Source organism: Nocardia mexicana NBRC 108244 (assembly GCF_001613165.1).
Classification (GTDB): Bacteria; Actinomycetota; Actinomycetes; order Mycobacteriales; family Mycobacteriaceae; genus Nocardia; species Nocardia mexicana.
This window is the reverse complement of the sequence record NZ_BDBV01000031.1, coordinates 1-46,893: the sequence shown is the minus strand read 5'-3', so window position 1 is coordinate 46,893 and position 46,893 is coordinate 1. Positions and strand designations below refer to the sequence as shown.

40 protein-coding genes and 2 pseudogenes are annotated in these 46,893 nt (G+C 70.3%); 25 read left to right on the top strand and 17 right to left on the bottom strand.

Annotated features, from left to right (window positions below; genetic code table 11):
* Positions 1-268 (bottom strand): annotated as a pseudogene (locus NM1_RS12970) (hypothetical protein); the annotation flags it as partial.
* A 3-nt stretch (positions 269-271) separates the two neighbouring features.
* Complete coding sequence (locus NM1_RS12965; RefSeq protein ID WP_068018833.1) at positions 272-598, bottom strand: type VII secretion target; 327 nt, start codon at positions 596-598, stop codon at positions 272-274.
* A 211-nt stretch (positions 599-809) separates the two neighbouring features.
* Here NM1_RS12965 and NM1_RS12960 point away from each other — a divergent pair, with 211 nt between their 5' ends.
* The 4 genes from NM1_RS12960 (at position 810) to NM1_RS12945 (ending at position 6,011) form a co-directional block, all read left to right on the top strand.
* Positions 810-1,802 (top strand): NAD-dependent epimerase/dehydratase family protein, encoded by a 993-nt coding sequence (locus NM1_RS12960; protein WP_068018829.1) that lies wholly within the window; start codon positions 810-812, stop codon positions 1,800-1,802.
* A gap of 31 nt (positions 1,803-1,833) precedes the next feature.
* Complete coding sequence (locus NM1_RS12955; protein ID WP_068018826.1) at positions 1,834-2,859, top strand: Rv2578c family radical SAM protein; 1,026 nt, start codon at positions 1,834-1,836, stop codon at positions 2,857-2,859.
* Between the two features lie 120 nt (positions 2,860-2,979).
* The gene (locus tag NM1_RS12950; protein WP_068018823.1) at positions 2,980-4,932 is read left to right on the top strand and encodes a 2-oxoacid:acceptor oxidoreductase subunit alpha; all 1,953 of its coding nucleotides are present in this window, start codon (positions 2,980-2,982) and stop codon (positions 4,930-4,932) included.
* Positions 4,932-6,011, top strand: a complete 1,080-nt coding sequence (locus NM1_RS12945) for a 2-oxoacid:ferredoxin oxidoreductase subunit beta (RefSeq protein WP_068018820.1) — start codon at positions 4,932-4,934, stop codon at positions 6,009-6,011. The genes NM1_RS12950 and NM1_RS12945 overlap by 1 nt, the downstream gene beginning before the upstream one ends.
* Positions 6,012-6,026: 15 nt before the next feature.
* Here the strand turns inward: NM1_RS12945 and NM1_RS12940 are convergent, their stop codons facing one another.
* Entirely contained in the window at positions 6,027-6,620 is a 594-nt protein-coding gene (locus NM1_RS12940) for a hypothetical protein (RefSeq protein ID WP_147288968.1), read from the bottom strand.
* Between the two features lie 179 nt (positions 6,621-6,799).
* The gene (gene ypfJ, locus NM1_RS12935; protein ID WP_068018817.1) at positions 6,800-7,717 is read right to left on the bottom strand and encodes a KPN_02809 family neutral zinc metallopeptidase; all 918 of its coding nucleotides are present in this window, start codon (positions 7,715-7,717) and stop codon (positions 6,800-6,802) included.
* A 165-nt stretch (positions 7,718-7,882) separates the two neighbouring features.
* Between ypfJ and aspS the strand changes: the two genes are divergently transcribed.
* Both aspS and NM1_RS12925 read left to right on the top strand, forming a co-directional pair.
* Positions 7,883-9,673, top strand: a complete 1,791-nt coding sequence (gene aspS, locus NM1_RS12930; protein ID WP_068018815.1) for an aspartate--tRNA ligase — start codon at positions 7,883-7,885, stop codon at positions 9,671-9,673.
* A 117-nt stretch (positions 9,674-9,790) separates the two neighbouring features.
* Positions 9,791-10,750 (top strand): DUF389 domain-containing protein, encoded by a 960-nt coding sequence (locus NM1_RS12925; RefSeq protein ID WP_068018812.1) that lies wholly within the window; start codon positions 9,791-9,793, stop codon positions 10,748-10,750.
* Between the two features lie 6 nt (positions 10,751-10,756).
* Here NM1_RS12925 and NM1_RS43335 read toward each other — a convergent pair whose 3' ends face one another.
* Positions 10,757-11,989 (bottom strand): hypothetical protein, encoded by a 1,233-nt coding sequence (locus tag NM1_RS43335; protein ID WP_174556868.1) that lies wholly within the window; start codon positions 11,987-11,989, stop codon positions 10,757-10,759.
* Between the two features lie 228 nt (positions 11,990-12,217).
* Between NM1_RS43335 and NM1_RS12915 the strand changes: the two genes are divergently transcribed.
* The 7 genes from NM1_RS12915 to NM1_RS12885 all read left to right on the top strand — a co-directional run bounded on the left by NM1_RS12915 (position 12,218) and on the right by NM1_RS12885 (position 21,376).
* Positions 12,218-13,387, top strand: a complete 1,170-nt coding sequence (locus NM1_RS12915; protein ID WP_068018809.1) for a phosphotransferase family protein — start codon at positions 12,218-12,220, stop codon at positions 13,385-13,387.
* A gap of 444 nt (positions 13,388-13,831) precedes the next feature.
* Positions 13,832-15,178, top strand: a complete 1,347-nt coding sequence (locus NM1_RS12910) for a replication-associated recombination protein A (RefSeq protein ID WP_114699552.1) — start codon at positions 13,832-13,834, stop codon at positions 15,176-15,178.
* Between the two features lie 46 nt (positions 15,179-15,224).
* Positions 15,225-17,891, top strand: coding sequence for an alanine--tRNA ligase (gene alaS / locus NM1_RS12905; RefSeq protein WP_068018806.1), 2,667 nt, complete (start codon positions 15,225-15,227; stop codon positions 17,889-17,891).
* On the top strand, positions 17,891-18,508 hold the full coding sequence (ruvX, locus tag NM1_RS12900) for a Holliday junction resolvase RuvX (RefSeq protein WP_068018803.1): 618 nt from the start codon (positions 17,891-17,893) through the stop codon (positions 18,506-18,508). Before alaS ends, ruvX begins: the two co-directional genes overlap by 1 nt.
* Positions 18,501-20,039 carry an endolytic transglycosylase MltG gene (locus NM1_RS12895; RefSeq protein ID WP_068018800.1) on the top strand — a complete coding sequence of 513 codons (1,539 nt, stop codon included), beginning with the start codon at positions 18,501-18,503 and terminating at the stop codon, positions 20,037-20,039. The genes ruvX and NM1_RS12895 overlap by 8 nt, the downstream gene beginning before the upstream one ends.
* Positions 20,029-20,844: a shikimate dehydrogenase gene (locus NM1_RS12890; protein WP_068018798.1), complete on the top strand. Its 816-nt coding sequence runs from the start codon at positions 20,029-20,031 to the stop codon at positions 20,842-20,844. Before NM1_RS12895 ends, NM1_RS12890 begins: the two co-directional genes overlap by 11 nt.
* Positions 20,845-20,902: 58 nt before the next feature.
* The gene (locus NM1_RS12885; RefSeq protein ID WP_169814254.1) at positions 20,903-21,376 is read left to right on the top strand and encodes a B-4DMT family transporter; all 474 of its coding nucleotides are present in this window, start codon (positions 20,903-20,905) and stop codon (positions 21,374-21,376) included.
* A 13-nt stretch (positions 21,377-21,389) separates the two neighbouring features.
* Here the strand turns inward: NM1_RS12885 and aroB are convergent, their stop codons facing one another.
* The 4 genes and pseudogenes from aroB to NM1_RS12865 all read right to left on the bottom strand — a co-directional run bounded on the left by aroB (position 21,390) and on the right by NM1_RS12865 (position 25,515).
* Positions 21,390-22,526 (bottom strand): 3-dehydroquinate synthase, encoded by a 1,137-nt coding sequence (gene aroB, locus NM1_RS12880; RefSeq protein ID WP_068018792.1) that lies wholly within the window; start codon positions 22,524-22,526, stop codon positions 21,390-21,392.
* A 728-nt stretch (positions 22,527-23,254) separates the two neighbouring features.
* Positions 23,255-23,773: pseudogene (locus tag NM1_RS43935) on the bottom strand (shikimate kinase); the annotation flags it as partial.
* Positions 23,770-24,975, bottom strand: coding sequence for a chorismate synthase (gene aroC, locus NM1_RS12870; RefSeq protein ID WP_084519533.1), 1,206 nt, complete (start codon positions 24,973-24,975; stop codon positions 23,770-23,772). The gene aroC and the pseudogene NM1_RS43935, both read right to left, overlap by 4 nt.
* A 96-nt stretch (positions 24,976-25,071) precedes the next feature.
* Positions 25,072-25,515 (bottom strand): prepilin peptidase, encoded by a 444-nt coding sequence (locus NM1_RS12865; RefSeq protein ID WP_068018788.1) that lies wholly within the window; start codon positions 25,513-25,515, stop codon positions 25,072-25,074.
* Between the two features lie 198 nt (positions 25,516-25,713).
* On the opposite strand from NM1_RS12865, the gene NM1_RS12860 reads away from it, so the two are divergent.
* The 4 genes from NM1_RS12860 to NM1_RS12845 are packed head-to-tail and all read left to right on the top strand — an operon-like array spanning position 25,714 to position 28,225.
* Complete coding sequence (locus NM1_RS12860; protein ID WP_068018785.1) at positions 25,714-26,835, top strand: M24 family metallopeptidase; 1,122 nt, start codon at positions 25,714-25,716, stop codon at positions 26,833-26,835.
* Positions 26,836-26,883: 48 nt separating this feature from the next.
* Complete coding sequence (efp, locus tag NM1_RS12855; RefSeq protein ID WP_068018782.1) at positions 26,884-27,447, top strand: elongation factor P; 564 nt, start codon at positions 26,884-26,886, stop codon at positions 27,445-27,447.
* Positions 27,448-27,457: 10 nt separating this feature from the next.
* On the top strand, positions 27,458-27,967 hold the full coding sequence (nusB, locus tag NM1_RS12850; protein WP_068018779.1) for a transcription antitermination factor NusB: 510 nt from the start codon (positions 27,458-27,460) through the stop codon (positions 27,965-27,967).
* On the top strand, positions 27,968-28,225 hold the full coding sequence (locus NM1_RS12845; protein WP_211339388.1) for a YciI family protein: 258 nt from the start codon (positions 27,968-27,970) through the stop codon (positions 28,223-28,225).
* Positions 28,226-28,241: 16 nt separating this feature from the next.
* On the opposite strand, the gene NM1_RS12840 is transcribed toward NM1_RS12845, so the two are convergent.
* From NM1_RS12840 to NM1_RS12830, 3 genes are all read right to left on the bottom strand, one after another.
* Positions 28,242-28,646, bottom strand: coding sequence for a nuclear transport factor 2 family protein (locus tag NM1_RS12840; protein ID WP_068018777.1), 405 nt, complete (start codon positions 28,644-28,646; stop codon positions 28,242-28,244).
* Positions 28,647-28,695: 49 nt separating this feature from the next.
* Positions 28,696-29,835 (bottom strand): serpin family protein, encoded by a 1,140-nt coding sequence (locus tag NM1_RS12835; protein ID WP_084519531.1) that lies wholly within the window; start codon positions 29,833-29,835, stop codon positions 28,696-28,698.
* Between the two features lie 95 nt (positions 29,836-29,930).
* Positions 29,931-30,380: an SgcJ/EcaC family oxidoreductase gene (locus NM1_RS12830; RefSeq protein WP_068018843.1), complete on the bottom strand. Its 450-nt coding sequence runs from the start codon at positions 30,378-30,380 to the stop codon at positions 29,931-29,933.
* 133 nt (positions 30,381-30,513) lie between these two features.
* Here NM1_RS12830 and NM1_RS12825 point away from each other — a divergent pair, with 133 nt between their 5' ends.
* Both NM1_RS12825 and NM1_RS12820 read left to right on the top strand, forming a co-directional pair.
* Positions 30,514-31,071 (top strand): DUF4334 domain-containing protein, encoded by a 558-nt coding sequence (locus NM1_RS12825; protein WP_068018771.1) that lies wholly within the window; start codon positions 30,514-30,516, stop codon positions 31,069-31,071.
* An 81-nt stretch (positions 31,072-31,152) separates the two neighbouring features.
* A complete protein-coding gene (locus NM1_RS12820; RefSeq protein ID WP_068018768.1) occupies positions 31,153-32,382 on the top strand; it encodes an FAD-dependent oxidoreductase in 1,230 nt (409 codons plus the stop codon).
* A 116-nt stretch (positions 32,383-32,498) separates the two neighbouring features.
* Here the strand turns inward: NM1_RS12820 and NM1_RS12815 are convergent, their stop codons facing one another.
* The 5 genes from NM1_RS12815 to NM1_RS12795 all read right to left on the bottom strand — a co-directional run bounded on the left by NM1_RS12815 (position 32,499) and on the right by NM1_RS12795 (position 38,337).
* Entirely contained in the window at positions 32,499-33,212 is a 714-nt protein-coding gene (locus NM1_RS12815) for an HD domain-containing protein (protein WP_068018766.1), read from the bottom strand.
* 82 nt (positions 33,213-33,294) lie between these two features.
* Positions 33,295-33,921: an alpha-ketoglutarate-dependent dioxygenase AlkB gene (locus NM1_RS12810; protein ID WP_068018763.1), complete on the bottom strand. Its 627-nt coding sequence runs from the start codon at positions 33,919-33,921 to the stop codon at positions 33,295-33,297.
* Positions 33,922-33,966: 45 nt separating this feature from the next.
* Positions 33,967-35,709, bottom strand: coding sequence for an ABC transporter ATP-binding protein (locus NM1_RS12805; RefSeq protein ID WP_068018761.1), 1,743 nt, complete (start codon positions 35,707-35,709; stop codon positions 33,967-33,969).
* The gene (locus tag NM1_RS12800) at positions 35,706-37,421 is read right to left on the bottom strand and encodes an ABC transporter ATP-binding protein (protein ID WP_068018756.1); all 1,716 of its coding nucleotides are present in this window, start codon (positions 37,419-37,421) and stop codon (positions 35,706-35,708) included. Before NM1_RS12800 ends, NM1_RS12805 begins: the two co-directional genes overlap by 4 nt.
* Positions 37,422-37,461: 40 nt before the next feature.
* Positions 37,462-38,337, bottom strand: a complete 876-nt coding sequence (locus NM1_RS12795; protein ID WP_068018753.1) for an alpha/beta fold hydrolase — start codon at positions 38,335-38,337, stop codon at positions 37,462-37,464.
* 243 nt (positions 38,338-38,580) lie between these two features.
* On the opposite strand from NM1_RS12795, the gene pyrR reads away from it, so the two are divergent.
* The 6 genes from pyrR (at position 38,581) to carB (ending at position 46,585) form a co-directional block, all read left to right on the top strand.
* Positions 38,581-39,297 carry a bifunctional pyr operon transcriptional regulator/uracil phosphoribosyltransferase PyrR gene (gene pyrR, locus NM1_RS12790; RefSeq protein WP_246011269.1) on the top strand — a complete coding sequence of 239 codons (717 nt, stop codon included), beginning with the start codon at positions 38,581-38,583 and terminating at the stop codon, positions 39,295-39,297.
* A gap of 76 nt (positions 39,298-39,373) precedes the next feature.
* Positions 39,374-40,339 (top strand): aspartate carbamoyltransferase catalytic subunit, encoded by a 966-nt coding sequence (locus tag NM1_RS12785; protein ID WP_068018750.1) that lies wholly within the window; start codon positions 39,374-39,376, stop codon positions 40,337-40,339.
* Positions 40,336-41,637: a dihydroorotase gene (locus tag NM1_RS12780; protein ID WP_068018747.1), complete on the top strand. Its 1,302-nt coding sequence runs from the start codon at positions 40,336-40,338 to the stop codon at positions 41,635-41,637. The genes NM1_RS12785 and NM1_RS12780 overlap by 4 nt, the downstream gene beginning before the upstream one ends.
* A complete protein-coding gene (locus tag NM1_RS12775; protein WP_068018744.1) occupies positions 41,638-42,147 on the top strand; it encodes a PH-like domain-containing protein in 510 nt (169 codons plus the stop codon).
* A gap of 11 nt (positions 42,148-42,158) precedes the next feature.
* Complete coding sequence (carA, locus tag NM1_RS12770; RefSeq protein WP_068018837.1) at positions 42,159-43,256, top strand: glutamine-hydrolyzing carbamoyl-phosphate synthase small subunit; 1,098 nt, start codon at positions 42,159-42,161, stop codon at positions 43,254-43,256.
* Entirely contained in the window at positions 43,256-46,585 is a 3,330-nt protein-coding gene (gene carB, locus NM1_RS12765; protein WP_068018741.1) for a carbamoyl-phosphate synthase large subunit, read from the top strand. Before carA ends, carB begins: the two co-directional genes overlap by 1 nt.
* Positions 46,586-46,893: the final 308 nt, after the last annotated feature.

Sequence of the window (46,893 nt, the reverse complement as noted above, 5' to 3'; positions counted from 1 at the left end):
CCAGCCCGGGCGCGTGCGGCGCGGCCGTCAGCGGTGCGCCGTCGTCCTCGAACTCCTTGCGGGAGGGCATGAATTCCGGCGGCTCCGGGGGTGGCATATCGGCGGGCAGCTGGCCCACCGGGACATCCTGGATCGGGCCCTGCTGGGCCGCGGAAGCCAGGGTCGGATCGGCGGCCGGAGCGGGCGCCGCCGCCTCCGCGGGGGCGGCGGGGGACGCCGGAGGCGCGCCGATGACGCCGCTGTCGTGTCCGGAATCGAGTGTGCGCACGAGCTATCCCCCGATCTGATTGCCGAGGGACCCGAGGAGGTTCGAGAACGACGAGTCGGAGTCGTCGATCACCGCGGCGGTGCCGAATGCGTGCTTCCCGAGATTGTCGACCTTGCCCGACAGCTCGTTGATGTCCTTGGCGTGCAACACCTGCGCGGCGGCGAACATCGCCAGATAGTCCGCACCGATGACGCCGAACACCGGTGTCATCGCCGCGACGTGCGTGACCGTGTCCATATCCCCCGCCGCGGCGATCTGACCCGCGACACCCTCCTGCGTCGCCGCGAACGTGCGAACCGCATCGCTTTCGATCGAGAGTGGTTCACTCATCGAATCTGCCCCCCAATCATCATGATCATCAGCTTTCGTCGAACGTCGGTGCTCGTGATCTGCTGCGTCGCCGCGTGACTCCCGGCAACGGCTCGGCCTCAATATAGCCGACCTGCGGGACGGGTTTCGAGCGGACGCGACGCCCGGGGGAATAAACGGGAGCAAACTAGAACTTGTTGCAAATTGGAACGGGTTCTATATCCTCGGTGCCATGAAGGTCGCAGTCACCGGCGCAGCCGGCTTCCTTGGCACGAACCTGCTCCACCAGTTGGTGGAGCAAGGTCACGAGGTCACCGCCATCGACCGGGTTCGGCCCACCGGTACCCCCGAGGCGGGTGTCACCTGGGTGACCGGCGACGTGCTGGACCCGGCGTCCATGCGTGCGGCCCTCGAGGGCGCCGAGATGCTCTACCACCTGGTCGCGGTGATCACCCTGGCCCATCGCGACGATCTGGCCTGGCGGGTGAACACCGAGGGCGTGCGGGTGGTGGCCGAGGCCGCGCTCGAGGTGGGTGTCCGCCGCATGGTGCACGCCAGCTCCATCCACGCCTTCAACCAGTACACCTGCGGCGGCCGGATCGATGAGCGGTCGGCGCGCTCGGTCGAGGAGCATCTGCCGGTCTACGACCGCTCCAAGTGGCAGGGAGAGATCGAGCTGCGCAAGGTCATCGACGCGGGCCTGGACGCGGTGATCTGCAATCCGACCGGCGTCTACGGCCCGATCGATCACTCCGACTCCCGGATCAACACCACGCTGTGGGACTGTGCGCGGGGCCGCGTTCCGGTGATGATCGGCGGCGGTTTCGACCTGGTCGACGTGCGCGATGTGGCGGCCGGGCTGATCCTGGCGGGCGAGCACGGGCGCACCGGCGAGAACTACCTGCTGACCGGCGAGATGCTGACCATGCTCGAGGTCAGCCGCATGGCCGCGTCCGCCAACGGCAAGCGCGGCCCGTCGTTCGCGATTCCGCCCAAGGTGATCTCGGCGGTGCTGCCGGTGCTGGAGCCCGCGGCCAAGCTCATGGGCAGCGACCGGGTGTCGAAGGCCGCGATGGGCGCGTTGCTGTCGGCGCCCGTGGTGGACGGGAACAAGGCGAGGGTGGAGCTGGGCTACCGCCCCCGCCCGACGGCCGAGACGCTGCGCGATCTGATCGCCTTCTACAAGGGCGCGTCGCTGCGGCCGGAGGCGCCCAGCGTTGCTTGACAGTCGTTAGAACAAGTGTTCGACTGGAGGAGTGCGGTGGCAGAAGCAGACCCTCGACGTCGATGACGGGGCGTTGCCGGGGCTCGAGCGCGCCGGTTTCGTGCGCAGCGTCCGGACTCCCGATTTCGAGGGCGTCACGTTCCACGAGGTGCTGTGCAAGAGTGCGCTGAACAAGATGCCGCAGGGTTCGGGGTTGCCGTTCAACTGGACGATCAACCCGATGCGCGGCTGCTCGCACGCCTGCCGGTACTGCTTCGCCCGCGGCAGCCACGAATATCTGGAACTGGACGCGGGCCGCGACTTCGACACCCAGATCGTGGTGAAGACGAATGTCGCCGCGGTGCTGCGCCGCGAACTGCACCGCCGCTCGTGGCGGCGCGAGGGCGTGGCGCTGGGCACGAATACCGATCCGTATCAGCGCGCCGAGGGCCGCTATCGGCTGATGCCGGGCATCATCGGCGCGCTGACCGATTCGGGCACCCCGTTCTCCGTTCTCACCAAGGGCACGCTGCTGCGCCGCGATCTGCCGCTGCTGGTCCAGGCCTCGCGGGTGGTGCCCGTCAGCCTCGCGGTCTCGATCGCGATTCTCGACGAGGACCTGCACCGCAGCCTCGAATCGGGGACACCGTCGCCGCGCGCCCGGCTGGATCTGGTGCGCGCGCTGGCCGACGCGGGTTTCGCCGTGCACGTCATGGTGGCCCCGGTGATTCCCTGCCTCACCGACGGAAATGCCCATCTGGACGCGCTGTTCGGCGAGATCGCCGCGGCCGGCGCCGCGAGCGCGGTGGCGTTCCCGATGCATCTGCGCGGCAGCACCCGCGGCTGGTTCCTGGAATGGCTGGCCACGCACCACCCGGCGCTGCTGCGGCGGTACCGGCAACTGTACGGTCGTGGGGCGTACGTCACACCGGAGTATTCTGCGTGGCTACGCGGCCGGGTCGATCCGCTGCTCGCGCGGCACGGACTGTACCGCGAGCGGCCGAGCGACACCGCGCCGCGCCGGGAGCCGGATACCGGCTCGCGGCAGCCCGATCCGCAGCTGGCGCTGTTCGCCTGACGCGGTACGGGCTGAATCTGCTCAATCTTGTTGGACCGCACATAACTCGGGTGTGTCCGAGGTGCGGGGGAGTAACTTGGCCAGTGGTACCTCATACCGACGAGGAAGTGATGCAGGCGCATGGCTGACGAAACGCGTCTAAGCGACACTGCCGCAGCGCAACCGGCAGCGTCGGAGAAGCTCGAAAAGGTCGTCATTCGCTTCGCCGGCGACTCCGGCGACGGAATGCAGCTGACGGGGGACCGCTTCACGCACGAGGCGGCCGCCTTCGGCAACGACCTCGCCACCATGCCGAACTTCCCGGCCGAGATCCGGGCGCCGCAGGGCACGCTGCCCGGGGTGTCCTCGTTTCAGATCCAGATCGCCGACTACGACATCCTCACCGCGGGCGACCAGCCCGACGTGCTGGTGGCCATGAATCCGGCTGCGCTCAAGGCGAATCTGGAGGATCTGGCCCGCGGCGCCACGGTGATCGTCAACACCGACGAGTTCACCAAGCGCACGCTGACCAAGGTGGGGTACTCGACCGATCCGCTCGCCGACGACACGCTGTCGGATTTCGTCGTGCACCGCGTGCCGATGACGTCGCTGACGCTGGCCGCCACCGAACCGACCGGCATCGGCAAGAAGGACGCCCAGCGCGCGAAGAACATGTTCGCCCTCGGGCTGCTGTCGTGGATGTACGGGCGGCCGATCGCCGGGACCGAGCAGTTCGTGCGGGAGAAGTTCGCCGCCAAACCGGATATCGCCGAAGCGAATCTGCTCGCCCTGCGCACCGGCTGGAACTACGGCGAGACCACCGAAACCTTCGCCACCACGTACGAGGTCGCCCCGGCGACGCTGCCGCCGGGCACCTACCGGCAGATCACCGGCAATACGGCGCTGGCCTACGGCATCGTGGCCGCCGGGCAGCTGTCGGGTCTGGAGGTGTTCCTGGGCACCTACCCGATCACCCCGGCGTCGGACATCCTGCACGAGCTGAGCAAGCACAAGAACTTCGGCGTCACCACCTTCCAGGCCGAGGACGAGATCGCGGGAATCGGTGCGGCACTGGGCGCGTCGCTCGGTGGGGCGCTCGGCATCACCAGCACGTCCGGCCCGGGCCTGGCGCTCAAGAGCGAGACCATCGGCCTGGCCGTCATGACCGAGCTGCCGCTGCTGATCGTCGACGTGCAGCGCGGCGGCCCGTCGACCGGTCTGCCGACCAAGACCGAGCAGGCCGATCTGCTGCAGGCGCTCTACGGCCGCAACGGCGAATCGCCGGTCGCGGTCGTCGCGCCGCGCTCGCCGGCGGATTGTTTCGCGGCCGCGGTGGAGGCCGCGCGCATCGCGCTGACCTACCGCACGCCGGTGCTGCTGCTGTCCGACGGCGCGATCGCCAACGGGTCCGAGCCCTGGGCGATTCCGGAGGTCGCCGGGCTGGCGCCGATCGATCCGGGCTTCGAATCCGCAGCGGCGGAGCCGGATTCGTTCCAGCCGTACGCACGCGACCCGGAAACTCTCGCCCGCCCGCTGGCGATACCCGGCACGGCGGGCCTGGCACACCGCATCGGCGGACTCGAGAAGGCCGACGGCAGCGGCAACATCTCCTACGATCCGGCCAACCACGAGCTGATGGTGCGGTTGCGGCAGGCCAAGATCGACGGCATAGCGGTTCCCGACCTGGAGGTCGACGATCCGGACGGCCGCGCCGAACTGCTGCTGATCGGCTGGGGGAGTTCCTTCGGCCCGATCGGCGAGGCCTGTCGGCGGGCGCGGCGGCGCGGGGTTCCGGTGGCCCAGGCGCATCTGCGGAATCTGAACCCGTTGCCCGCCAATACCGAAGAGGTGCTGCGCCGCTACCGCACGGTGGTGTGCCCGGAGATGAACGGCGGTCAGCTGGCCACCCTGCTGCGCGCCCGCTACCTGGTGGATGTGCAGCCCTGGACGAAGATCGCCGGAACCGCCTTCTCGGCACAGGAACTGGTCGGCGTCATCGACGCCGCGCTCGACGGCTCCATCGCGGAAATGGAACACGACAAGGCCTTCGCCGCGCGTGCGCGGGCCACGTATCGCACCCCAGGGGGAAAGTGATGACCATTGTCGAAACCTCGCTCGTGGGAACCGATCTCGGCCTGACCGGCCTGTCCGGGGTGCCCGCCGCGGACGGGCCGCAGAAGGCCAAGGACTTCACCTCCGATCAGGAGGTGCGCTGGTGCCCCGGCTGCGGCGACTACGTCATCCTCGCCACCGTGCGCGGTTTCCTCGCCGATCTCGGATTGCGCCGCGAGAACCTCATGTTCGTGTCCGGTATCGGGTGCTCGAGCCGGTTCCCGTACTACCTGGACGCCTACGGGATCCATTCGATCCACGGCCGCGCGCCCGCCATCGCCACCGGGCTGGCCGTGACCCGGCCCGATCTGTCGGTGTGGGTGGTGACCGGCGACGGCGATGCGCTGTCGATCGGCGGCAACCATCTCATCCACGCGCTGCGCCGCAATGTGAACATGACGATCCTGCTGTTCAACAACCGGATCTACGGACTCACCAAGGGCCAGTACTCGCCGACCTCGGAACCGGGCAAGATCACCAAGTCGACGCCGATGGGTTCGGTGGACCATCCGTTCAACACGCTGTCGGTGGCACTGGGCGCCGAGGCCACGTTCGCGGCGCGGGCGCTGGACTCGGACCGCGCGGGCCTGACCGAGGTGCTGCGCGCCGCCGCCGAGCACCGTGGCACCTCCTTCGTGGAGATCCTGCAGGACTGCCCGATCTTCAACGACGGCTCGTTCGACATGTTGCGCAAGGAGAACGCCGAATCGCACCTGATCCGGCTCCGGCACGGACAACCCGTCCGCTTCGGAACGGACGGCGAATTCGCGGTCGTGCGCAAGGGTTTCGGCCTCACGGTGGCGCGGGCCGAGACGGTCGCCGAATCCGAGATCGTCGTCCATGACGCCTACACCGACGATCCGGAGTACGCCTACGCCCTGTCGCGGTTGTCGGATCAGGACCTGTCGCACGTCCCCGTCGGCATCTTCCGCAGCGTCTCCCGTCCCTCCTACGACGACGGCGTCCGCGCCCAGACGCAGATGGCTCGGGAGCGCAAGCCGGTGGCCGAGGGTTCACTGCAGGAGCTGCTGACCGGCAAGGAGACCTGGACGGTCGGCTGACGCTCTCGGCCGGAATCAGCGGTCTTGGGCGAAAGCGGACAGGAGTTTCTTGCAGAGGTCGTCGAAGCGCTTGCGCTGGGAGAGCTGCTCCTGGGAGAGGCCCTCCTCCTTGCCCTGCGAGTAGACGATGAGGTGGACGTCCTGGTCGGGGGTGGCGCCGAGGAAGTCGAGCATGGTGCTGCTGCCGTCGGCGTCCGACGGCATCCCCATATCGGCGTCGGCCAGCGACTTCGCCTCGGCGAGAGCCGAATTCACCACATCCGGTGCCACGCGTCCGGTCGCCGACTTGGGCGCGGCGCCCACCGGGCGGTCCGGGCTGGCGGCATCGAGACTGGCGACCGCTCGGCCGTCCGGCTGCACCTGCAGCGTGGGCGCCAGATCCGTGCGCACCTGCCACCCCGCCGGAATCGTGGTGAGCGTCAAGGACCCCGCCGTCGATGCCGGTGCCGGTGCGGGGGGAGCCTGGGCGGGAGCCGGAACGCCCGGCCCCGGCGGCGGCTGGTCGGCGACCGCGACGGCGCTCTGGCCGAGGAGCGCGGTGGCCAGGACGGCCGCCGCGGCGGTCGCGCGCAGCATCCCGAATCGTCTTGCCGCACCGAATCTCTGCATGAACCGACGTCCTCCTCATCAGGGTGGGGGTGAAAACCCCGACCGTGATTGTGGCCCGTCGCGGGCGAGAATCATCGGCGACGCGCCCAAGGACGTCGAGTCGGCGCGGTCACAGCCGATGCGCCCCACGGCAATTCGACCACGAACGTCGCGGTGACCGAGCGGCCACCGGCCGACCGTCAGCGCGTCGGGGGATTGTCCAGGTCGGGTGCGGCGAAGGTGTCGCAGGACTTGACCTGGCCGGTGCGGTAGCCGGTGAGGAACCACTTCTGGCGCTGTTCGGAGGAGCCGTGCGTCCACCCCTCGGGGTTGACCCGCCCGGTCGATGCCTTCTGGATGCGGTCGTCGCCGACCGCGGCCGCCGCAGAGAGGGCGTCGCGAATGTCCTTGTCGGTCAGCGGTTTCAGGAACGGCTGATCGCTGCCGGGCGCGGGCTGCTTGTCGGCGAAGTGGGCCCACAGCCCGGCGTAGCAGTCGGCCTGCAGCTCCAGGCGCACCGACCCGGACTCGGGCCCCTTCGGATCCCGCTGCGCGCGACCGGAATCGCCGAGCAGGTTCTGGATGTGATGGCCGACCTCGTGCGCCACCACGTACTCCTGCGCCAGCGGACCACCGCTGGCGCCGAAGCGGTCGGTCAGTTCCTGGAAGAAGCTGGTGTCGAAATAGGCGGTGCGGTCGGCGGGGCAGTAGAACGGCCCGACCGCGCTGGTCGCCCGGCCGCAGCCGGTGTTCACCGCACCGCTGAACAGCGTCACCTTCGGCGGCACGTACCGCCGCCCGGTCTGCTCGGGCAGCTGCGCGCCCCACACGTTGTCCAGGCTCTGCGCGGTCAGCACGACCCGGCAGTCGACGTATCGGTTGGCGTCCGCGCCGGTCCGGCAGTGCTCGGGTGTCTTGGCCGTGCCCTGCTGCGTCGAATCGGCGCCCGCACCGGTGAACTGTCCGAGCAGCGATCCGGGATCCCCGCCGAACAGCAGCGCCAGCACCAGCACGACGATCCCGCCCGCGCCGCCGCCCAGCGCGAGCTTGCCGCCCATGCCGGGACCGCCGGAGGAGACCCGGTCCGGATCGATCTGCATACCTTCGTTGAAGGTCATCCTCGTCGCCCTCTCGCAGGTGTCGGCTGGGGTGTAGGCACGATCCGAAGTAAAGCTTGACACGGCCGCGCGGATATCGGTTTCCGGTCGCTGAACGTGTCTAACTAGTATTGGGTCGCGCCTGGTCACATCGCGCCGGTGCACCGAGTCGTCGAAAGGAATCCCGTGCTGCGCACCCACTTGGCTGGTTCGCTGCGAAGCGAGCACGCCGGTCTGACCGTCACCCTCACCGGCTGGGTGGCCCGGCGGCGCGACCACGGTGGCGTGATCTTCATCGATCTGCGCGATGCGTCGGGTGTGTCGCAGGTGGTGTTCCGCGAGGGCGCGCCCGCCGAACAGTCGCACCGGTTGCGTGCGGAGTACTGCGTCCAGGTCACGGGTGTGGTCGAGCAGCGCCCGGACGGCAGCGAGAACCCGAACCTGCCGACCGGCGCCGTCGAGGTCAACGCGACCGAGCTGGAGGTGCTCAACGAGTCCGCGCCGCTGCCGTTCCAGCTGGACGAGCAGCCCGGCGAGGAGACCCGGCTCAAGTACCGCTATCTGGACCTGCGCCGCGAGGGTCCCGCGCACGCCATCCGGCTGCGCTCCAAGGCCAACGCCGCCGCCCGCGCCGTGCTGGACAGGCATGCCTTCGTCGAGGTCGAGACCCCGACCATGACCCGCTCCACCCCGGAGGGCGCCCGCGACTTCCTGGTCCCGGCCCGCCTGCAGCCCGGCAAGTTCTACGCGCTGCCGCAGAGCCCGCAGCTGTTCAAGCAGCTGCTGATGGTGTCGGGGGTGGAGCGCTACTACCAGATCGCGCGCTGCTACCGCGACGAGGACTTCCGCGCCGACCGTCAGCCCGAATTCACCCAGCTCGACCTCGAGATGAGCTTCGTGACCCAGGAGGACGTGATCCTGCTGGCCGAGGACATCCTGGTCGCGCTGTGGAAGCTCATCGGCCACGACATCACCACGCCGATCCCGCACCTGACCTACGCCGAGGCCATGCGCCGCTACGGCTCGGACAAGCCGGACCTGCGCTTCGGCGTCGAGATCACCGAATGCGCGGAATTCTTCAAGGACACGCCGTTCCGGGTGTTCCAGGCGCCGTACGTGGGCGCGGTCGTGATGCCCGGCGGCGCGAGCCAGCCGCGGCGCCAGCTCGACGCCTGGCAGGAGTGGGCCAAACAGCGCGGCGCCAAGGGCCTGGGCTACATCCTGGTCGGCGAGGACGGCACGCTGGGCGGACCGGTCGCGAAGAACCTGAGCGAGGCCGAGCGCGAGGGGCTGGCCAAGCACGTCGGCGCCGAGCCGGGCGACTGCATCTTCTTCGGTGCGGGCGAGGCCAAGTCGAGCCGGGCGCTGCTGGGCGCCGCGCGGGCCGAGATCGCGCGCAAGTGCGGCCTGATCGACGAGAACGCCTGGGCGTTCGTGTGGATCGTGGACGCCCCGATGTTCGAGCCCGCCGCCGACGCCACCGCGAGCGGCGATGTGGCCCTGGGGCATTCGGCCTGGACCGCGGTGCACCACGCGTTCACCTCGCCGAAGCCGGAGTCGCTGGACACCTTCGACACCGATCCCGGATCGGCGCTGGCCTACGCCTACGACATCGTCTGCAACGGTCACGAGATCGGCGGCGGCAGCATCCGTATCCACCGCCGCGACGTGCAGGAGCGGGTGTTCGAGGTGATGGGCATCGGCCACGACGAGGCGCAGGAGAAGTTCGGCTTCCTGCTCGACGCCTTCGCCTTCGGCGCCCCGCCGCACGGCGGCATCGCCTTCGGCTGGGACCGCATCACCGCGCTGCTGGCGGGTGTGGACTCGATCCGCGACGTCATCGCCTTCCCGAAGTCCGGCGGCGGCGTGGACCCGCTCACCGACGCGCCCGCGCCGATCACCGCGCAGCAGCGCAAGGAGGCGGGCCTGGACGTGGTGCTCGACGAGGACGGTAACCCGATCGCGCCGAAGAAGTAGCACGCCCCCGAGCCGGTTCACGGAACGGCTTGCCGCCGGGGAATCTCGCGGGGAACCGATAGTCTGCACCGGCGGCATCACCGATGCCGGGAATTCGCCGACCGCAAGGGGATACGGGTGCTGCACGTCCGGGTGATCTGCCCTCCCGAAGTCACCGCGGCCGCGCTGGACTCGCTGCGGTCCGAGCCGGGCGCGACGCTGGTCACGGTGCACCGCGGGGCGGCCGTGGAGCCCGCGGGCGATGTGATCGAGGCCGATGTCGCGCGCGAGGTGGCCAACGACGTGCTGGCCGCACTGTCGGCGCTCGGCATCAAGGAGTCCGGCGGCATCATGCTCGACCCGGTGGACACGGCGCTGTCCGATGCCGCCGAGCACGCGATCGAAGCGGCGCCGGGGGATCCGTCGGACGCCGTGGTGTGGGAGGAACTGGTCGCCCAGACCCACGAGGAATCCACCCTCAGCCCGACCTTCCTCGGATTCATCACGATCGCCTGCCTGCTGGCGGTGGTCGGGGTGGCGACCGATTCGCCGGTGACGATCGTCGGCGCGATGGTTGTCGGGCCGGAGTTCGGGCCGCTGGCCGCGGTCGCGGTGGCGTTGGTGCGCAGGAACTTCCGGCTCGCGCGCCGATCGGCGCTGGCGCTGCTGATCGGATTTCCGGTCGCGATGGCCATCGCCGCGCTGGCCTCGCTGGTGTGGGAGCGGCTGGGCTGGATCACATTGCAGCGCCTCGACGACATCCACAACGTCGACTTCATCTACGAGGTGGGGCCGTTCTCCCTGGTGGTGGCGCTGCTGGCGGGCGCGGCCGGGATGCTGTCGCTGGTGACCTCGAAATCGGCGGCGCTGGTCGGTGTCTTCATCTCCGTGACGACGATCCCGGCCGCCGGATTCGCCGCGGTCGCGGCGACGCTCGGCGAGTGGCACAAGGCGCTGCTGTCGATCGGCCAGCTCGGGGTGAACATGGTCGGCATCGTCGCCGCGGGCATCCTCGTGCTCTGGCTGCGGCCGCGCCACGGCCGCGAGGGCGGGCCGATCGACCGGCTGAAGCGCTGGTGGCTCACCGCCGACGCCTGACCGCGGTCAGGCGATCAGGCCGTCGACGAGGATGCGGTAGGAGTAGGTGACCGCGATGGCGGTGAGCGGTCCGGTCACCAGCAGCGGAATACCGCACAGCAGCATCGAGAAGAAGGTCATCACCACGACCGCCAGCGCCAGCAGCAGGACGGGCCCCAGGTTCGCGATCACCAGTTCGGCGCTGGCCTTGATCGCGGAGAACGGATCCAGGTCCCGGTCGATGACGAAGTGCAGCGAGAACATGCACAGAAACCCGACGATGATGCCCGGGATGACGAACAGCGCGATGCCGACGCTGGCGGCCACGAAGACGAGCAGCGCCGTGAGCAATACGTTGCCCGCGTTGACGAATCCGAAGAACGCCTGGAAATCCGGTGGGGTGCCGTCGCATTCGTAGAGCCCGCCGCGAATCATGGCCGCCTGCAACAGCCACACCACCAACGCGACCACCAGGAAGATCAGCAGCAGCGGCAGCAGCGAGTTCACGTCGCCGACGTTGATCACCAGCGTGACCGCGAGATACGCGACGAATCCCACGAGGGTGACGGCGATCCAGGGAATCGGGTTGTCGCGGAACTTGTGCCAGCCGTAGCCGAGGGCGTCGCCCACGTTCAGACCGGCGGGCGGCGGGACGGGGGCGGCGGCACCCTGCTGCTGGCCATATCCGGGTGGCGCCTGGTCGTACTCGGGCGGTGCCTGGCCGTACTCGGATGTCATGGCCCCTGGCGGCGGTGTCCAGCCGGGCGGCGGCTGCCCGGGAGGGCCGTAGGAGGGATCGCCGTAGCCCGGCATCGGTTGCGTGGGTGGCCCGTAGGTGGGGCCGCCCTGGCCGGGCGCGGTGCCCGGCGGCGCCCCGGGCGCGGCGCCCGCGGGGGCACCCGACGCCTGCTCCGCGGATGCGGGCTGATTGCCCGGCGCGGCGGCGTGTCGGCCGGGCGCCGGGGGCGGGATGGGTGCGCCCCCGGAGGCCGACGGCGACGACATCGCGGGCGGCGCCTCCACCGGCTCGCTGCCGTACTGGGCGGCCCCCGGGCCCTCGAACTGGGGATACCCAGCCGCGCCCGGCATCTCGTGGCGGCCGTGTTCGCGAGGTGGTTCGGCACCGGGCGGGGGCGCGGGCTCGGGGTTCTGATGCTGTCCGGAACCTGCCGCGGGCCGCTGGTCACCACCCTCCGCCGGTGTGTCGCCGGACGACGCCGCCTCTCGGCGCGTCGGCCCTGAGTGCGGGGTGTCGGTCATCGTGAGGACCTTTCGAATCACCTGGGTTACGGTGTGGCACACAGCAGTTGACGATGAGACAACCGGACCCGCCAGGATGTGTCAAGCAACCGCGGCCCGGGTGTCCGGTGGTGCCTGACCACAATCCGGCACCGGTAGCAAATGCTTCACAATGACACGCCGAGCGACGCGCGAAAGGTTGTCGAACCGCTCGCTGAAAGTGACCTGGAGCGAGTAACTTGGATCGCGATGACCGCACTATTGGCCGAACGCGCCGCCGAAGTCGTGTCCGCGGCACAACAGTTGCTCACAAAGCGAATGGGTGCTCCGGTAAAGCTGAGCGATCCGATCGAGCTCAGCGGCAGTGGCAGGACGACGGTACTGCGCGTGCGTGTTGCGGAGAACGCCTTTTCACTTCCACGGACCTTGATCGTGAAGCAGGTCCGCGGTGCCGCGCAGGATCGTCGCATCGGCGGCCTCGCGCCGGGTGTGGCCAGCATCGACTCCGCCTTCCTACGCGAGGCGGTGTCCTATCAGTTCACCACCGCCCTGAGCAGCGAGCATCGCCCCGGCGCGTATTTGCTGGCGCACAACCTCGCTGAGCGGGTGCTGATCCTCAGCGATCTCGGCGAGAACGCCTCGATGACGTCGGTCCTGCAGTCCGGCGCCGAACCCGCCACGCGCAATGCGCTGATGGCCTTCGCGCAGGCGCTGGGCCGCATGCACGCCGCGACCGTCGGCCGCGAGCCCGATTTCGTGGCCCTGCTGCGCCGGGTCGACGTGGTGCATCGCGTCGACGGCATCGCCGAACAGGCGGAGGCGGCGATCGGCGAGGTGCCGGGCCTGCTGGCCCGCGAGCTGGGCATCGAGGTGCCGGGCGAGATCGCCGAGCGCATCGTGCGCGGCAACCGGCTGTTCTCGGCCGGGCGGTTCCGCGCCTTCAGCCCGTCCGACCTGTGCCCCGACAACGTGATACTCAACGACGAGGGCGCGCGGTTCCTCGACTACGAGTGGGGCGGTTTCCGCGACGCCACCCTCGACATCGCCTACGCGCTGGTGTCGTTCCCGGGCTGCCTGTGCGATTTCGAGCTGTCGCGGGAGCGCGGGCGCCAGATGGTGGAGGCGTGGCGTTCGGAGGTGGTCGGCGTGTGGCCGGCCCTCGCCGACGACGCCCTGCTGGCCGAGCGGATCCTGGAGGCCCGCCTGATCTGGGTGTGGCTGACCACCTACTGGTTCCTGCCCGCCGACCACACCCGCATCGCCGCCGCTCGCGAACACGGCCTCTCGGTCCCGCGCTCGGCCGCCCTCATCAACCGCTGGGCCGCCCTGGCCGAGGACGCCCGCTGCACCGGCGACGACACCCTGGGCGATTTCGCCGAACACGTCTCGGCCACCCTCGAGGAGTACTGGGAGGAGTAGGGCCGCCGAGCCTGTCGGCCGAAGGGCGAGACGGGAGGGCGTAGGTACCGGAATTTCGTGGTCGGCAACCGGGTTGGAACGGTGCGGCTCGCGGGAGTCACCGCCCCGGAAGGCGACATGGGAGCGCGGTGGCGCGACTGTCGGCGCGGCCTATGGCGCCCGGATCGGAACCCGCCCCGCACCCCTGTCGACCCGGCCGCAGGTCGTGGTGTGTCGGACCCCGGCGGTACCGTCTGCAGATGTGAGTGAGCTTGCGAGCGATCCGAGGGCACGGCGCGTTCCCCGCACGATGGCGCTGCCGCGTCGCGCCGTGAGTGAGCTCGTCGATGTGGCGGAGACACCGGGTGCCTCGCGCGAGGGAGTCCGGAGCCGCCGGGGAGCGGTCGTGAACGAGCTTGCGGGCGGGCGGATCACGCGGCGTCGCTGTGCGGGTGGGGTGCGGCTGTGAGCGACGGATTGTTCGAGGCGCCTGGTGCGGACCAGGCGGCCGGGGGCACCGCGGTCGAGTTCCGCGGCGCGGGCGAGCACGTCCCACTGGCCGTGCGGATGCGTCCGGCGAGCCTGGACGAGGTGGTGGGGCAGCAGCATCTGCTGGGGCCCGGATCGCCGCTGCGCCGGTTGGTCGAGGGGTCGGGGGCGGCGTCGGTGCTGCTGTTCGGACCGCCCGGTACGGGTAAGACGACGCTCGCGTCGCTGATCTCGCACGCCACCGGCCGCCGCTTCGAGGCGCTGTCGGCGCTGTCGGCGGGAGTGAAGGAGGTCCGCGCCGTCATCGACCTCGCCCGGCGGCGCCTGCTGGCGGGGGAGCAGACGGTGCTGTTCATCGACGAGGTGCACCGCTTCTCCAAGACCCAGCAGGACGCGCTGCTCGCGGCCGTGGAGAACCGGGTGGTGCTGCTGGTCGGCGCGACCACGGAGAACCCCTCGTTCTCGGTGGTGTCGCCGCTGCTGTCGCGCTCGCTCGTGCTGCAGCTGCAATCGTTGTCGGAGAACGATATTCGTGCGGTGCTGCAGCGCGCGATCGAGGACCCGCGCGGGCTGGCCGGGCAATACACGGTCACCGAGGCGGCGCTGGACCACATCGTCCGGATCGCGGGCGGTGATGCGCGCCGATCGCTGACGGCCCTGGAGGCATCGGCGGAATCGTCGCTGGACGGCACGGTCGATGTCGACCTCGTGGAGGCGAGCGTCGACAAGGCGGCGGTGCGCTACGACCGCGCCGGCGACCAGCACTACGACGTGATCAGCGCGTTCATCAAATCGCTGCGCGGCTCCGACGTCGATGCCGCCCTGCACTACCTGGCACGGATGATCAGCGCGGGTGAGGATCCGCGATTCATCGCCCGCCGCTTGATGATTCAGGCCAGCGAGGACGTCGGCATGGCCGATCCGACCGCCCTGCAGACCGCGGTCGCCGCCGCCCAGGTGGTGCAGCTGGTCGGCATGCCGGAGGCACAGCTGGCCCTGACCCACGCCACGATCCACATCGCGACGGCCCCGAAATCGGGCGCGGTGGCCGCGGCCATCGGCGCGGCGCTGTCCGATATCGGACAGGGCAGGGCGGGCCTGGTCCCGCCGCATCTGCGCGACGGGCACTACGCGGGCGCCGCGAAGCTCGGCAACGCCCAGGGATACAAATACCCGCACGACCACCCCGACGGCGTCCTCACGCAGCAGTACCCACCCGACGAACTGGTCGGTAAGGACTACTACGACCCGACCGACCACGGCTACGAACGTGAGGTCGGCCCCCGGGTGACCAAGCTGCGCCGGATCGTGCGCGGCAACTGAGCCGCGCCGGAAACCCGCTGGACCGCTCCCGGTAGGCTGGATATCTGTGCAGACCCACGAGATTCGACGGCGCTTCCTGGAGCATTTCGTCCGTGCCGGACATACCGAGGTACCCAGTGCCTCGCTGATCCTGCCGGACCCCAACCTGCTGTTCGTCAACGCGGGCATGGTCCAGTTCAAGCCGTACTTCCTGGGTCAGGAGGCCGCACCGTTCCCGCGCGCGACCAGCGTGCAGAAGTGCGTGCGCACCGGCGATATCGACGAGGTCGGCGTCACCACCCGGCACAACACCTTCTTCCAGATGGCGGGCAACTTCTCCTTCGGCGACTACTTCAAGGAGGGGGCCATCACCCTCGCCTGGGAGCTGATCACCAAGTCGCAGGAGGAGGGCGGCTTCGGATTCGATCCCGAGCGGATCTGGGTGACCGCCTACGAGTCGGATCCGGAGGCCGCCGAGATCTGGCATCGCGTCGCCGGAATCCCCACCGAGCGCATCCAGTACCGCGACGGCAAGGACAACTACTGGGATATGGGCGTGCCCGGTCCCGGCGGCCCGTGCTCGGAGATCTACTTCGACCGCGGCCCGGAGTACGGGAAGGACGGCGGCCCGGTCGTCGACGAGGATCGCTACCTCGAGATCTGGAACCTCGTCTTCATGCAGGACATCCGCGGCGAGCTGAGCCCCAAGGAGGGACATCCGCCGATCGGGTCGCTGCCCAAGAAGAACATCGACACCGGCATGGGCGTCGAACGCGTGGCGATGCTGCTGCAGGGCGTCGAGAACGTGTACGAGACCGATCTGCTGCGCCCGATCATCACCAAGGCCGAGGAGCTGACCGGTAAGAAGTACGCCGTCGAGCACGCCGACGATGTGCGCTTCCGGGTGATCGCGGACCATGCGCGCAGCGCCGCCATGCTGATCTCCGACGGCGTCAACCCCGGCAACGACGGCCGCGGGTACGTGCTGCGCCGCCTGCTGCGCCGCATCGTGCGCTCCGCCCGGCTGCTGGGCGCCGAGCAGCCGGTGATGGGCGAGTTCATGAAGATCGTCAGCGAACTCATGTCGCCGTCGTATCCCGAGCTGGCCAGCGATTTCAAGCGCATCGAGAATGTCGCCGTCGGCGAGGAGACCGCCTTCCTCAAGACGCTGTCCACCGGCTCCCGCCTGTTCGACGAGACCGTCGCCGAGGTGAAGTCGGGCGGCGGCAAGAAGATCGCGGGCTCGGACGCCTTCACGCTGCACGACACCTACGGTTTCCCGATCGACCTGACCCTCGAGATGGCCGCCGAGGCCGGGCTCGAGGTCGACGAGCAGGGCTTCCGCACGCTGATGGCCGAGCAGCGCCAGCGTGCCAAGGAGGACGCGGCCGCCCGCAAGCACGCCCACGCCGACCTGTCCATCTACAAGGAACTGGTCGACCGTGGCGCCACCGAATTCACCGGATTCGACGAACTCGCCACCGAGGCCACGGTCCTCGCGCTGATCGCCGACGGCGTCCGGGTGCCGACGGCGACCGCCGGTCAGGACGTCGAGGTGATCCTGGACCGCAGCCCGCTCTACGCCGAGTCCGGCGGCCAGATCGCCGACCGCGGGTCGATCACGGCCTCCGGGCTGAAGCTGCAGGTCAACGACGTGCAGAAGATCGCCAAGAAGCTGTGGGTGCACAAGTCCACCGTCGAGCAGGGCCAGGTCACCGAGGGCGACGCCGTGCTCGCCCAGGTCGACCCGTCGTGGCGCCGCGGCGCCACCCAGGGCCACTCCGGCACCCATATGGTGCACGCGGCGCTGCGGCAGGTGCTGGGCCCCAACGCGGTGCAGGCGGGCTCCCTCAACAAGCCGGGTTACCTGCGCTTCGACTTCAACTGGCAGGGCCAGCTGTCGGAGCAGCAGAAGGCCGATATCGAGGCCGTGTCCAACGACGCCGTCGGCTCCGACTTCCCGGTCAACACCTTCGTCACCGATCTGCCCAAGGCCAAGGCCATGGGCGCGCTGGCGCTGTTCGGCGAGAACTACGGCAGCGAGGTGCGCGTCGTGGAGATCGGCGGCCCGTTCTCGATGGAGCTGTGCGGCGGCACCCACGTCGAGCACTCCTCGCAGATCGGCCCGATCACCGTGCTCGGCGAATCGTCGGTCGGCTCCGGCGTGCGCCGCGTCGAGGCCTTCGTCGGCCTGGACTCCTACAGGTACCTGGCCAAGGAGCGCGCGCTGCTGGCCGGTGTGGCGTCGTCGCTGAAGGTGCCCAGCGAGGAGGTGCCCGGCCGCGTCGAGCAGCTGGTGGAGCGCCTGAAGGCGGCCGAGAAGGAGCTCGAGCGCACCAAGGCCCAGGCCGTGCTGTCGCAGGCCGGGACCTTCGTCGAGCAGGCCCACCGCACCGGCAAGGTGCTGCTGGTGGCCGCCGCCGCGCCCGAGGGCGTGGGCGCGGGCGACCTGCGCACCCTCGCCACCGATATCCGCGGGCGGTTCGGCTCCGAGCCCGCCGTGGTGGTGCTGCTCGGCAACGCCGACGGCAAGGTGCCGTTCGTGGTCGCGGTGAACAAGCCCGCGCAGGAGCTCGGATTCAAATCCGGTGACCTGGTCGGCAGTTTCGGCCCGAGCATCTCCGGTCGCGGCGGCGGCAAGCCGGAGATGGCGCAGGGCGCCGGGTCCGACCCGTCCGGAATCGAGGCGGGGTTGGCCGCGGTGCGGGCGCGGGTGGCCGAGCTCGCCGCCTGATGGACAGTTCCGAGAGTCCGCGGTCGCCGGAGCCCACCAGCCCCGGCGACGCCACCGCTCGTCACCGCTCCGCGGATACCGCGGCCGACCGGCCCGACGCCGAGACCGATCCGGGCCGCGGTCGCCGGATCGCGATCGATGTCGGCACCGTCCGCATCGGCGTCGCTGCCTGCGATCCGGACGGGATTCTGGCGACTCCGGTGGAGACCGTGCAGCGGGCGACCGCGAAGGCCCGGCGGGGGACCGGCGGAAAGGGCCTCCCGGCAACCGATCTCGCCCGGATTGCCGAGATTGTGCGGGAATACGAAGCCGTCGAGGTGATCGTCGGCCTGCCCCGCACTCTGCGCGGGGAAAATGGCACCTCCGCCCAGCTGGCGATCTCCTTCGCCGAACATTTGCGGTCGCTGATTCCCGGAGTGCCGATACGACTTTCCGACGAACGTTTGACTACGGTGACAGCTGCACGTGCATTGCGGGACAGTGGAGTTCGCGCGCGTGGCCAGCGGCAGATGATCGATCAGGCGGCGGCCGTATCGATCCTGCAGGGATGGTTGGACGAACGGAGTGCGGTGTTGAAGTCGGCCGGGGAGCAGGCGGCAGGGTGGTCGGATGAATGACCGCTGGGCGCGGGCCGAGGAACGTCATCGGCAAAGCGTCGAGGAGCGGAGATACCGGCGCCCCGACCGCGGGTGGGGCGGCGCCGACAACCGGGCCGTGCGCGGCCGGGGTTCCCGGCACGCCGCACCGGTCGAGGACGACTGGGACGACTACGAGGACGACACCACCGTCATCCCGCGCTACACCGACGACGAGCAGGACCCGATACCCACGCCGCCGCCCCAGCGGGCGCCGCAGCGCGGCAGGCCGACGCGGGGCCAGAACGCCCGCGCGCAGAATCCTCGCGGACGGGCGCCGCGCGGCCGATCCACTCGCAGTGAATCGGGACGCGGCCAGTCGCGCAGCAAGCGTTCCCGGGTCGCCTCCCGCAAGGCGGCCGAGCGCAAGCGCCGCCGGCGGAACCTGTGGCTGCTCGGCTGCGTCTTCGTGGTGCTGTTCGTGGCCGCGGGCGGGTACGCCGGATACAAGTTCATCGGCAAGCTGAGCGGGCCCGAGGACTACGCCGGTCCGGCCGGACCACCGGTGGTGGTGCGGGTGAAGGCGGGCGACACCGCCGAGCAGATCGCCCAGACCATGTTCGACAAGGGCGTCGTCGCCAGCACCGGCGCGTTCTACGAGGCCGCGATCCGCAATTCGAAGATGAACTCGGTGCAGCCCGGCTTCTACTCCGTGCCCACGCACAGCAAGGGCTCCGAGGCCGTCACGGCGTTGATGGGCAAGGACTCCCGGGTCGGCAACGTGGTGATCTCCGAGGGCAAGCGCCTGCACGACTCGACCGACGTGAACACCGGCGCCCGCAACGAGGGCATCTACCGCAAGATCGCCGACGCCAGCTGCCTGGGCACCGGCACCGCACGCCGGTGCCTGACCTACGAACAGCTCGAGGCCGCGGGCGCGAGCACCGACCTGGCCGCACTCGGCGTGCCGTCGTGGGCGGTGGACACCGTCCGCCAGGTGCCCGATCGCAATCGCCAGCTGGAGGGCCTGATCGCCGCCGGCGCCTGGGACTTCGACCCGAGCGGTACCGCGGAGCAGGTGCTGGCCCAGCTGGTCGGCGACAGTGCGCGCACCTACGAGTCGACCGGGCTGACGCAGTCGGCCGCGGCGACCGGTGGCCTCACCCCGTACCAGACGCTGATCGCCGCATCGCTGGTGGAGCGGGAGGCGCTGCCCAACGACATGTCGAAGGTGGCGCGGGTGATCGTGAACCGGCTGGCCGCCAACCAGCCGCTGCAGTTCGACTCCACGGTGAACTACACACTGGACAAGACGGAGGTCGCCACCACCGACTCCGACCGGGCCAAGCGCACGCCGTGGAACACCTACGCGATGCCGGGACTGCCCGCGACACCGATCTCGTCGCCGTCGCTGGATGCCCTGCGCGCCATGGAGACTCCGGCATCCGGCTCGTGGTTGTACTTCGTGACCGTCGACAAGCAGGGCACGACGATGTTCACCGAGAGCTACAGCGAGCATCAGCGCAATATCGAACGCGCCCGGCAGAGTGGAATTCTCGACAGTGGACGCTGAGCAGGGCCGCCGCGCCGCGGTGCTCGGCAGCCCGATCGCGCACTCGCGGTCGCCGCAGCTGCACCTGGCCGCCTACCGGGCGCTCGGGCTGGACTGGAGTTACGAGCGGATCGAATGCACCGCCGAGCAGCTGCCCGGGCTCGTCGGCGGCTTGGGCCCGGAATGGGTCGGGCTGTCGGTGACGATGCCCGGCAAGGTGGCCGCGCTGGACTACGCCGACGTGCGAACCGAGCGCGCGGTGCTGGCGGAATCGGCGAATACGCTGCTGCGCACCGCCGACGGCTGGCGCGCGGACTGCACCGACGTCGACGGCGTTCGCGGTGCGCTGCAGGGCGCCGACGTCGCGGCGGCCGGGCGCGCGGTGGTGCTGGGTGCCGGCGGTACCGCGCGGCCCGCGCTGCTGGCGCTGGCGGAGCTGGGGGTGCGGGAGGTGGCCGTGGTCGCGCGCGACACCGCGCGGGCGATGAGCACGCTGGAATTGGCCGGGCGTCTCGGAATGTCGGCGGTGTGTATCGATTTCGATATCGCTCCCGTTCGCCACGCCTGCGCGCACGCCGATGTGGCGGTGAGTACCGTGCCCGCCGACGGTGCCGCCGCGGTGGCCGAGGCGGTGGCGATGGCGCCGGTGGTGCTGGACGCGATCTACAACCCCTGGCCGACACCCCTGGCCCAGGCGGTGACGCGCGCCGGGCATACCGTCGTCAGCGGTCTGCAGATGCTGCTGAACCAGGCCTACGGTCAGGTCGAGCAGTTCACGGGGCAGGCGGCGCCGCGTGCGGCGATGGCGGCGGCGCTGGATGCGTGACGGGCATTAGAACCGGTTCCAATTCGGTGCCGCTGCGACACAGGTTAAGGTGATCGACATGAATGCGTGGGTGTTGCGCGCCGTGGCGCTCGGGGCGCTGACCGTGGTGCTCCGGACCGTGCTCGGTTTCGGGATGATCTATTGGCCGACGCACGGTTCGTGGATGCGGATCCTGTGCCTGATCGTGCTGATCGCGGCCGTCGTCACGTGGGGGCTGCTCGACGGGCGCGGTGACCGCCGCAAGAATCCCGATCCCGAGCGGGGCGGCGCCGACCTGACCATGCTCTGGCTGAAGGCCGGTGTCGCGGGTGGTCTCGGCGCCGGTGTGGTCGCGTGGGTGCTCGACTTCCTGCCCAAGTTCGACCTCGGCGACAACGGCCTGGGCTTCGAGCTCACCGCCGGAGCGTCGTTCATCATCCTGCTGATCTTCGTGCCCGGCATGGCGGGCGTCGCCCTGGGCCGCTTCCTGGTCGGCCGCGAGGCGAAGAAGGCCGAACCCGCCCCGCCGCCCACGGCCGCCTCGGCGCTCTGACGAAAGGCCGGGTCTACAGCAGGATTCCGCCGCCCGGCGCATCCTCGCGGGCGATCGTGGCGTAGGCCGCGGCCAGCAGGCTGGGGTCCGGGCCCTCGAGGCGGCCGGGCTTGGCCAGGCCGTCGAGGACGACGAAGCGCAGCACGCCCGAGCGAGTCTTCTTGTCGGTCTGCATCGTCTCGAGCAGATGGGGGAGGGCATCGGCGTCGTACGTGGTGGGCAGGCCGACGCTTTCGAGAACGGCGCGATGACGGTCGGCGGTGGCATCGTCCAGCCGACCGGCCAGCCGCCCCAGCTCGGCGGCGAACACCAGGCCCACCGAGACGGCCGCGCCGTGCCGCCAGCGGTAGCGCTCGCGGCGCTCGATGGCATGGCCGAGGGTGTGGCCGTAGTTCAGGATCTCGCGCAGGCTGGCCTCCTTCAGGTCGGCGGCCACCACATCGGCCTTGACCTGAATCGCGCGGCGCACCAGTTCCGGCAGCACCTCGCCGGTCGGATCGAGCGCGGCCTGCGGATCGCGCTCGATCAGGTCCAGGATCACCGGATCGGCGATGAAACCGGCCTTGATGATCTCGGCCATACCGGCCACGATCTCGTTGCGCGGCACCGTTTCCAGCGTCGCCAGATCCACCAGCACCGCCGCCGGCTCGTGGAAACTGCCGACCAGATTCTTGCCCGCCTCGGTGTTGATACCGGTCTTGCCGCCGACCGCCGCATCGACCATGGCCAGCAGGGTGGTCGGGATGTGCACGATCTGCACCCCGCGCATCCAGGTGGCGGCCACGAAACCGGCCAGGTCGGTGGCCGCGCCGCCGCCCAGGCTGATCACCACGTCCTGGCGGGTCAGGCCGATGCGGCCGAGCACCTCCCAGCAGAATCCGGCCACCGGCAGATCCTTGCCCGCCTCGGCATCGGGAATCTCGATGCGGTGCGCGTCGATCTTCTCCCCACCCGGGCCCGGCTCCGCGTCGTGCAGCGCCTGCCGCACCGCCTCCGCCGTCTCGGCCAGCGGGGGCTGATGGAAGATCGCGACGGTCCGCACGCCCGGCCGCCCCGCCACCTGCTCGACCAACTCGCCGAGCAGGCCGCGCCCGATGATCACCGGGTACGGATCGGCCGTGCGGACCTCGATGCGGGTGGGGTCGGTCATACTTGCTGCTCCGATTCTGCTCGTGATGGGTGTGCGGTGCCGGGTGGTCCGGCCGTGCGGGTGGCCGTTCGCCGGGTTCGTCCGCGTCCGATGATGCCCGGTGCCGTCGCCACCGAATCGCGCGTGCTGTCGGTCGCCGTGTCCGACGGCGGGCTGTGAGGTTCCCCCTGGCTGGGCGAACCGGCCTGTGCGGCATCAGATTCCCGATCCGCGCCCGGGGCGCCCGCGGCCCGGCGGGCACTGCGCCGCGTACGGTTGGCAGTGCGTGTCGCCCCGGCGGCTCCGGTTCCGGTGGGGCGGCCCTCGTCGGCCCGAGATGCCGCCGAAGGTCGTGCGGTCGCCCGGGGTTTCGAGGCGTCGCCCCCGGACGAGTTCTGTGGCGGCGCGGCCGGCCTTTCGGCGTCCGTGCTCTCGGCGGTATCGGCGCTCCGGGAGCGCCGTCGGCCTCCGCGTCGCGAGCGGCGGGAGCGGCGTTTGGGTGCGGATTCGTCGGTGGTTGCCGAATTCGACTCCGGTGCAACCGAAGTCGAAGGAGACTCGGAATCCTGCTGAGCACCCGCGGAATTCGTTTCGGTCTGCGAGTTCGATTCCGTCGCGGCGGCATTCGAGGCCTTGCCGCCGCGGCCCCGGCGTCGGCGGCGTCGTGAACGGGACCGCCTACCGGTTTCCTCGCCGTCGGCGGGTGCGGCGGGGGCGGGTTCCGGCTTCGGCTGCACCGGCTCGACGCCCAGTTTGCCCAGGATATTCCGTACCACGCGACCCGGACTGCGGCCGTCGGTGCGCACCCGGATGCTCGCCACCTCGCGGTAGAGCGGGCGGCGTTCGCGCATCAGCGCCCGGTACTTCGCGCCCGGGTCGTCGCCGGCGAGCAGGGGGCGGTTGGTGCTGGCGCCGGTGCGCCGAAGTCCTTCGGCGACACTGATTTCCAGGTACACCACGGTGCGCCCGCGCAACAGTTCGCGGGTGGCGGCGGACAGCACCGCGCCGCCGCCGAGGGAGACCACGCCCTTGTGCTCGAGGATCGCGCGGCGCACCACGCGCTCCTCCATGCGCCGGAATTCCGGTTCGCCGTCAGCGGCGAAGATCTCCGGGATGCTGCGCCCGGCGTCCTGCTCGATCCCGGCATCGGTGTCGTACAGGTCGACGCCGAGTTCGCGGGCGAGCTTGCGGCCGATCGTCGACTTCCCCGCTCCGGGCGGCCCGACCAGCACCACGCTCGGCCGGCGCGGGTCGGTCTGCACGATCATGAACCGTCGGCGCCCGGCAGGTGCGGGCGCGCGGTGATCCGCTTCAGGTAGCTGGTGAGGTTGCCGACGGTCTCGGCTAGCGAATCGCCGCCGAACTTCTCCAGCGCGGCCTGCGCCACGACCAGCGCCACCATCGCCTCGGCGACGACACCGGCGGCAGGCACGGCGCAGACATCCGAACGCTGATGGATGGCCACGGCCTCGTCGCCGGTGGCCATGTCCACCGTCGCCAGCGCCCGCGGCACGGTGGAGATGGGCTTCATCGCCGCGCGGACCCGCAGCGGCTCGCCGTTGGTCATGCCGCCCTCGAGGCCACCGGCGCGGTTGGTGGAGCGCAGCACCCCGTCGGGGCCCGGCCGCATCTCGTCGTGGGCCTGGCTGCCGCGTCGGCGCGCGGTCTCGAATCCGTCGCCGACCTCGACGCCCTTGATGGCCTGAATGCCCATCAGGGCCGCGGCCAGCCGCGAGTCCAGGCGGTTCTCGCCGCTGGTGAACGAGCCCAGACCCACCGGCAGGCCCTCGACCACGACCTCCACGACGCCGCCGAGCGTATCCCCGTCCTTCTTGGCGGCCTCGATCTCGGTGATCATCGCCGCCTCCGCCTCCTTGTCGAAGGCGCGGACCGGGCTCTCGTCGATCGCGGCCAGATCCGCGGCCGTCGGCACCACGCCGTCGGCGGACCGGGCCGTGCCGATGGACACCACGTGCGAGACGACCTCGACACCGAACGCCTGGCGCAGGAACTGGCGGGCGACGGTGCCGACCGCCACCCGGGCGGCGGTCTCGCGGGCGCTGGCCCGCTCGAGCACGTTGCGGGCGTCGTCGAAGCCGTACTTGAGCATGCCCGAGTAGTCGGCGTGGCCGGGCCGCGGCCGAGTCAGCGGCGCATTGCGCGCCAGCTCGGCCAGTTCCGCCTCGTCCACCGGATCCGAGGCCATCACCTGCGTCCACTTCGGCCACTCGGAATTGGCGATCTCGATCGCGACCGGGCCGCCCATGGTGCGCCCGTGCCGCACGCCGCCGATCACGGTGACCTTGTCGGCCTCGAACTTCATCCGCGCCCCGCGTCCGTACCCGAGCCGCCGGCGCGCCAGTTGCGCGGCGATATCGGCGGAGGTCACCTCCACCCCGGCCACCATCCCCTCGAGGATCGCGACGAGGGCAGGACCATGAGACTCACCAGCAGTAATCCAGCGCAACACGCCGTCCATCTTTCCACGTGAACACCGTCGGCCGGACATCCGGTGGGCCGCGACCTCGGTCACCGTCGCCACGGCGCGGCCGCCGGGCCTGCCTGCTCACCCCGCCAGCAGCAGGGCGAGCAGCGTCGACAGGCACATCGAGGGCCCGTGCGGCACGGCGCGCCGCGCAGGACCGGCGCGGCTGAGCGGCAGGGCGAGCGCAACCAGGCCCGCGACGGCGGTGAGGAGCGGGGCGCCGATCGCCGCCCACGCCCACGCCTGACCGCCGCCGCAGGCGGCGGCCGCGCCCAGACCGACGGCCAGCTTCACATCGCCCGCGCCGAATGCCGCCGGGGAGGCGAGATGGATGACGAGGTAGGGCACGGACAGCAGCAGCGCCCCGGCCAGGGCGGCGGCGAACCGATCGGCGGCCAGCGCGTAGCCGAGGACCGCGACGGCGCCGGAACCCGTGAGCGGGTCGGGCAGGCGCCGCTCGCGGAGGTCGACGGCACTCAGCAGCGCGCACCACACGGCCAGCAATCCGAACGCGACGGTTGTCATGTGGCCTATCGTTGCCCGGATCGCGGGCCGGTGGGGCCGCCGATCGTGAAATGTGGACAACCCCAACGCATGTGAACAACGCGTGCCTATCAATGCCGCCGCCGCAGGTGTCCGCGCAGGTGCCGCATGTCGCCGGGAACGAGACGACTGTGGGTGGTGTGGGGGATGTCGCGGCGCGGCAGCGGTAGCGTTGGGTTCATGTCTGCTGATCACGGCGCGCGACGCCCCGACCACGCGGCCCGCCGGGCGGCGTTGCGGAACCTGTTGGTGGAGAACGGCGTCGACGCCCTGCTGGTGACCGATCTGATCAACATCCGGTACCTCACGGGATTCACCGGATCCAATGCGGCGCTGCTGATCTTCTCCTGGGACGGTGCGGAGGACCGCACGGTGATCTGCACCGACGGCCGCTACGCCACTCAGGTCGGCGAGCAGGTGCCGGATCTGCGCGCCGAGATCGCCCGCGCCAGCGCGCGCCGCATCATCGAGCTGGCCGGGGAGTGGCAGACGGGCCGGGTCGGCTTCGAGAGCCACATCGTCACCGTGGATCAGCATCGCGGCTTCGTAGAGCAGGGCAGCGGCCTGCAACTGGTGCCGACCCGCGGCCTGGTCGAACAGCTGCGAATGGTCAAGGACGACTACGAGGTGGAGCAGTTGCGGGCGGCCTGCGCGGCGGCCGACTCCGCGCTGGCATCCCTGCTCGAGCGGGGCGCATTACGCCCTGGCCGCACCGAACGGCAGGTCGCGCGCGAGCTCGAGTGGCTGATGTTCGAGCACGGTGCCGCCGCCGTCGCCTTCGAGACGATCGTCGCGGCCGGTCCGAATTCGGCCGTGCCGCACCATCGTCCGACCGACGCGGTGCTGGCGGCGGGGGATTTCGTGAAGTTCGATTTCGGCGCGGTGGTGGGCGGCTACCACTCGGATATGACCCGCACGCTGGTGCTCGGGGAGCCCGCCGACTGGCAGCGTGAGGTGTACGAGCTGGTCCGCGCCGCACAACGGGCGGGCCGGGAGGCGCTGAAGCCGGGCGCGGGGTGCGCGGAGGTGGATGCCGCGGCCCGTTCGGTGATCGAGGCCGCGGGCCACGGCGAGCTTTTCGTGCACGGGCTGGGGCACGGCGTCGGCCTGCAGATCCACGAAGCACCCGGAATCGCCAAAATGGGCACGGGTACACTGCTCGATGGCATGGCGGTGACCGTCGAGCCAGGTGTGTACTTCCCCGGCCGCGGCGGTGTCCGGATCGAGGATACGCTCGTGGTTCGCGAGGGGGGTCCCGAACTGCTCACCCTGACCACCAAAGACCTGACCGTGGTCGACTGATCACGGTCGGCCGACTGCGTTCGAACGAAACAAGGAGACCCGAGGACTGTGGCGGACACCAGCGACTTCAAGAACGGCCTCGTGCTGAAGGTCGACGGCAATCTCCAGCAGATTGTCGAGTTCCAGCACGTCAAGCCGGGCAAGGGGCCGGCGTTCGTGCGAACGAAGCTGAAGAATGTCGTCTCCGGCAAGGTCGTCGACAAGACCTGGAACGCCGGCGTGAAGGTCGAGGTCGCCACCGTGGACCGGCGCGATATGACCTACCTGTACCACGACGGGTCGGACTACATCTTCATGGACAGCGACACCTTCGACCAGATCCACATCGGCGAGCAGATCCTCGGCAAGAGCGCGAAGTTCCTGCTGGAGAACATGCTCGTGCAGGTCGCCGTGCACGAGGGCGAGGTGCTGTACGTGGAGCTCCCGGTCACCGTCGAGCTCGTCGTCCAGAACACCGAGCCGGGTCTGCAGGGCGACCGCTCCAGCGCCGGCACCAAGCCGGCCACCATGGAGACCGGCGCCGAGGTGCAGGTGCCGCTGTTCATCAACACCGGCGACAAGCTGAAGATCGATACGCGCGACGGTGGCTACCTCGGCCGAGTCAACGCCTAATCTGGTGACTGTGGCCGATCAGCCCGAGGGCAAGCGCTCCTCGTACAAGAAACTGGGTGCCCGGCACAAGGCCCGCCGCCGCGCGGTGGACCTGCTGTTCGAGGCCGAAGCCCGCGATATCGACCCGGCCGACCTGCTCGCCGAGCGCGAGCAGCTGGTCGGGGACGATGCGGTGGCGCCGGTGAATCCCTACACCCGCACCCTGGTCGAGGGCGTCGCCGACGACCTGGACCGGGTCGACGGCAGCATCGAGTCCTATCTGCAGGACTGGACGCTGGAGCGGCTTCCGGCCGTGGACCGCGCCATTCTGCGGGTGGCGGTGTGGGAGCTTTTCCACGCCGCCGAGGTGCCGCCGGTGGTGGCCGTCGACGAGGCCGTGGAGCTGGCCAAGGAGCTGTCCACCGACGATTCGCCGAGCTTCGTCAACGGCGTGCTCGGCCAGGTGGTGCAGGTGGCGCCGCAGGTCCGCGCGGCGGCCGCCGCCACCCGCGCGACGCCGCATCCCGACGGCGAGGCCTGAGTGCGCAAGTACCTCGTCATGGCCGTGCGCACTCCGGACTGGGACGATGCGGTCATCGAACCGCACCGCGACTGGCTGGCCGACGTCCGCTCCCGCGGGCAGCTCGACTGCACCGGCCGTTTCACCGACGGCACGGGCGGCGCGTATGTGATCCTCGCCGAAAGCCTGGGTGCCGCACGGGATCTGGTGCACACCGACCCGATTCACACCACGGGCGCCTCGGCGGTCACCGTGTACGAATGGGAGATCACGGGCTGAGTCCCCGCGCCGCGGCTCAGTCCGGCACCACGCCCTCGACGGCGTCGCGCAGCCGCGCGGTGTCGGCATACACGGTGCCGCGCACCAGCTTCGATTCGGCGAACTCGTAGATCCAGACGTTGTCCACCTCGACGGCGGTGCCGTTCTTCGCGCGGGCGGCGACGTGCACGGGGACCACGATTTGATCTCCGGCGTCGATGAAACCCGTAGGCGTCGAAGAGAATTCGTCGAACCAGCGCCACAGCTGCCGGGCGAACCAGCCGTAGACCTCCTCGGCTCCGCGGAAATTCCCGCCGTACGGTATCGAATCCGGCACCACCAGTTCACAATCCGGGTGCAGGAGCGCCTGCAGGGCCGTCAGATCGCCGTCGCGGAATCCCGCGAAGGCCCGCGCGAGTAATTCGGCATTCGAAACTGTCATGGCTGACGGTAGATCGATCGGTGTCGGTCCGGGGGCGGTTCGTCCGGAACTATCCGGGCGGCCGGGCGACCCAACCGGCGACGATCACCAGGCCGGTCGGGCGATGCACGGCAAGGAATCCGAACGGACGGTCGAACGTCGCGGAAATCTCGACGGCCGGGCGCGGGCGGAACGCGGCAGCGGCGCGCGTGAGGGCGATCGCGGTGACGGCGGCGGCCTCGAACCCGTCCCGGGTGAACCGGGCCAGCGCGTCCTGGGCGGCGCTGTCGACCCGGAGCGGCGTCGTGGAGATCGCGGGGAACCGGTCCCGCGTGCCGTCGGTCGCGGTGCGCAGCCCGAACAGATCCGGATGCGCGAGCAGGTCGTGTGACGAGCGGATCTCGAAGGGCGGCAGCTGAATCCGCAGGGTATCGGCCACGGCCCGGGTCTTGCGTACGGCCAGGCCGGGCGCCTCGGTCCCGATCGGCAGGTCGGTATGCGCCTCGACCGAACCGTCCAGCGCGCCGAATCCGGTACCGAGCACCTCACCCGGCGTGCCGTCACCGAGCAGCAGGTGCACGTCGAGATCGCCGGTGCCGCGCACCACCACCCGCGTCACGGGTGCCGCGCCGGACAGGATCGCCGCGTCGCGCAGGTGTTGCGAATCGCGGGACAGCCCGCGACCCCGGTGCCCGCGCCACGGCCCGTCCGACGGCTCCAGCACATCGTCGTGGAACGGCTGCAGCCACGCGGTTCTCGCGACCACCGCGGTGGCGAGCACGAGCAGCGTATCGCCGGTGACCGAGAGCGGGAGCCGCTCAATCAGGCCCGCGGTGTGGCGGTCGGCCCAGGCGTCGAGCGCCGCCTGCCCGGTGAGCTTCTCGACGACGCCGTCCGGCAGCGACCGCGCCCACTGCTCGTGCAGTTCGACATCGTCGCGGACCCAGACGCCGAGTGCCCCCGCGACGGTCTCCGCGTCGGCGAGTTCCGACAGCAGCCGCAGCGCGGCCGACTGCGCATCGTCGGCCGAAAGTCCCACGGCCGCGGCCAATTCGGAGCGCACCGGCTCGTTCGCCGCGGTCGCCAGCACGCCGAGCAGGGGCCACGCGCCGCACCCCGACAGCACGAAGTCATCGGTGCCCGCGACGGCGCACCACCGCCCCGTCAGGTCGTTGGCGGCGGCCACGTGCGGCAGGAGGCTGGTCTGCACACCCGCCAGCCTAGCGCCGTCGCGCATTCGCGGCCGCGACCGTGAGTGCGCCCCCGCCGAGGGTGTACGTGGGCCGGCGGGGGCGCTCCCGGACCTCAGGCAGTCCGGGGGATCAGGGTGTTCTGGCGGGCCGCGGCCCACCAGCGGCCGTCCTCCTTGACGAGCACGTAGAGGGCGATCATTGCGGGATCGGCATCGATCGGCTCGCCGTCCGCGGTGGTGGCCCGCGCGACCTTGTGCGCGATGGCCACGTCCGGGCGCAGGAAGGTGATGTCGGTGACGTCGTAGCGGACGTACTCGTCCTTCAGGAATCCGGCCAGCCCGGCCCGGCTGCTGGTGAGCAGCTCGTCCCGTCCCGTGAGCAGCGTGCCGACCGCGTTGACGACGGTGGCGTTTCCGATGAAACCAGAGGTCATGAGCTCGGCGTCGTTGGTGTTGTAGCCCGCCTCGACATCGGCGACGAGCCGCCGGATCGCGGCGGTGTCGTCGGTGTGGTCGGTGGCGGTGTCCTCGACGGTGGGAGCCTCGGCGTGTGCTGCGTTCATGTCGGTCATGTTGCTACCTGAAGAATGCTTCAGGTCTAGTGTTCGGGTCGGTGGCCTCGGTCACTCCGCTCGCACGTGCTGAGATAATGTGAGGGCCAATGAGTCAACTGCTCTCATCGTCGAGGAGGACGTTATGACCGGCGTCGACACGCCCGCGGCCCGATTGCGGGCGCTCCGGCAGGAGGGCTGCACGCCGCAGCAGGCCTGGGAACTGTTCGACGGCCTGCCCGCCGTGCGCGTCGACGAGATCACCACCGGCCGCTGGCACGGCGACGAGTTGGACACCGGGCACCCGTGGGCCGGTGTGCTGGTCGAATCCGGTTGGTACGGAAAGCAGTTCGACGGTCCCGACAGTGTGCAGCCGCTGTTGTTCGCGGGCCCGGACGAGGCGGTGTTCCCGGTCGATCCGCGCCGGGTGCCGCTGGCGCTCGCGGGCCGGATTCCGCTCGCGGGTGTGCGATTGGCCCGCAGGCTGTTGCCCGCGCTGCGCCCTCTGTTGCGGACGCGGCCGCCGCGCGCCCGGCTGCGCAACCTGGAGTTCCGCGGAAAGGTCAGCGCCGCAATGGTTTACGATCACCTGCCGATCATCGACGTCTTCCGGCTGGTAGACGACGAAACCCTGCTCGGCGTGATGGACCTGCGCGGCATGGCCGACCCCTACTTCTTCATCCTGCGCCGCGCCCGCGCCTGAGCCGATCGGCACATCGGGCCCCGGATTCCGGCCTAGCATCGAGGGTGACCGGCGTTTCCGACGCGTCCCGGAGGATGTCCGATGGAGCGAACGACCTGTCTCGTCACCGGCGGTGGGCCGGCGGGAATCGTGTTGGGGCTGTTGCTGGCCCGGGCCGGTGTCGAGGTGACCGTGCTGGAGAAACACGGCGACTTCCTGCGCGACTTCCGCGGCGACACCGTGCACCCGACCACCCTGGACCTGCTCGACGAGCTGGGCCTGGGGGAGGAGTTCGCGAAACTGCCCCAGCGGCGGCTGACGACGGTGCAGCTGCCGATCGGCGGCCGGATGCAGGCCCTGGCGACGTTCACCGGGCTGCCCGGCAGGCACAAGTACATCGCCATGGTGCCGCAGTGGGACCTGCTCGATCTGCTCGCGCGCGCGGGCGACCGGGAGCCGACCTTCCGGCTGCGGATGAATACCGAAGCGACCGACGTGATTCGGGAGGACGGCCGCGTCGCCGGGATCCGGTACCGGGCGAAAGCGGGTGGCGCCGGCGAGATTCGGGCCGATCTGACGGTGGCCTGCGACGGGCGCACGTCCGTGCTGCGGTCCGCGGCGGGCCTGGGCTCGCGCCGCTGGGCGACGCCGTTCGACGTGTGGTGGTTCCGAATTCCCCGGCACGACACCGATCCCGCCGGTGGCGTCCCGGTGCTCACCGCCAACCGGGTGGCGATCATGCTGGACCGCGGCGACTACTGGCAGTGCGCGACCCTGATCGCCAAGGGCAGCGATGCGGCCCTGCGGCAGGGTCCGGTCGGCGAGATCATGCGCAGCATGGCGGAAATCGTTCCCTGGCTGGCCGATCGGTCCGATGTCCTCCGAGATTGGGACGAGGTCAAGCTGCTCGACGTCAAGCTCGATCGCCTCGACCGCTGGTACGCCGACGGACTGCTGTGCCTGGGCGACGCCGCCCACGCCATGTCGCCGGTCGGTGGCGTCGGCATCAACCTCGCCGTGCAGGATGCGGTGGCCGCGGCGAGAATCCTTGCGCCCGCGCTGCTCTCGCGCCGGGTGACGGTCGCCGATTTGGCCCGCGTGCAGCGCCGACGCCTCCTGCCCACGGTGATAACCCAGGGGATGCAACGCATTGCGCACGCGCGCGCCATCGCCCCGGCGGTTTCCGGAGCGGTCAATCTCTCCAACTCCGAACGAACCCCGTTGCTCCTGCGCATATTTCGGCGACTCCCGGTCGTGCGCGGCATCCCGCCGTTCCTCGTCGCCCGCGGCGTCCTCCCGGAACACGCCCCGGAATTCGCCCGCCGCCCCTAGCCGCTCCACCCACTCACGACGCACCCCGTGCGTGTTCCCGCACCCGCTACAAGCCTCTGCACGGGGTGCGGGAGCGGATAAGGGGTGCGTCCGGTGCGGGCTACCGCCGCGGCGCGTCAGGTGCGGTCGAGGATTGCCTCGAAACGCTCGTCGGCGCGGTCGAGCTGGTCGAGGATGTGGTCCTTCACGTGGTCGGCGAGCGGTGTGTCGGTGCGGGTTACCAGGTCGCGGTAGACGTTGGTGAGGGGGCGGTACTTGGTGGCCAGTTTGTGCATGACGGGACCGGTCGCGTACAGGATGCCCACGCCGTTGTCGGTGAAATCCGAGATTTTCACGACGCGTGCCCACGGGTCGCGATCGAGGCTGGCCGAGACGTATTCGCGGTACTGGGTGTGCCGGTCCATCGCGGGGTCCGGCGGGGGATTGGTGACGGCGGCGACCAGCGTCGCGACCCGGCCGCCGAACCGCTCGCACATTTCCGTCAGCGCCCCGTCGGTGGCCGGACCCGTTCGAGCACCGGCCAGTTCGGGCGCGTGATCCTCCACAGCATCGTGCAGCAGGCCCGCCACCACCACGTCGGTATCGCGGACCTCGTAGTGGCTGACGATCCGAATCGCCACGCGCAACAGGTGATTGACGTACGGCTCCCGCCCGTAGCGGTCCTCGCGGTGCAGGTCGGAGGCGAGTTCCAGTGCGGCCCCGACCCGCTCCGGCTCCGGCAGCTTCTCCGTCTCCAGCTCGAGGCGCCGCCGCAACCCGCGCTCCCCGTGCACGTCGGAGATCGTGTGCAGCGGCATCACCGAGAGGATTCCCGCCCCAACTGTATTCATGGAGCCAATTTAACCGGCCGGTACGACGAGAACGCTTATGGCTCGCTTGCGGCCCGGCGGCCGGAGCCTGAACAGTGCGTGGCTATCGGACACCCCGGGGCCGGAACTGGATGCTTATCCGCGGGCCGACCGGCCGCCGCGTCTTCGGGACCGCGTGCTCCCAGGTGCGCTGGCACGTACCGCCCATCACGATCAGGTCGCCGTGGCCGAGCGGGTAGCGGATGTTCGCGCCGCCCCCGCGCGGGCGCAGCAGCAGCGGGCGGGGCGCGCCGACCGAGACGATCGCGACCATGGTGTCGTGCGTCGCGCCGCGGCCGGAGGTGTCGCCGTGCCAGGCGACGCTGTCGTTCCCGTCGCGGTAGTAGCACAGCCCCGCCGTGCGGAACGGCTCGCCGAGTTCGTCGCGGTAGTGCTCGCTCAACGCGTCGCGCGCCTCGTCCAGCAGCGGATCCGGCAGTGTCTCCCGCTCGTCGTAGAAGCGCAGCAGCCGCGGCACGTCCACCATGCGGTCGTACATCTGCCGCCGGTCCGCCCGCCACGGCACCTGCGCGGCGAGCCGCTCGAACAGCAGATCCGCCCCGGACAGCCAGCCCGGCAGCACGTCCACCCAGGCCCCGCCGTCCAGGACCGTGCGCCGTAGCCCGTCCAACGGCTCCAGTCCGAGATCCCCGAAGCCGTCGAGCAGCGAACCCTGCAGCGGTGTCGACATGAGATCGAATCTACGTTCTATCGAACATATGTTCAAGCATCGTGGTCAGCCGTGCCAGGTACGCCAGAGGGCGGCGTAGCTGCCGTGACGGGCGAGGAGTTCTGCGTGGGTGCCGAGTTCGGTGACGCGGCCGTCCTCCATGACCGCGATGCGGTCGGCATCGTGTGCGGTCTGCAGCCGGTGGGCGATGGCGATGACCGTCCGGCCGGACAGGATGGCGGCCAGGCTGCGTTCGGTATCGCGGGCGGTGGTCGGGTCGAGCATCGCGGTGGCCTCGTCCAGGATCAGCGTGTGCGGATCGGCCAGCACCACGCGGGCGAGCGAGAGTTGCTGTGCCTGAGCATCATCGAGCCGATGTGGGCCGTCGAGCACGGTATCGGGACCGTCCGGCAGCTCCGTGGCCCAGTTCGCACCGACCGCCGCGAGCGCCGCGCGCAGCTCGGTATCGGTGGCGGTCGGGGCGGCCAAAAGCAGGTTCTCGCGGAGGGTGTCGCGGAAGACGTGGTGTTCCTGGGTGATCAGCACGACCTGGCGGCGCAGCCGATCCGGATCGAGTCCGGCGACGGGCACGCCGCCGACGGTGATCGAACCGCGGCGGGGCGCCTCGATCCCGGCGAGCAGCCTGCCGAGCGTGGACTTCCCGGCGCCGGAAGGACCGACGACGGCGAGGCGCTCCCCGGGCCGGATATCGAGGTCGATGCCGTGCAGGACATCGCGGCCGTCAGCGTAGGCGAAATACGCATCGGCGCAGACGATCCGGTCATCCGCGGGCTCGGCAATCGTCGCGGGTCCCGCCTCGGACCGCGCCGCCGCGATTCCCTCGATTCTGGCGAATGCGGCGGTGGCGCTCTGAATCTGGTCCAGCCACTGCATGAACAGGTTCAGCGGATCGATCAGCCGCTGGAGGTACAGCGCCGCGGCCACGACCGTGCCCAGGGAGATCAGGTCGTTGCGGTGCAACCAGCCGCCGAGCAGCAAGACGCCGACCACCGGTAGCGCGCAGGCGATCTCCACCACCGGAAACAGCCGAGTGCGCAGCCCGAGGGTCGCCAGCCGTGCCTGCCGGCTGTCCGCGATCGCGGCGTCCGCCGCCAGGATGCGGGTGCGCGCCATCCCGAAGGCCTCGACGGTTCGCGCTCCCTCCGCGGTCGTCGTGACGACCTCGTTGACCTGTCCGGCGGTCGTGGCCTGCCGTAGATAGGCGGCCTCGGCGCGGCGCAGGTAGGAACGCAGCGCGAAGGAGGCGACGACCAGCGCGCCCAACCCGAAACCGCCGAGCCTCGGATCGAGCAGCACCACCGCGACCATGAGGAACACCAGTTGCACGGACGCCAGCAGCAGCTGCGGTGCCATGCCGCGCAGCATGATGGCGACGGCGTTCACGTCCGCCGTGCCGCGGGTGATCAGATCCCCGGTGGTCGCGTGCTCGACCAGGGCGCCGGGCAACACGAGGGTGCGGTCGAGGAAACGCTCACGGATGCGCGCGGCCGTGCGCTCGCCGAAGCGATAACTGAGCGCCTGCGCGTAACGCAGCAGCGCGATCTGGGTTACGGTCACGATCAGGATCGCCACCGCGAGCCGGTCCACCGTCGCGAGCACGGCGCGGCCCTGCGTCGCGGTGACCGCATCGACAATGCGCCCGAGCAGCAGCGGCGTCAGCAGCCCGGCCCCCGCGGCGAGCATATTCGCGATCATCGCCGTGCCGAAAAGCGTTCGGTCCGAGCGTATCTCCCGCCAGGCGGCGCGCCGGACGCGGGCCGCGCCGGCAACCGGCAGCAGGATCGTCATCGCAGCACCCGGGTGTCGTCGCCGCGCGTGACGAGGCGGTGATAGCCCGGTTCGGTGTCGAGCAGTCGCCGATGCGTCCCGGTGGCGGCGACCCGGCCGTCGACGACAAAACACACCAGGTCGGCGCGGTGCAGCACGATCGGTGAGGTGGTGGCGAGCACGGTTGTCGCGCCGCGGCGGTCCGCGGCGAGCCGGTCCGCGATGCGTGCCTCGGTGTGCGCGTCCACCGCGGAGGTGGGTTCGACCGCGAGCAGCACCTCGGGCGCGGCGTACAGTGCGCGGGCGAGCCGGAGCCGTTGCCGCTGGCCCCCGGACAGGTTGTGGCCCCCGGGCCCGATCACGGCGTCGAGTCCGCGTGGCAGCGCGTCGACGATATCGTCGGCGGCCGCGGTGTGGATCGCCGCGCGGATGCGCTCGTCGTCGGCGTCGTGGCGGCCCGCGACGACCTCGCGGACCGACCCGGTGAACAGGTGGGCGTCGTTGTCGGCGACCAGGATTCGTGATCGGACCGCGTCCAGCGGCACCCCGTCGATCTCGGCGCCGCCCCAGGTCGCATCGGAGAGCGCGAACCGGCCGAGCCGGTCGGTGATCGCGACGCCGTCGGCCGGTGCGGCACAGGCGAGTACGGTGAACAGCCCCGGCGGCGCCATCGCGCCGGAGTCCGGATCTCGCAGCGCCGCAGGAGTTTCCGGTGGGGTGTCGGTGATCGCGTCGTTGTCGTGCTCGTTGTTCAGCCGCAGCAGCCGGACCACCCGGTCGGCCGCGACCCGGCCCCGGGCGACGCTGCTGCCGCCCTCGATGAGGAACCCGACCGGCACGATCAGTACGGCGGCGTATCCGTAGACGGCGACCAGATCACCGACGCTGATCGCCCCGGTGGCCGCCATCCGGGCGGCCAGCCAGGTGACCAGCGCGAGAAACAGTGTGGGCAGGCCGGTGGCGAGGGCGTCGACCCAGCTGGCCACGGCGCCCACGCGCTCGCCCCGGGTGATCAGTGCCTGCGACTCGCGGTGGAAGCGGGCCCCGTACCGCGCCTTGCCGCCCAGTCCGTTGAGGACCCGCAGGCCGCTGAGCACGTCGGCGAGCCGCTCGGTCAACGCACCCTGATGTTCCCGGTAGCCCTGGCCGCGCTGCTGGATCCGGCGCAGCAGTGGCATGGTGAGGCCGATGATCAACGGCACCCCGGCCAGCACGACCAGCGCGAGCGGCGGCGAGATCGACAGCAGCACAACGGCGACCACGAGATAGGCGATCACCGCGCCGACCCCGGGCCCGGTGATCGTCAGCGACTGCGCGATCACCTGCATATCGGCCGTGCCGATGGTGGTGACCGCGCCCGCGCCGAGCGTGCGCGTCAGCGAGTTACCGAGATATACGCTGCGGTGCACCGTCGCCCGGATGACGCGGTCGGCGGCATCCATGCGGACCTTCGTCATGGTCCGATGCCGGGCGATGCCGGATCCGGCGTTCGCGACGGCGACGGCGAAACCCGCTGCGGTCCAACGGGCGAGGGCGGCCGGATCCCCGGCCGCCAGCCCGTCATCGATCGCCCGGGACAACACGTAGGGCGGGACCGCGAGCGACACCATCCATATCGTGCCCAAGGTCGCCCCCAGTGCGATCCGCCATTTCTGGCTGACGACCAACCACCACAGAAACCACCCCGGCCCGGCCGTATCCCGCGGCCCCGGTGCGAGAAAAGCGTCAGCCACCCCTTCACTGTAGGGAGCTACCGGGGCGCCGCAGGTCGAGTCACCCGGCGGCGGGCTGGTGGGTGCGCACGAAATCGACTACAGCGTCGGAGAATTCGTCGTTGACATCGCTGGCCGCGGTATGCGCCGCCCCGCCGATCTCGACGTATTCGAGGTGCGGGACCAGGCGGCGGAAGTCCGCGACGCCCTGTTCGCTCACGACGTCCGACAGGCGCCCGCGCACCAGCAGAATGGGCATGGTGAGCCGCCGGGCGGCGTCCTCGAGGACCGCGCTGTGCAGTTCGATGTCCTCTCCGCGCCCGGACATCATCGCCGGATCCCAGTGCCAGTACCAGCGGCCGTCCTCCCGCTGCCGCAGGTTGCGGCGCAATCCGTCGGTGGTGCGGGGGCGGCTGCGGTGCGGCAGGTACTCGGCCACCGCATCGGCTGCCTCGTCCAGGGTGGCGAAGCCCTCCGGGTGGCCGCCGAGGAACTTCAGCACCCGCTCGACGCCCTTGTGTTCCGGTCGCGGCACCACATCCACCAGGACCACGCCGGCGATCAGCTCGCTGCCCGGCCGCGCGGTCGCCAGCAGGCTGGTCAGCCCGCCCATGCTGGCGCCGACCAGGATCGCGGGCCTGCCGAGTTCGGCGAGGATGCCGAGCAGGTCGGCGGTCATCGCCTCGCGGGTGTAGTCGCCGTCGGGCGCCCAGTCGCTCTCGCCGTGCCCGCGTGCGTCGAGCAGGACGGCCCGCAGCCCGACCTTGGCCAGCGCGGCGCCGGAATCCTTCCAGGAATGGCGGGTCTGGCCGCCGCCGTGCAGGAATACCGCCAGGGGTCCGTCGTCGGGTCCCCAGCTCTCTCCCGCGAGCTGGATTCCGCCGTATCCGCGGAAGGTGAGGCGACGCGGTTCGGTGAAGTCGGCTTCGTTGCTCACGACACGAGCATGACACAGGTTCTAATTTTGGTATACACCGTATGAACGATCGCTCGCGCTCCGGTACCGCAACACCGTGGCCACCCCGGCCGCCCCGGATTGCCTGATGTCCGAACATCTGCGCAGGTGGCGGCGCTCACAGCGGCACCCCCGATGCCGGACGTTTGCGGGCTCGCTGCTAGGCTCACTGCTCGAAAGACATCCTTTAACGGACCGTCCAGCGAGGCGGGGAAGGAGGTCGGCATGGCTGTGCCCGAAGACCGTGGCGGCCGCGTCAGGCCCGAAGGCGGCAGTCCGCGTAATCCCGAAGGACCCGCGGGTGCCGCCGTCGAAGGCGGCGCGGCGAGGCCGAGTACCGCCGAATATTCGCAGCGCCACGATCCCGAGTTCGTGCGGGCCGGGCGCGAGCTGCTGTCGGCGCGAGATGTCGGCCGGACGATCGCGCGAATGGCGCATCAGATCATCGAGAAGACCGCCCTCGATTCCGCCGATCCGGACGCCCCCCGGGTGGTGCTGATCGGAATTCCCACGCGCGGAACGACACTCGCGGCCCGGCTCACCGAGCGGATCGAGGAGTTCTCCGGAGTGCGGCCCGCCCTGGGCTCGCTGGACATCACGCTGTACCGCGACGACCTGCGCAATCGGCCGCACCGCCCGCTGGAGCGGACCTCGGTGCCCGAGGGTGGCGTCGAGGATGCGCTGGTGGTGCTGGTCGACGACGTGCTTTTCTCCGGCCGCAGCGTGCGGTCGGCACTGGACGGCCTGCGCGATCTCGGCCGCCCGCGCGCGGTGCAGCTGGCGGTGCTCATCGACCGCGGCCACCGCGAACTACCCATCCGAGCCGACTACGTGGGCAAGAACGTCCCCACCTCCCGCAGCGAGGACATCTCCGTGCTCTTGACCGAACACGACGGCCGCGACGGCGTCTACCTGCATCAAGGGGAGGACGCGTCGCAGTGAGGGAGCGAAGCGAGCGAACCATGGATACAGCCACCGGATGGTTCACGACGGAGCCGAGCGCCAGCGAGGTGGAGTTGTGAAGCATCTGCTGTCGGTGACCGATCTGGATCGTGCGGGCGCGGACGAATTGCTGAACGACGCACAGCGTTTCGAGCAGGCGCTGCTCGGGCGCGAGGTGCGCAAGCTGCCGACGCTGCGGGGCCGCACCGTGATGACGGTGTTCTTCGAGAACTCCACCCGCACCCGGGTCTCGTTCGAGGTCGCGGGCAAGTGGATGAGCGCGGACGTGATCAACGTCAGCGCGTCGAGTTCGTCGGTGTCGAAGGGGGAGTCGCTGCGCGACACCGCGCTCACCCTGCACGCCGCGGGCGCCGACGCCTTGATCGTGCGTCACCCGGCCTCCGGCGCGGCACACCAGATCGCCCGCTGGTTCGGCGAGATCGACGCCGGCGCAGGCGGTTTCGCGGGCCCGGGCCCGGCCGTGATCAACGCCGGTGACGGCACTCACGAGCACCCGACCCAGGCGCTGCTGGATGCGCTCACGCTGCGGCAGCGGCTCGGCGAGCTGGACGGCAAGCGCGTGGTGATCGTCGGCGACATCCTGCACAGCCGCGTCGCCCGCTCGAACGCCTTCCTGCTGAGCATCCTCGGCGCGGAGGTGGTGCTGGTCGCGCCGCGCACGCTGCTGCCGGTCGGCGTCGACCAGTGGCCGGTGCGGGTGTCGCACTCGCTGGATGCCGAGCTGCCCGGCGCGGACGCGGTGATGATGCTGCGGGTCCAGGCCGAGCGCATGAACGGCGGCTTCTTCCCCTCGGCGCGCGAGTACTCGATCAACTACGGGCTGAACGAGCGGCGCATGGCGCTGCTCGACGACCATGCGGTGGTGCTGCACCCGGGACCGATGCTGCGCGGCATGGAGATCGCGGCATCGGTGGCGGATTCGCCGAAAACCGCTGTGCTGCAACAGGTGACCAACGGAGTGCATATGCGAATGGCGGTGCTGTTCCGGCTGCTGATCGGGACCGGGGAGGCGGTGGCGTGACCGTGCTGATCAAGAACGTGCGCCTCTACGGCGCGGGCGACCCCGTCGACGTGCTGCTGGCCGACGGCGAGATCCGGGAGATCGGCACGGATCTGGGCATCGTCGACACCGAGACCGTCGACGGCACCGGCCAGATCCTGCTCCCGGGCTTCGTGGACCTGCACACGCATCTGCGCGAACCGGGCCGCGAGGACACCGAGACCATCGAATCCGGTTCCGCCGCAGCGGCACTGGGCGGCTTCACCGCGGTGTTCGCGATGGCGAACACCAGCCCGGTCGCCGACACCGCCGTGGTCACCGACCACGTGTGGCGGCGCGGGCAGGAGGTCGGCCTGGTCGACGTGCATCCGGTCGGCGCGGTCACCGTCGGGCTGGCGGGTAAGCAACTGGCCGAGATGGGGACCATGGCCGCCGGTGAGGCGGGGGTTCGGCTGTTCTCCGACGACGGCCACTGCGTCTACGACCCGCTGATCATGCGCCGCGCGCTGGAGTACGCGAACTCGCTGGGGGTGCTGATCGCCCAGCACGCGGAGGAGCCGCGGCTGACCGGCGGCGCCGTGGCGCACGAGGGCCCGACGGCCGCGCGGCTGGGCCTGGCCGGATGGCCGCGCGCCGCGGAGGAGTCGATCGTGGCCCGCGACGCGCTGCTGGCCCGCGACGCCGGTGCGCGCGTGCACATCTGCCACGCCTCCACCGCGGGCACCGTAGAACTCGTGAAATGGGCCAAGGGCCAAGGGATTTCGATCACGGCCGAGGTCACCCCCCATCACCTGCTGCTCGACGACTCGCGGCTCGAGACCTACGACGCGGTGAACCGGGTGAACCCGCCGCTGCGGGAGGCCGCCGACGCCGACGCGCTGCGCCGGGCACTGGCCGACGGCGTGATCGACTGCGTGGCCACCGACCACGCGCCGCATGCCGAACAGGACAAGTGCTGCGAGTTCGCCGCGGCGCGTCCCGGCATGCTGGGCCTGGAGACCGCGCTGTCGATCATCGTGCAGACCATGGTCGAGCCGGGCCTGCTGGACTGGCGCGGCGTCGCGCGCGTGATGAGCGAGAACCCCGCGCGGATCGCGGGACTCGACGATCAGGGCCGTCCGCTCGCGGTCGGCGAACCGGCCAATCTGGTGCTGGTCGAGCCGGACATCTCGTGGACGGTGCGGGCAAAGGAGCTCGCGAGCATTTCCGACAACACGCCGTACGAGGCGATGACCCTGCCGGCGCGGGTGACGGCGACGTTCCTGCGCGGCCGGGTCACCGCCCGCGACGGCAAAGCGGTGGGGAAAGAGAGACGTTAGATGGAGCGAACGCTGTGGGTGGTCGCGTTTCTGGCGCTGTTCGTGCTGTGCCTGTGGCTGATGTACCGGGCGTGGCAGAAGAAGGCGCGGCGGCAGGCGTCCTCGATCGGAGAGCTACCCGCGGTGCCCGCCGATCTCGGCGCGCAGCTGCTGGAGCCGACCACGGGCCTGTACCTGGGCAGCACCCTGGCGCCGAGCTGGATCCAGCGGATCACGGTGGGCGACCTGGGTTTCCGGGCCACAGCGGAGCTGACCCGCTTCGAGCGCGGCATCCTGCTGGAACGCCACGGGGCCGCCGCGATCTGGATCCCGCACGAGGCCGTCACGGCGGTGCGCACCGAGCGCGGGCATGCGGGCAAGGTGATGACGGAAGATGGTGTGCTGGTAATTCGCTGGACGCTGCCGACCGGGACCGAGGTGGATACCGGGTTCCGCGGTGACGACAAGACGGTGTATCCGGCCTGGACGAAGGGCGCGACCGGCACGATGACGGGAGACGACAAGACGTGAACGACGCGGTGATGGTGCTGGAGGACGGCCGGGTGTTCCGCGGCGCGCGCTACGGCGCCGAGGGCGAGACGCTGGGCGAGGCGGTGTTCTGCACCGCGATGACGGGGTACCAGGAGACGCTGACCGATCCGAGTTACCACCGGCAGATCGTGGTGGCCACGGCCCCGCAGATCGGCAACACCGGCTGGAACGACGAGGACGACGAGTCGAAGAAGATCTGGGTGGCCGGATACGCGGTGCGCGACCCCGCGCGCCGGGCCTCGAACTGGCGCGCCACCACCACGCTGGCCGAGGAACTGGAGCGTCAGCACGTGGTCGGCATCGCGGGCATCGACACCCGCGCGCTGGTCCGGCATCTGCGCACGCGGGGTTCGATGAAGGCGGGCATCTTCTCCGGCGCGCTCGCCGCGGCGTCCGCCGACGAGTTGCTGGCGCGGGTGACCGGCCAGCCGTCGATGCTGGGCGCCGATCTGGCCGGTGAGGTCAGCACGGACAGCGTCTACACCATCGAGCCGACCGGCGAGCGCCGATTCACCGTGGTCGCCGTCGATCTCGGCATCAAGACCAACACTCCGCGCATGTTCGCCGAGCGCGGCATGCGGGTGCACGTGGTGCCGTCGAGCGTCACGCTCGACCAGATCAAGGAGCTGAACCCCGACGGGGTCTTCCTGTCCAACGGCCCGGGCGACCCGGCCACCCAGGACGATGCCGTCGATCTCACGAAAGCCGTTCTGGGCGAAGGGCTTCCGCTGTTCGGGATCTGCTTCGGCAACCAGATCCTCGGCCGCGCACTGGGTTTGCGGACCTACAAGATGAAGTTCGGCCACCGCGGTATCAACGTGCCGGTCGTCGATCACGCCACCGGGCAGATCTCCATCACCGCGCAGAACCACGGCTTCGCGCTCGAGGGAGAGGCCGGGCAGCGCTTCGACACCCCGTTCGGCACCGCGGAGGTCAGCCACACCTGCGCCAACGACGGCACGGTCGAGGGTGTGCACCTGGTCGACGGCCGCGCGTTCTCGGTGCAGTACCACCCGGAGGCAGCCGCCGGGCCCCATGACGCCGCCTATCTCTTCGACCGTTTCGCCGGTCTCATGGAAGGAGCCTGATGCCCCGCCGCGAGGATCTACACCACATCCTGGTGATCGGCTCGGGACCGATCGTGATCGGCCAGGCCTGCGAATTCGACTACTCCGGCACCCAGGCGTGCCGGGTGCTGCGGTCGGAGGGCCTGCGGGTCTCGCTGGTGAACTCCAATCCGGCCACGATCATGACCGACCCGGAGTTCGCCGATTCCACCTACGTGGAACCCATCACGGCGGAATTCGTCGAGAAGGTCATCGACAAGGAGCGCCCCGACGCGATTCTCGCGACGCTGGGCGGCCAGACCGCGCTGAACACCGCCGTCGCCCTGCACGAGCGCGGAGTGCTGGAGAAGTACGGGGTCGAGCTGATCGGCGCCGATTTCGAGGCCATCCAGCGCGGTGAGGATCGGCAGAAGTTCAAGGACATCGTCGCGAAGGTCGGTGGCGAGTCGGCCCGCTCCAAGGTCTGCTATACGATGGAGGAGGTGCGCGAAACCGTTGCGGAGCTGGGCTTCCCGGTCGTCGTGCGACCTTCGTTCACCATGGGCGGGCTGGGCTCGGGTATGGCCTACAACGACAACGATCTCGACCGGATCGCGGGCGGCGGCCTCGCGGCGTCCCCGACGGCCAACGTGCTCATCGAGGAATCCATCCTGGGCTGGAAGGAATTCGAGCTCGAGCTGATGCGCGACGGCCGCGACAACGTGGTCGTGGTGTGCTCGATCGAGAACGTCGACCCGATGGGCGTGCACACCGGTGATTCGGTAACCGTCGCTCCCGCAATGACTCTCACCGACCGCGAATACCAGAAGATGCGCGATCTGGGCATCGCCATCCTGCGCGAGGTCGGCGTCGACACCGGCGGCTGCAACATCCAGTTCGCCATCGACCCGGCCGACGGCCGCCTGATCGTCATCGAGATGAACCCGCGCGTCTCGCGCTCGTCCGCATTGGCTTCCAAGGCAACGGGTTTCCCGATCGCCAAGATCGCCGCCAAGCTGGCCATCGGCTACACCCTCGACGAGATCGTCAACGACATCACCAAGGAGACCCCGGCCTGCTTCGAGCCGACGCTCGACTACGTGGTCGTCAAGGCGCCGCGGTTCGCGTTCGAGAAGTTCCCCGGCGCCGACCCGACGCTGACCACCACCATGAAGTCGGTCGGCGAGGCGATGAGCCTGGGCCGCAACTTCGCCGAGGCGCTGGGCAAGGTGCTGCGCTCGCTCGAGACCAAGGCCACCGGATTCTGGACCGGGCCCGACGGCGAATGGACCGACGTCCCGGCGATTCTCGAGGATCTGCGGGTCCCCACCGAGGGGCGCATCTACCAGGTGGAGCGGGCGCTGCGACTGGGCGCGAGCATCGAGGACGTCGCCGCCGCATCGGGTATCGACCCGTGGTTCGTCGCCGAGGTCGCCCGGCTGGTGGAACTGCGCACCGAGATCCTCGATGCCCCGGTGCTGGACGAGTCGCTGCTGCGCCGGTCCAAGCACTACGGGCTGTCCGATCGCCAGATCGCCGCGCTGCGACCGGAATTGGCGGGCGAGAACGGCGTGCGCGAGCTGCGGCACCGGCTCGGCATCCGCCCCGTGTACAAGACCGTCGACACCTGCGCGGCCGAGTTCGAGGCCAAGACGCCGTACCACTACTCGAGCTACGAACTGGATCCGGGCGCGGAGTCCGAGGTGGCGCCGCAGCCCGAGCGCGAGAAGGTGATCATCCTCGGCTCGGGCCCGAACCGGATCGGCCAGGGGATCGAGTTCGACTACTCGTGCGTGCACGCGGCGCAGACGCTGTCGGCCGCGGGCTACGAGACGGTGATGGTCAACTGCAACCCGGAGACCGTCTCCACCGACTACGACACCGCCGACCGGCTCTACTTCGAGCCGCTCACCTTCGAGGACGTGCTCGAGGTGTATCACGCCGAGCGCGAGTCCGGCACGGTCGCGGGCGTGATCGTGCAGCTCGGCGGGCAGACGCCGCTGGGCCTGGCGCAGCGGCTCACCGAGGCGGGCGTGCCCGTGGTCGGCACCTCCGCGGCGGCCATCGACCTGGCCGAGGACCGTGGCGAATTCGGGGACGTGCTGGTCGCGGCCGGGCTCCCGGCGCCGAAGTACGGCACCGCCACCACGTTCGAGCAGGCCAAGAAGATCGCCGCCGATATCGGCTACCCGGTGCTGGTGCGGCCGTCCTATGTGCTCGGCGGGCGTGGCATGGAGATCGTCTACGACGAGCAGTCCCTGGAGGGCTACATCTCGCGCGCCACCGAGCTGAGCCCGGAGCACCCGGTGCTGGTCGACCGCTTCCTGGAGGACGCCATCGAGATCGACGTCGACGCCCTGTGCGACGGCGACGAGGTCTACCTGGGCGGCGTGATGGAGCACATCGAGGAGGCCGGTATCCACTCCGGTGACTCGGCGTGCGCGCTGCCGCCGATCACCCTGGGCCGCAGCGATATCGAGGCGGTGCGCCGGTCCACGGCCGCGCTGGCCAAGGGCGTCGGGGTGCGCGGACTGCTGAATGTGCAGTACGCGCTGAAGGACGACGTGCTCTACGTGCTCGAGGCCAATCCCCGTGCCAGCCGGACGGTTCCGTTCGTCTCCAAGGCCACGGCGGTGCCGCTGGCCAAGGCGGCGGCGCGAATCATGCTGGGCGCCACCATTGCCGAGCTCCGCAAGGAGGGCATGCTGCCGAGTGAGGGCGACGGCGGACACGCGCCGCTGGACGCGCCGGTCGCGGTCAAGGAGGCGGTGCTGCAGTTCCACCGCTTCCGCCGCCCCGACGGCGCCGGCATCGACTCGCTGCTGTCGCCGGAGATGAAATCCACCGGCGAGGTGATGGGCATCGACGCCGATTTCGGCACCGCCTTCGCCAAGAGCCAGACCGCCGCCTACGGGTCGCTGCCCACCGAGGGCACGGTCTTCGTCTCGATCGCCAACCGGGACAAGCGGGCGATGGTGTTCCCGGTGAAGCGGCTGCACGATCTGGGTTTCCGCATCGTGGCCACCGAGGGCACGTCGGAAATGCTGCGGCGCAACGGAATTCCGTGCGAGACAGTGCGCAAGCACTCCGATCCGGAGCCGGTCGCCGGCGGCGACGCGGCGCCGCTCGGCCCGTCGATCGTCGACCAGATCAAGGATGGCGAGATCGACATCGTGTTCAATACTCCCTACGGCAACTCGGGACCGCGGGTGGATGGCTACGAGATCCGCACCGCCGCAGTGGGGGCCAATATTCCGTGCATTACGACGGTGCAGGGCGCGGCCGCGGCCGTGCAGGGCATCGAGGCAACGATCAACGGCGGAATCGGGGTGCGCTCACTGCAGGAGCTGCACGCCGTACTGCGAGGCTGACAAGCTGACAGGAGACAGCGGTGGGAACCATCGGGTTTGGCGCGGGAGCACGGCCGGTCGGCGCCGGGCGGGTGAAACCGCGGCGGCGATCGGTTGACATGCAGGCCCCAGCGGGCGGGGGCGATATCCGAGGGATGCGCAACGTCGGCGGCTACAGCACCGTCGGCTTCCGCGCCACTCCGCGGATCGACCGCGAACCCGCCGAGCGGGAACCGTCCGCCGCGGATCGGGACCTGGCGGCCATAGATCGGGAACTGGCGATCATCGATCAGGAGCTGGCGGACGCCGATCGGGAGCTGGCCGCCGCC

Bases quoted from the DNA above. Each gene is read 5' to 3' on its own strand.
- NM1_RS12825 (WP_068018771.1), top strand. From the start codon at position 30,514: ATGACCGGCGTCGACACGCCCGCGGCCCGATTGCGGGCGCTCCGGCAG.
- NM1_RS12895 (WP_068018800.1), top strand. From the start codon at position 18,501: ATGAATGACCGCTGGGCGCGGGCCGAGGAACGTCATCGGCAAAGCGTC.
- NM1_RS12960 (WP_068018829.1), top strand. From the start codon at position 810: ATGAAGGTCGCAGTCACCGGCGCAGCCGGCTTCCTTGGCACGAACCTG.
- NM1_RS43335 (WP_174556868.1), bottom strand. From the start codon at position 11,989: ATGACCGACACCCCGCACTCAGGGCCGACGCGCCGAGAGGCGGCGTCG.
- NM1_RS12940 (WP_147288968.1), bottom strand. From the start codon at position 6,620: ATGCAGAGATTCGGTGCGGCAAGACGATTCGGGATGCTGCGCGCGACC.
- NM1_RS12865 (WP_068018788.1), bottom strand. From the start codon at position 25,515: ATGACAACCGTCGCGTTCGGATTGCTGGCCGTGTGGTGCGCGCTGCTG.
- carA (WP_068018837.1), top strand. From the start codon at position 42,159: ATGGTGCTGGAGGACGGCCGGGTGTTCCGCGGCGCGCGCTACGGCGCC.
- aroB (WP_068018792.1), bottom strand. From the start codon at position 22,526: ATGACCGACCCCACCCGCATCGAGGTCCGCACGGCCGATCCGTACCCG.
- NM1_RS12860 (WP_068018785.1), top strand. From the start codon at position 25,714: ATGTCTGCTGATCACGGCGCGCGACGCCCCGACCACGCGGCCCGCCGG.
- NM1_RS12885 (WP_169814254.1), top strand. From the start codon at position 20,903: ATGAATGCGTGGGTGTTGCGCGCCGTGGCGCTCGGGGCGCTGACCGTG.
- NM1_RS12830 (WP_068018843.1), bottom strand. From the start codon at position 30,380: ATGAACGCAGCACACGCCGAGGCTCCCACCGTCGAGGACACCGCCACC.
- NM1_RS12805 (WP_068018761.1), bottom strand. From the start codon at position 35,709: ATGACGATCCTGCTGCCGGTTGCCGGCGCGGCCCGCGTCCGGCGCGCC.
- pyrR (WP_246011269.1), top strand. From the start codon at position 38,581: ATGGCTGTGCCCGAAGACCGTGGCGGCCGCGTCAGGCCCGAAGGCGGC.
- carB (WP_068018741.1), top strand. From the start codon at position 43,256: ATGCCCCGCCGCGAGGATCTACACCACATCCTGGTGATCGGCTCGGGA.
- NM1_RS12810 (WP_068018763.1), bottom strand. From the start codon at position 33,921: ATGTCGACACCGCTGCAGGGTTCGCTGCTCGACGGCTTCGGGGATCTC.
- ruvX (WP_068018803.1), top strand. From the start codon at position 17,891: ATGGACAGTTCCGAGAGTCCGCGGTCGCCGGAGCCCACCAGCCCCGGC.
- NM1_RS12950 (WP_068018823.1), top strand. From the start codon at position 2,980: ATGGCTGACGAAACGCGTCTAAGCGACACTGCCGCAGCGCAACCGGCA.
- NM1_RS12915 (WP_068018809.1), top strand. From the start codon at position 12,218: ATGACCGCACTATTGGCCGAACGCGCCGCCGAAGTCGTGTCCGCGGCA.
- NM1_RS12945 (WP_068018820.1), top strand. From the start codon at position 4,932: ATGACCATTGTCGAAACCTCGCTCGTGGGAACCGATCTCGGCCTGACC.
- ypfJ (WP_068018817.1), bottom strand. From the start codon at position 7,717: ATGACCTTCAACGAAGGTATGCAGATCGATCCGGACCGGGTCTCCTCC.
- NM1_RS12775 (WP_068018744.1), top strand. From the start codon at position 41,638: ATGGAGCGAACGCTGTGGGTGGTCGCGTTTCTGGCGCTGTTCGTGCTG.
- NM1_RS12815 (WP_068018766.1), bottom strand. From the start codon at position 33,212: ATGAATACAGTTGGGGCGGGAATCCTCTCGGTGATGCCGCTGCACACG.
- NM1_RS12840 (WP_068018777.1), bottom strand. From the start codon at position 28,646: ATGACAGTTTCGAATGCCGAATTACTCGCGCGGGCCTTCGCGGGATTC.
- NM1_RS12965 (WP_068018833.1), bottom strand. From the start codon at position 598: ATGAGTGAACCACTCTCGATCGAAAGCGATGCGGTTCGCACGTTCGCG.
- NM1_RS12820 (WP_068018768.1), top strand. From the start codon at position 31,153: ATGGAGCGAACGACCTGTCTCGTCACCGGCGGTGGGCCGGCGGGAATC.